The following is a 52660-nucleotide window of genomic DNA, read 5'->3' as shown; positions in this document are numbered from 1 at the left end:
TCAGGAATTGAATGTGTAGGATAGGCGGGAGGCTTTGAACCGGCGGCGCCAGTCGTCGGGGAGCCATCCTTGAAATACCGCCCTTTTGGCTCTTGGTGTCTAACCGCGGCCCGTGATCCGGGTCCGGGACCCTGCATGGTGGGTAGTTTGACTGGGGCGGTCGCCTCCCAAAGCGTAACGGAGGCGTGCGAAGGTGGGCTCAGGCCGGTCGGAAATCGGTCGTCGAGTGCAATGGCATAAGCCTGCCTGACTGCAAGACGGACATGTCGAGCAGAGACGAAAGTCGGCCATAGTGATCCGGTGGTCCCGTGTGGAAGGGCCATCGCTCAACGGATAAAAGGTACGCCGGGGATAACAGGCTGATACTGCCCAAGAGTCCATATCGACGGCAGTGTTTGGCACCTCGATGTCGGCTCATCACATCCTGGGGCTGGAGCAGGTCCCAAGGGTTCGGCTGTTCGCCGATTAAAGTGGTACGTGAGCTGGGTTTAGAACGTCGTGAGACAGTTCGGTCCCTATCTGCCGTGGGTGTAGGAAGCTTGAGAGGATCTGTTCCTAGTACGAGAGGACCGGAATGGACGCACCTCTGGTGGACCGGTTGTCGCGCCAGCGGCACAGCCGGGTAGCTAAGTGCGGAAAGGATAACCGCTGAAAGCATCTAAGCGGGAAACCAGCCTCAAAACCAGGCTTCCCTCGAGAACCGTGGAAGACCACCACGTCGATAGGCGGCATGTGGAAGCGCAGCAATGCGTGAAGCTTAGCCGTACTAATCGTTCGATCGATCTCGAATACATCCAACACAAATCATCTCCACCCATGCCCAGCGATTGACGGTGATAGCAAAGTCCTGCGAGCCGATGGCGAGCAGCGGCGGCGCTTCATCCCCGGACTTGATCCGGGGATCCAGAACCCCGGACCTGATCCGGGGATCCAGATCACCCGCCGCCCGGCACCATCGAAACCTCATGCCGAAACTCATGCCAAACCCTGGCACAGACAGCTTGCGACACAGGCCCTCGGCTTCCCGGATCATGTCCGGGACAAGCAAGTCCGAGGGCGGAAGCCAAGTCCAGGCCCGGCTCAAGCCGGACAAGACTTGCTAACCGGTTCCTGCGTTGGCCTGGTGGTCACAGCGTGGGGAAAACACCCGATCCCATCCCGAACTCGGCCGTAAAGACCCACCGCGCCGATGATACTCCGGCTCAAGCCGCGGAAAAGTAGGTCGCCGCCAGGCCAACCCAGAAACCGGACAAACAAAACTCAAAACCCTCTTCGCAATCTCAGCACTCCCCGAACAGACGCAGGAATGCGCTCGATCAGAAGAACGCCATCGTGCGGACTTCGATGCTCTGGCGCGGCTTTGCGTCGGGCGGCGTGTCCGGGTCGGCGAAGGCGGAATGGACGTTGAAGCGCGAGCGGCCATCGGTGGCGCTGTCATAGGTCTTCAGCAGCAGCGCCTGATCGGTCCGCATCTTCGGGAAGTAGTACCAGCGGTGCCCCGGCGCGTGGCTCATGGTGTAGATCTCGCCGTCCCGGTCCGCATATTTCAGATGCATGATCAGCATCTCCTCCGGCGCCACGGAGCGCGCGTCGCAGACGCCAAGGGGCAGTTCCTCGACTGTGTCGTAGAGCGGCTTCCAGACATTGAAGAAGGCGACGCGGCGGTCCAGCAGGGCCTCGGCCTCGTCGCCCATGATATCGCGCACCCGCTGCGGCCCCGAATTCGGCGTGAAGTCGCTGTGGACGGCAAAGGGTATCGAGCGCTCGGTCGTGGTCTGGGTCCTGATGTCCGAACTGCGCCGCCGGCGCAGGGTGTGGTCGAAGACCACGACCCGGTTCGCGCCGGTGTGCCGCTTCACGAAATCCACGGCGACCGGATAGAAATCGCGCTCCACCGAGGCCTCGTTCTCGAAGTCGCGGAAGCCGTCGTCGATCCCGTGCAGTTCGAAGCCCTCGGCGTCGACCGAGACACTGTCGACGATCGGCCAGGCATCCTCGACGCGGACGACATGGCGGTCCTGCCCGGCCGGGCGGAGCTCGATGCGGTCCGCGGGATCAGGCTCGTAGAACCAGTAGCCGATCGGCGTCTCGCCGGCGTCGGAATAGTTCATCAGGGTCTCGACGGTGTGCGGCTGGTTCATGCTGTCCTCCCGCCGGCCAGTGTCGCTGCCGCAGCCCCCGCATTCAACGCGCTTCGGGAAGGTTGCTAGTCGTCGGGCCGGTCGACCCAGATGGGCAGGACCGAGCCGCGCACTTCGTCGGCGATCAGCTCGGAAGAGAGATCGCGCTCGGAGCCGCCGATCTGGTAGGGCACGCCGAAGCCGTCGAGCAGCAGCTTCAGATAGCCGATCTTGATCGCGAAGTTGACGTCCTGGACCTGATTGCCGCGCAGCAGCGAGACCGCGACGGCGGCGACATTGCCGTGCCGGTCCACCAGCGGGCCGCCGGAACTGCCCGGCTGCAGCGCGGCGGTGTGCTGGATACGGGTCAGGTCGCCCTTGTCGCCGGTCTGCCCGCTGACCACGCCGGCGGTGACCTTGAGCTGCTCGCCCAGGCGCTGCGCCAGCGGGAAGCCGACCGCGGTGGCGTCGGCGCCGTCGGGATAGAGCGCCCCGGCGCGCAGTTTCAGCGCCGGCCCCAGCACCGCCGGGTCCTCGACCTTGAGAACGGCGATATCCATGCGCTCGTCGGAAAGCAGCACCGTCGCCGGCCGCCACGGCCCTTCGCGGAAGCCGACGCGGATCTCGGTCGCGTCCTCGACGACGTGATAGTTGGTGACCACATGCCCCCGGTCGCTGACGACCCAGCCGGTGCCGTTGTGCAGCGGTTCCTTGTCGAAATTGATGCTGGGTCCCACCCGGTCATAGCGCACGACATGGCCGCCGGGCTGGGCGTTCAGCGCCACGAGGTGCCCTTCCTCGAAGCGCCACACGGTCTCGGCGCGGGCGCGGTCGTCGCGGTAGAGCGGGCCGCTGCCGAGGTTCTCCTCCAGCATCTCCAGTTCGAACTTGATCTCGCCGGTCTCCCAGACGCTGTCGTCGGGCGCGTCCAGCACCATGGCGCTGTAGACCCGGCCCGGCGCCAGCAACTCGCGATAGACGCCGACGCGGACCTTGCCGTCGGTGCGCTCCCAGACGCCCTCGACCGGGTCGGGCTTTCGGCGGCGGATGAACTTCTCGAACGGCTCACGCTCGCGCGGCACCGTGGCCTCGGCGACGGCGATCTCCGAACGGTCGGGCAGGGTTTCGGGCCAGACGATGGCGTTCACGCGGACATTCTTCAGCCGCGCGGTTTCCTCGATCCGGCGGCGCAGGGCATGGGCGTGGGCCTTCTGCGCCTGCTCCACCACGCCGCTCGCGCCCAGGATGCGGATGTCGAAGATGACGCCGCGGGTCTTGTCGAGGCCCGACTGCACCAGTCGCGGCTCGACCTGCCCCAGGATGAAGGCGCCATTGGCCACCGACTGGGTGAAGCGAAGGGTCTGGCGCACCGGATCGACCTGCAGGTCGGCGACGTGGTCCTTCAGCGCCAGCTCGGCCAGGGCCGCGGCGTCGGCGATGCTCAGCTTCCAGGCGTTGATGATCGATTCCGGCGGGATAAAGGGCATCGCGACGGCGTCGGGCGGCGGCACGATGCGGGCCGAGGGGGCGGCTTCGGCGGCTGACTGGTCCGCCACCGGCGCGGCCTCCTGCGCAGCGGCAGGGACCGCTGCGGCGGCGATCAGGATCGAGACAAGGAACAGACGGCGCAACGCACGCGGCATCGGACGGTCACCCTCTTCACCCGGACAAACACTACCGGGCCGGAGTATGCGCGAGCCTTCGTGGCGGGACTGTGACCGCTTTCACCGATCCGCGCCCGAGAGGGAAGATGTGATCGGGGGGAGCGAGGCGGCGGCCTCGCAAACGCTCTCATGTCCGCAGCGGGACTTGATCCGGCTGTCCAGTCCGGCGGTGATGGAAGGACGTTGCGATGCCCCGCTGGGTCCCGGGATCAGGTCCTGGGAGGGGCATGAGTTGAGCGGCCCCGATCTGGCCTGCGCCTACTTCAACTCCACTGGCTGCCCGTGCGGCGTGGCGAGGTAGGCGTCGCGCCAGGCTGCCTTGCGGTCGGCCATGTCATCCCGGCTGCTCAGCCCCTTCTCGGCGCAGAGCCGTTCCAGGGCCCGGAGCCAGTGGCGGTAGTAGGTGTCGCCCAGATCGGGATCGCCGGCCTGCTGCGCGGTGGTGATCTCGGCCGACAGGGTCGACGCCCACTCGTCCCAGGTGAAATGCCCGGCCTCATGCAGCTTCACCGTCAGGGCGAAGGCCTCGGCCTCCCACGGTTCGGCGAAGACGGGTCCGTCCGCGTCCTTCGGGATTCCGGGCAGATCGTCGAGCCGGCCGTTCACGGGCGCTCCAGATAGGGTTCCCAGAGGTCGACCATGACCGCACCGCCGAAGGCGTCCGGCCCCCAGATCTCCCGGGCGTCGAAGCGGACCGTGTAGAGATGCTCGCCCCGCCGTTCGCCCTCGGCGCTGGCGTCGGCGAAGACATGGCCGCCGTGATGCAGCACCACCTCGCCGACATGGCCGCGGATGTAGCGCGGGTTGCGGGTGTGGCCTTTCGGGTTCATCTGTTTCGAGCGGACCCTGTCGCCGACCCTGAAGGCTGGCGCGGCGTCGATCTCCATGCTCGCCGGCCCGCCCTTCAGGAAGGTCTGGTCGACCGTGCCGCCCTTCAGGATGCGGACCTCATCGGGGCCGACGCGACGCTCGGCCTTCGCCGTGGCGAGTTCCTCCTCCGTGATCAGGCCCTTCTGCACAAGCAGTCGCTCCGAGGCGTCCAGCCATTTGTGGTAGTAGCCGGCGCCCAGATAGAGGTCCGGATCCATGGTCTCGCGGGCGAAGCGGGCCTCGTCGATGCTCCACTTGCCGAGGAAACCGGCGGCCAGCGTCACCGCGAAGGCGCGGCGCTCCCACTCGGCGTGGAACAGTTCTTCCTTCTCTTCCGGGTCGGGATCGATGGGGCCGAAGCCGTGCATCCCGCCCATGTCGTGCGGGCCGTTCATGCGCCGCCGCCTTCCGGTTCGCGGGCGGTCTCGACCCCGATCATGGAATTGCGGCTGACAAGTTCCTCAAGCTGTTCGGCGCTCCAGCCCTCGGTGCCGGCGGGCCGCTCGGGGATCACCATGTAGCGCATCTCCGACGTCGAATCCCAGACGTCGATCTCGACGTTCTCCGGCAGTTCCGTGCCGAATTCCGCGAGCACGCCGCGCGGGTCGATCACGGCCCGGCTGCGGTAGGGATTGGACTTGTACCAGCCGGGCGGCAGGCCCAGCGTCGTCCACGGGTAGCAGCTGCACAGCGTGCAGACGACGAGGTTGTGGCGCTCGGGCGTGTTGAAGACCGCGTGCATGTGCTCGCCCTGACGGCCGGTGAAGCCCATCGAGGCGATGGCCTCGGTCGCGTCCCGCTTCAGCCAGTCGGCGAAGTCCGGCTCGGTCCAGGCGCGGGCGACGATCTTGGCGCCGTTCCGCGGGCCGACCTTGTGCTCGTAGCGCTCGATGATCTCGTCCAGTGCCTGCGGATCGACCAGACCCTTCTCCACCAGCAGCGATTCCAGCGCCTTGGTGCGCAGCGCCAGATCGTGCGGCGGCTCGGTATGGTCGTGATCGTGATGATGGCCGTCGTGGGGCATCGCGTCCTCCCGTCTCGTGCGCCGATGTTGCCATGGAGACGGGGCGGTGTCAGCCCGGCCGGACGCGACGTGTCCCGGGAAAGGCTGGAGATCCGCCGGAACCCTTCGCCCGCAGCGGGACTTGATCCCGCTGTCCAGCATGCGGGCCTTCCGAATAGGTCTCTGTTGGTGGCGAGGCTCCAGGCTGGGTCCCGGGATCAAGTCCCGGGACGGACAGGTGTGTCTCTTTCAACTGTCGGGTCGAACGAATTATGGTCATGGAGACAGTCCTGTTTCAGGACGTGAGGGAGTTTGCAGTGCCATGACCCGAGACGCCGCCATTCAGGCCGCATCCGACTACGTGACCAGCGGGCCGTTCTTCGACGAGCTGGCCCAGCGGGTGGCGGTGCGGACCGAGAGCCAGAAACCGGACAGCGCGCCGGAGCTGCACCGCTATCTGGACGCGGTCATCGGCCCGGCCTTCGAGGCGATGGGTTTCACGACGCGGAAGTTCGAGAACCCGACCGGCCACGGCCCCGTGCTGCTGGCCGAGCGGCACGAGGCCGACGGCCTGCCCACCGTGCTCGGCTACGGCCATGGCGACGTCATCCGCGGGCTGGAGGACCAGTGGACGAAGGGGGAAGGCCCCTGGGTGCTGGCGCGCGACGGCGTGCGGCTCTACGGCCGCGGCACCGCCGACAACAAGGCGCAGCACACGCTGAACATGAACGCGCTGCGCACGGTGATCGAGACCCGCGGGCGGCTCGGTTTCAACGCGAAGTTCATCGTCGAGACCGGCGAGGAGGTCGGCTCCAAGGGCCTGCGGGAGGTGATCGAGCAGAACATGGACGCCTTCGCGGCGGACGTCTTCATCGCCTCGGACGGGCCGCGGGTGAAGCCGGACCGGCCGACGCTGACGCTCGGCGCGCGCGGGGCGGTGAATTTCGACCTGCTCTGCGACCTCCGCGCGGGCGGGCATCATTCGGGCAACTGGGGCGGTCTGATTGCCAATCCGGGCCTGATCCTGTCGCACGCCATCGCCAGCATATCCGACCGCAACGGCGCGATCCGCGTGCCGGAATGGCGGCCGAAAGGCATCGACCCGGCATCACGCGAGGCGCTGAAATCCATCGAGATCGACGCCGGCGAGGGCGGCCCGGCGATCGACGTGGACTGGGGCGAGCCGGGCCTGACGCCGCCGGAGCGGGTCTATGCCTGGAACAGCTTCGAGGTGCTGGCCTACCGGACCGGCAATCCGGACCGGCCGGTCAACGCCATCCCGCCGCGCGCCTGGGCGCATTGCCAGCTGCGCTTCGTGGTCGGCATCGACTATGACGACATCATCCCCGCGCTGAAGCGGCATCTGAAGCGCGAGGGCTTTCCGGAGGTTCAGGTGCTGCCGCCGGACGAGAAGAACTCGGGCGCCTTCGCCGCCAGCCAGACGCCGCTGCAGAACCAGTGGGTCGGGGCGGTCCGGGCCTCGATGGCGCACACCATCGGCGAGGATCCGGCGATCATCCCCAGCCTCGGCGGCTCGATCTGCAACGACCTCTTCACCGACCTGCTCGGCCTGCCGGCGATCTGGATCCCGCATTCCTACGCCGCCTGCTCCCAGCACGCGCCCGACGAGCATGTCCTGCTGCCGACCATGGAAAGCGCCAGCCGCATCATGACCGGCCTCTACTGGGATCTCGGCGCGCAAGGGTAGGGGGACTTGAACCATCTGCCGCGCCCGGGTCAGGCCCGGGCACGGCAGGGCAATGACTGGTCACCCCCGATGGCCCATCGGGCCGCTCGGGGGTCCGGAGGGGCTGCGCCGCAAGTCTGACGATCGGCCGGATGCCCGCGCAGGGCGGACATGACCCCAGGGGTTCAAGGGCCAGTCCGGATGCTCAGTCGTCGATCAGCACCGTGTGCGGGACGCGGCCGACGGGGACGGATTTCAGCGGCTTGCGGGAGGCCGCGTCGATGATCGTCATGTCGTCGGAGAGCCCGTTGGCGACGAAGAGCAGCGACTCGTCGCGGTTGAAGGTCATGTTCCAGGCCCGCTGGCCGACCAGCACGTAGTCGCCGACCTCAAGCGTCTTCGCGTCGACGAAGGCGATGTGGTTGGCGCGGCCGAGCGCGACCACGGCGGTCGCGCCGTCGCGGGTCATGACGATGCCGACGGGCGTGACCTGTTCGGACCGCGCGCCGGTCGGGGGCGGGAATTCGATGGTGCCGGTGACCTTGTCGGTCGCCGTGTCGATCACCGTGACCGTGGCGTTGAGCTCGTTGGTCACCCAGAGCTGCTTGCCGTCCGGCGTCAGCGCGAAGCGGCGGGGGCGGTTGCCGGCGACGACATTGGCGCGGATCTGCCGGCTGGCGAGATCGACGACATGGACGATGTTGGCGACCTCCGAGGTGACATAGACCGTCTTGCCGTCAGGGTTCGCCAGAACGCCTTCGGGCTCCTCGCCGGTCTCGACGGTGCTGAGGCCGGGCACGGCCTCCTCCTCGCCTTCTTCCTCGCCCTCTTCGCCTTCCTCTTCCTCATCGCCGCCATCCCCGGCTTCGGGTTCGGCGGTGGCGAGTTCGGGCATGCCCTCCCGCTCGGCGAAGTGGGTCTCGAGGTCGAGAATGCCGAGCGCGGCATCCTCCTCCAGCGAGATGTAGAGCGTGCGGCCGTCCTTCGAGAAGTCGAACAGCTCCGGGTCCTCGACATTGGCGATCCGGTCGACCAGCTCCAGCTTCGCGACATCGATGATGTCGATGGCGTTGCCGCGGCCGCAGGCGACGAAGATGCGGTTGCGCTCGGGGTCGAACTGCAGGTGTCTCGGCCGCGCGGCGGTCGGGATCGTCTTCACCGGCGCGTAGGTCTTGCCGTCCAGCACGTAGACGGCGTTGTCCTTCTCCGACGAGACGAAGATAAGGCCGGTGTCCTTCGCCATGGCGGCGGTGGAGAGCGTCACGGCGGCGACGCCCGCCAGCAGCAGGTTGCGGTAGCGGTTCACGGTATCCTCCCTGAGTCGTACGCTTGGTGCGCACTTCTTCTCTGGCAGAGAGTGTCACCCCCCCCCCCGGCACTGTCCACTTCCAGTGTGTTCTTGATCCTGTTCAGCCGTGCAGGACTGCGCTCAGGCGTCGCTTTCGGGGTCGAACTTCGGCTGCCGCTTTTCAAGGTGGCTCGCCAGGCCCTCGACCACCTCGGGGCTGGTGAAGCCCAGCATCTCCAGCGCCACCGAGGCGTCGAAGGACGGGCCGGCCATGCGGTACCAGTTGTTCAGCGCATACTTGGTGAAGCGCAGCGCCGAGGGCGCGCCATTGGCCAGCCGCGTCGCGATCTCCAGCGCCTTGGCCTGAAGCTCGTCATCCTCGACCGCCAGGCTGATGAGGCCCATGCGCTCGGCCTCCTCGCCGGTCATCGGCTCGCACAGCATCAGGTGGTACTTCGCCTTGGCCATGCCGCAGAGCAGCGGCCAGTTGATCACCGCATGATCGCCCGCGGCGACGCCGAGGCGGGTGTGCCCATCGACGATCTTCGCCGACTTGGCGGCGATGGAGATGTCGGACAACAGCCCGGCCACCAGACCCGCGCCCACGGCGACGCCATTGATGGCGCTGACGATGGGCTTGCCGCAGTTGATGATGTTGTAGACGAGGTCCTTGGCTTCCTTCCAGGAGCGGACGCGGGCGTGATAGTCCTCGACCATCTGGCCGATCATCTTGAAGTCGCCGCCGGCGGAGAAGGCCTTGCCCTTGCCGGTCAGGATCACGGCCGAGATGTCCGGATCCTTGTCGATGGCGTTCCAGACATAGGTCATGTGGTTGTGGCCGGTCTGGTCCAGCGAATTCAGCGTCTTCGGATTGTTCAGCGTCAGGCGGAGCACGCGCTCGGCCGGATAGTCGATCTCGAAGGTGGTGAATTCGGCGTAACGGTCTGACATCTCATCCTCCCCAGGCTGTCATGCGACGAGAGTGCAACGAAGCGGACCCGCGCTCAAGCGCACCCGATGGTTCCAGGTAATCTGAAGCCCCCGGGCTCGACCCGGGGACTGACCAATATGAAGAAGCGAGAGCCTCCCCCTGGCAGGGGGAGGCCGGCGCGCAGCGACGGGTGGGGGTAAGTGAAACCGCGCTGCGTGGGATGGTCCGGCTGGCACGCAGCGCGGCTCAGATTCTTCCGGCAAGGACTGAGCCGCCCGTCTGGCCGACCCAGCCATCCCCAGACGGGCGGTTTCCGAGCTTCTCCCACCCCCACCCAACCCTCCCCCTCGGAGGGGGAGGGCATTTGAACTGCCGGGGCGTTCTTCGGCTTGCGCCGGGGACGGCAGTTCGCGTCCGGCCGCACGATGCGACACCCATGCGCCGCATCTGGAACAGCAATGGACGCAGGCGGGCGATGGCACGCGGCGAAAAGCGGTGTCAGACTTGCGCGGTGGACGCGTCCATTCCGGACCGTTCATCAGGGAGGGGCGGATGCAGGAGGATCAGGCGGCTTCGGACGGCGGCGGACGCCGCAGGAGAGGCCGCAGGCGCGGCGGCGGCGACGCCGGATCCGAGGTGAGACCGGTCGTCGAACAGCGGCCTTTCCGCCAGCCGAAACTGCCGTTTCCGCCCACGGAACTGCTGTCCGCCGACGAACTGGAATCGATCCATGCCGCCTCGCTGGAGGTGCTGAAGGAAATCGGCATCGACTTCATCCACGACGAGGCGAAGGCGATGCTGAAGGCCGCCGGCGCCGATGTGGATCCCAATTCCGACCGCGTCCGCTTCGATCCGGCGATGGTCGAGGACGCCATCGGCAAGGCCCCGGAAGCCTTCACCCTGCACGCCCGCAATCCGGAACACTCTGTCCGCTTCGGCGAGGGCTATCTGGTCTATTGCGCCGCGGCCAGCGCGCCGAACGCCTCCGACCTGGAGGGCGGGCGGCGGCCAGGCAACCGCGAGGACTATCGCAACTTCCTGAAGCTCGGGCACATGTTCAACGCGGTCCACATGTGGGGCGGCTATCCCGTCGAGCCGGTCGATATCCACCCGTCGGTCCGGCATCTGGAGGCGCTGTCGGACATGCTGACCATGTCGGACAAGGCGATCCACGCCTACAGCCTGGGCCGGGAGCGGATCTGCGACGGCATGGAGCTAGCCCGGATCGCGCGCCAGGTCGACGACGAGACCTTCAGCCGCGAACCGTCGGTGATCTCGATCATCAACTCGTCCTCGCCGCTCAGGCTGGATACGCCGATGCTGGAGGGCATGATCCAGCTGGGCCGGCGCGGCCAGCCGGTCGTGCTGACGCCGTTCACGCTGGCGGGCGCGATGGCGCCGGTGACGCTGGCCGGCGCGCTGGTGCAACAGAACGCCGAGGCGCTGGCTGGGCTCGTCTTCGCGCAGGTGAACCAGCCCGGCGCGCCCTTCGTCTATGGCGGTTTCACCTCCAATGTGGACATGAAGTCCGGCGCCCCGGCCTTCGGCACGCCTGAGGCCATGCGCACCTCGATCATCGGCGGCCAGCTCGCCCGCCGCTACCGGCTGCCCTATCGCTCGTCGAACGTGAACGCGGCCAATACCCTGGACGCGCAGGCGGCCTATGAAAGCGTCTTCTCGCTCTGGGGCGCGGTGATGGGCGGGGTGAACATGCTGAAGCATGGGCTCGGCTGGATGGAAGGCGGGCTGCACACCTCCTTCGAGAAGTTCGTGCTCGACGCCGACCTGCTGCAGATGGTCAGCGAGTTCCTGACACCGATCGGCGTGACGCCCGACGATCTGGCCCTGGACGCCATGCGGGAGGTCGGGCCGGGCGGCCACTTCTTCGGCTGCGCCCACACGCAGAGCCGCTACAAGACCGCCTTCTACAATCCGATGATTTCCGACTGGCGCAATTTCGAGAGCTGGGAGGAGGCGGGCCGGCCGGAGGCCTACGGCACCGCCAACCGGATCTACAGGGACATGATCGCCGCCTACGAACCGCCCGCCATGGACCCGGCGGCGCGGGAGGAACTGGACGCCTTCGTCCGTCGCCGCACCGAAGAGGGCGGCGCCCCGACGGATTTCTGAGCGATGGCGACGAAGCGAGATCCGGAAATTCGGCCCGCAGCGGGACTTGATCCCGCTGCCCAGTTCCGAGCTGGCCGCCGCTCTGGGTCCCGGGATCAAGTCCCGGGACGGGTGGGTGTTCCTGATCGGCTTTCTTCGACGGTGGGAACGCCATGACCGTCTTTCACGATACGAAGGTCGACCGCCGCGCGTTGCGGGCCTGGCGGCTCGGCCGGGTGCGGGAGAAGCTGCAGGAGCGCGAGCTGGCGGGCATCCTGCTCTACGACCCGGTGAACATTCGCTACGCCACCGACACCTCGAACATGCAGGTGTGGACGATGCACAACGCCGTCCGCTACGCCTTCATCGCCACCGACGGCCCGGTGATCGTGTTCGATTTCCACGCCACGAAGCACCTGTCGGAAGGCATCGAGGTCGTGGACGAGATCCGCGGCGCCCGGTCGTATTTCTATTTCGGCGACGGGCCGCTGATGGAGGACCGCGCGAAGCAGTTCGCCCGCGAGATCGACGATCTGGTCCGCACATATGGCGGCAACAACCGCCGGCTGGCGATCGACAAGATCGAGCCCCACGGCCTGCTGGCCCTGCTGAAGCGGGGCGTGCTGGTCGAGAACGGGCAGGAGGTGATGGAACTCGCCCGCTTCATCAAGAACGACATCGAGATCGCCGCGATGCAGGAGGCGGTCGACGCCTGCGAGGCGGCGATGTGGCGGATGCGGGAGGTCTTCCGCCCCGGCATCACCGAGAACTATCTCTGGTCGATCCTGAACCAGGTGAACGCCGAGCTGGGCGGCGAATGGATCGAGACGCGGCTGCTGACCTCCGGCCCGCGGACCAACCCGTGGTTCCGCGAGTGCAATCACCGCGTGATCGAGGCCGGCGACATCATGAGCTTCGACACCGATCTGGTCGGGCCGGGCGGCTATTGCTCGGACCTCTCGCGGAGCTGGCTCTGCGGCGGCGGCAAGCCCTCCGACGAACAGCGCTGGCTCTACGAGACGGCGCGGCGGCAGATCGAGGACAACATCGCCATGCTGAAGCCGGGGCTCAGTTTCCGGGAGATCTCGGAGCGCGGCTCGCCTCTGCCGGAGGACTGCGTCGGCAACCGCTACTCGGTCGTCGTCCACGGCGTCGGTCTCTGCGACGAGTACCCGGCCGTCCCCTACATCCAGGACTTCGCCCATTCGGGCTATGACGGGCATCTGGAAGAAAACGCGGTGGTCTGCGTCGAGAGCCTGGTCGGCCGTGTCGGCGGCCGCGAATGCATCAAGCTGGAGGAGCAGGTGCTGATCACCGCCGACGGCGCGAGGCGGCTCTCCAGCTTCCCCTTCGAGGATCACTGGCTGTGACAGGGCCGGCGAACTTGTCCCTGCAGCCTGTCATGCCCGCCTTGTGCGGGCATCCGGTCGATCATCAGAATTGCGGCGAAGCCGCACCGGACCCCCGCATGAAGCGGGGGTGACAAGACCGAACCCGTCGTCAACGCCGAGAAACAGGAAGCTCTGACATGAAAGATTCAGCCCAGGTCGTCGTCATCGGCGGCGGCGTCGTCGGCGCCAGCGTGCTCTACCACCTGACGAAGCTCGGCTGGACGGATGTCATGTTGATCGAACGCTCCGAACTGACATCGGGCTCCACCTGGCACGCGGCGGGCGGCATGCACACGCTGAACGGCGATCCCAACGTCGCCAAGCTGCAGCGCTACACCATCGACCTCTACAAGGAGATCGAGGAGAAGTCCGGCCAGGATTGCGGCGTGCACCTCACCGGCGGCGTCCTGCTGGCCGACACGCCCGAGCGGATGCAGTGGCTGAAGATGGCGCAGGCGCGCGGGCGCTATCTGGGTATCGAATACGACCTGATCTCGGTGAAGGAGGCGAAGGAGCTCTTCCCGCTGCTGGAGGAGAAGTACTTCGTCGGCGCCATGTTCAGCCACGAGGACGGCCATCTCGACCCCTCCGGCGTCACCCATGCCTATGCGAAGTCGGCGCGGATGAACGGGGCCGAGATCGTGCTGCGCAACCGGGTCGTCGAACTGGCCCAGCACCCGGACGGATCCTGGGACGTGGTCACCGAGCAGGGCACGGTCCACGCCGAGCACATCGTCAATGCCGGCGGGCTCTGGGCGCGCGAGGTCGGCCGCATGGCGGGGCTCGAACTGCCGGTACTGGCCATGGAGCACATGTACCTGCTGACCGAGGACATGCCCGAGGTCATCGAGTTCAACGAAAGCACCGGCAAGGAGGTGCTGCACGCGGTCGATTTCGGCGGCGAGATCTACATGCGCCAGGAGCGCAAGGGCATGCTGATGGGCACCTATGAGCGCGCCTGCGTGCCCTGGTCGCCGAAGGAGACGCCCTGGGAGTTCGGCCACGAACTGCTGCAGCCCGACATCGACCGCATCACGCCGTCGCTGGAGCGGGGCTTCGCCCATTTCCCCGCCTTCGAACGCGCCGGGATCAAGCAGATCATCAACGGCCCCTTCACCTTCGCGCCCGACGGCAACCCCCTGGTCGGCCCGGTCCGGGGGCTCAGGAACTACTGGTGCGCCTGCGGCGTGATGGCGGGATTCAGCCAGGGCGGCGGCGTCGGGCTGGCGCTGTCGAACTGGATCGTGAACGGCGATCCAGCCTTCGATGTCTGGGCGATGGACGTCGCCCGCTACGGCGACTGGGCGACCATGGCCTACACCTCGGCCAAGGTGCAGGAGAACTACTCCCGCCGCTTCTCGATCACCTTCCCGAACGAGGAACTGAAGGCGGGCCGTCCGCTGCGGACCTCGCCGCTCCATGACCGGCTGAAGGCGGAGAACGCGGTGATGGGCGCGTCCTTCGGGCTGGAGCACGCGCTGTGGTTCCAGGAGAAGGGCAAGGACCCGGTCGAGGACGTCACCTTCATGCGTTCCAACAGCCACGCGCAGGTGGCGAAGGAATGCGCCGGCGTGCGTCAGGGCGTCGGCATGATCGAGATCTCGAACTTCGCCAAATACGAGGTCACCGGGCCGGGCGCCGAGGTCTGGCTGAGCCATCTGCTCGCCAACCGGATGCCGCGCACCGGCCGGATCGTGCTGTCGCCCATGCTGAACCCGGCGGGCGGACTGATCGGCGACTTCACCGTCGCCAAGGCCGCCGAGGACCGCTTCTACGTCTTCGGTTCTGGCGTCGCAGAGACCTATCACATGCGCTGGTTCCTCTCGCATCTGCCGGATGACGGGCGGGTCACCGTGCGGCCTCTGGGGCTGGAACTGACCGGGCTCTCCATCGCCGGGCCGAAGGCGCGCGAGGTGCTGGCGGCTGTGACCGGCGAGGATATTTCGGCGGCGGCCTTCCGCTTCATGGATTTCCGCGAGATGGATCTCGGCATGATCCCGGCAAAGGTCGGCAAGATCACCTTCACCGGCGATCTCGGCTACGAGATCTGGGTGAAGGCCGAGTACCTGACCCAGCTCTACGACCTGTTACGCAGGGCCGGTGCGGATCACGGCATGATCCTGTTCGGCGGCCGGGCGCTGAACGGGCTGCGGTTGGAGAAGAATTTCGGCACCTGGGCGCGCGAGTACCGGCCGATCTACGGGCCCTATGCCGCCAATCTCGGGCGCTTCGTCGGGGCAAGAAAGAACGACTTCATCGGCCGGGATGCGGCACTGAAGGAGCGCGACGACGGTCCGAAGCTGAAGCTGGTCTCGCTGAAGGTCGATGCCGGCGACGCCGACGTGATCGGCGACGAACCGGTCTGGATCGACGGCAGGGTGATGGGCTGGATCACGTCAGGCGGTTTCGCGCACGCCTCCGGCGCGTCCGTTGCGATGGGCTACGTCCCCGCCGAGTTCGCCGGGGCCGCAGATGCGCCCTTCGAGGTCGAGATCATCGGCGAGCGCCGGAAAGCGGAACTGCTGACCGACCCGCTGTTCGACCCTGCCGGGGAGCGGATGCGGGGCTAGCCCTTGTTGAACCGGTAGCGGAAATCGCAGTAGGGCGCGCCGGACATGATGGTCTGGGTGCGTTTGAACTCGACGTCGGGCGCGCCGACCTCGGCAATGTCGAAATCGATGTCGCAGAGCAGGAACTTGCCCAGCTCGGGCTCGCCCAGCGCCTTGAAGAATTCGGCGTAGGCGCAGCGGGTGACGTTGTAGTTCCGGACCGTCTCCGTATCCTCCAGCATCTCCCTGTCGATGCTGTCGCCGATGCGGGGGCGCAGATCGGCCCAGATGCCGTCCCACTGCTCGCGGGCGTCGCGGGATTTCTCGGCGCCGATGCGGCGGTGCAGCTCACGCGACCAGTCCCGCAGGGCGGCTTCGATCAGCCGGTCGGCTTCCTCCTTGCCCAGCCTCTCCCGGATGGCGCGGACGACCGGCAGCAGGACGCGCGCCTGAAGCTTCACCTCTTCCAGCAGCGGCAGATCGGTGTCGTGCGGGTTCTCGAAAGTCATGGCCGTCCTCCCCTTGCAGCGGCGATCTTCCCCGCCTTCGACGGGAATGACAAATCCGGATTGCATCGCCAGGCGGCCGTGGGCGCGATCCCCTTGCCAAGCGCCGCCCCATCGGCACACTCACCGCCATGACGATGCCGACCGACATGGACCTCTCCGGCTGGATTGCGGGCTGGGCCGATCAGACGCCCGCGAAGACCGCGATCCGCGACGAGCAGGGCGATCTGAGCTACCGCGATTTCGCCACCCGGATCGAGGCGTTGGCCGGGGCGCTGCAGGCGCGCGGCATCGGAACCGGCGACCGCGTCGCGCATCTGGGCGAGAACACGGTGAAGGAGCTGACGCTCTTCTTCGCCTGCGCCCGCATCGGCGCGATGCTGGTGACGCTCAACTGGCGGCTGGCCCCGCCCGAGCATCTGTATCAGCTGCAGGATGCCGAGCCGAAGCTGCTGTTCGCGGACGGCATGTTCTTCGATCACGTGGCGCAGATCCGCGGCGATCTGAGCGGCATGGGATTCATCGGCGTGGACGCCGAAGGCGAGGGCTGGGAGGCATGGCCCGAGGGCGGTCCGGCCTGCACCCTGCCGAGCCCCGGCTACGATGCGCCGGTGCTGCTGGTCTACACCTCCGGCACGACGGGCAAGCCGAAGGGCGCGGTGCTGACCCAGGGCAACGTCTTCTGGAATGCGGTCAATTCCCAGCACGCCCATGACATGACCTCCGACGACGTCATTCTGGGCAACCTCCCGCTCTTTCATGTCGGCGGCCTCAACAACCAGCTCACCCCGGCGCTGCATTGCGGCGCGACCGTGCTGCTGCACCGGCGCTTCGAGCCGGGCGTCACGCTGGCGGCGATCCAGCGCGACCGGCCCACGCTGGCGCTGGCGGTCCCGGCCATGATGCAGGCGCTGACCGAGCATCCGGACTGGCCGACCACCGACATCTCCTCGCTGCGCTTCGTCATGGCGGGCTCGACTACGGTGCCGGTGGCGCTGATCCAGCGATTCCACGACCGCGGCGTCCCGGTCGGACAGATCTACGGTTCCACCGAGACCGCGCCGCTGGCCGTTGTGCTGCGCCGTCCCGATGCGCTGGACCATGCCGGGTCCTGCGGCAAGCCGGCTATACACGTGTCCGCAAAGATCGTCGGCCGCGACGGCAACGAACTGGGCAACGGCGAGACCGGCGAGTTGCTGGTGCGCGGGCCCAATGTCTTCTCCGGTTACTGGCGCAACCCGGAAGCCACCGAGGCGGCCTTCGCCGAAGGCTGGTTCCGCATGGGCGATGTCGCGCGGCGCGACGCCGACGGTTTCCACTACATCGAGGACCGGGCCAAGGACGTGATCATCTCGGGCGGAGAGAATGTCTATCCGGCGGAGCTGGAGCAGATCCTCGCGGCCGAGGCCGATCTGGCCGAGTTCGCCGTGGTCGGCCGTCCCGATCCGCGCTGGGACGAGGTGCCGGTGATCGTTGCCGTGCCGCGCGAGGGGCAGGCGCTGGACGAGGCGGCGCTGCTCGGCCTGTTCGAGGGCCGTGTCGCACGCTTCAAGCAGCCCAGGGCGGTGATCGGGATTGACGCGTTGCCGCGCAACGCGCTGGGCAAGGTGCTGAAATTCGAACTCAGGGACTGGCTGAAGGAGCAGGCGTCATGAGCGAACGGCCGATGGCGGTGCCGACGAAGCAGATCGACAACGACCGCGTGGTGGTGACCGAGTGGCGCTTCGCACCCGGGGCCCATACGGGCTGGCACCGCCACGAGATGGACTACGTCGTCGTGCCCGGCACCACGGGCGACCTGACCATCGAGACGAAGGACGGTCTGTCGAAGGCGCCGCTGACCGCCGGTGTGTCCTACACCCGCCAGGAAGGCGTCGAGCACGACGTCATCAACGACAATGATTTCGAGTTCGTCTTCGTCGAGATCGAACTGAAGTAGGCAGGCTGCCATCGGTCCCTGATGTCATGCCCGCTTCATGCGGGCATCCGGTCAAGCCATGAGACTTGCGGCGCAGCCGCTCCGGACCCCCGCATGAAGCGGGGGTGACAGCTGAGGTTCCCAGCACTTCGATCGCGGGATAATCGGCGGGTCCTCGACCCGGGACGCGGGGACCGGCCAGAAACAGGAGTTTCCATGCAATTCGCCTCCGACAATACCGCCGGGGTTCATCCGGCGATCCTGCAGGCGCTGGCCGACGCCAATGGCGGCAACGTCCCGTCCTATGGCGCCGACGAGATCACGAAGGCGCTCGAAGCGAAGCTGAGGGACATCTTCGAGACCGATCTGGCGGTTTTTCCCGTCGCCACCGGCTCGGCGGCCAACTGCCTCGCGCTGTCGGCCATGGCGCCGCCCTGGGGCGCGATCTTCTGCTACGAGCATTCTCACTGTTTCGACGACGAATGCTGCGGCCCCGAATTCTTCACCGGCGGGGCGAAGCTCTATACGGTGGCGCATGAATCCGGCCGGATCACGCCGGAAGGGTTGAAGGAAGGGCTGGGCCGCTTCACCGTCGGCTTCGACCACAATCCGCAGCCCGCAGCGGTGACGCTGACGCAATGCACCGAATGGGGCACGGTCTACACGCCGGACCGGATCGCCGAGCTGTCGGGTCTGGCCCATGACATGAACTGCAAGGTGCACATGGACGGCGCGCGCTTCGCCAACGCGCTGGTCAGCGCCGGCTGCAGCCCCGCAGAACTGACCTGGAAGGCGGGCGTCGACGCGCTTTCCTTCGGCGCGACCAAGAACGGGGCGATGGCCGCCGAGGCGGTGATCTTCTTCGACACCGATCTGGCGAAGGACTTCATCTATCGCCGCAAGCGGGCGGGACACCTGTTTTCCAAGATGCGGTTCCTGTCGGCGCAGCTGCTGGCCTTTGTGACCGACGATCTCTGGCTGGAGAACGCGCGCCACGCCAACCGCGCAGCCACTCGGCTGCATGACGGGCTCGCCCGGATCAACTCCGTCAGCTTCGCGCATCCGGTCGAGGCCAACGAACTGTTCGTCAACCTGCCGGACGGCGCGGGCGACAAGCTGCGGGCCGAAGGCGCCGCCTTCTACGACATGGCCGCCGTCGGACCGACCGGCGTCCGGCTGGTGACATCGTTCGCGACCACCGACGAGGAAGTGGATCGGTTCGTGGATATCTGCGTGGGGTAGCGCCTTTTTCGCCTTCGGACTTGATCCGAAGGCCTCCGGCACCGGCTGGAATCGAATTTGCGCTTTGCCGCAAACGATCACTTCTATCTGAACAATCCGGCGCGCCGCCTGCAGTGAGCCAAGGTCCTCGGGTCAAGCCCGAGGACGGAAAAGTGGGCTTCGCATACACCTTTGTCGCCTTCGGACTTGATCCGAAGGCCTCCGGCACCGAGGCTGCCGCACATGCGGCGTCACCGATACTTCGTCTACATCCTGTCCAACAAGTACGACACGACGCTCTACATCGGCTTCACCAACGACCTGCGCCGCCGGCTCACCGAGCATCGCGAAAAGCTGTCGGAATTCTCGTCGAAGTACCGGCTGACAAAGCTCGTCTATTTCGAAGAGCACCAGTATGTCCTGAACGCGCGACAGCGGGAACGGACGCTGAAGCACTGGAACCGCGAGTGGAAGGACAAGCTGGTCTCGGATGTGAACCCGGACTGGCGCGATCTTTCGGATCAGATTCCGCTGGATTGATCGGTCCAGCCAAGGTCCTCGGGTCAAGCCCGAGGACGGAAAACATGCGCCGGAACCACTTTGCTGCCTTCGGACTTGATCCGAAGGCCTCCTACTCCGCCGCCTGCTTCGGCGGCGGCGAGTTCCGGCCCGCATAACCATCCCGCGTCTGCGGCAGTTTCATGCCGAGCAGGTGCGAGGCGACGGTGGTGCGGAGGACCTGCGCCGTGCCGCCGCCGATGGTGAACATGCGCGCGTCGCGGACCATGCGTTCCATCGGCGTGTCGCGGGAGTAGCCCTTGGCCCCGAAGATCTGCAGCGCGTCGTTGGTCACCTTGATCGCCATCTCGGAGGCGAAGACCTTGGCCTGCGCCGCCGAATAGGGATCGGGGAAGGGGCTGTCATTGGCGCCCCTGGAGCGCGCCGCGCCCTGCAGCATAAGCCGCGCCGCATCCACCTGGATTGCCATGTCGGCCAGCATCCATTGCAGGCCCTGGAATTCGGCGATGGGGCGGCCGAACTGCACCCGTTCCAGCGCGTAGGCCTTCGCGTGCTCCAGCGCGCCCGCGGCGATGCCGAGCGCCATGGTGCCGGCCCCGACGCGCTGGGAGTTGTAGGCGTTCATCAGGCTGGCAAAGCCGCGCCGGAAGCCGCCCGGCGCCATCAGGACGCGGCTCTCCGGGAGTTCCAGATCCTCGAAGATCACCTCGGCCTCGGGGATCCCGCGCAGACCCATGGTCGGCTCGCGCTTGCCGATCTTCAGCCCCGCATCCTCGTCGCGCACGGCGATGAACCCGCCGATGCCCAGTTCCTCGCCGCTCTCGTCGAAGGCGCGGGCGAAGATCAGATGCAGCCGCGAGACACCGCCACCGGTGATCCAGTGCTTCTTGCCGTTCAGCACCCAGGTGTCACCGTGCTTCTCGGCGCGGGTGGTCATCTCGGTCGCGGCGGAGCCGGCGTCCGGTTCGGTGATGCAGATCGCCGGCTTGTCGCCGCCGAGGACGAAGCTCGCGGCCATCTTCCGTTGCTCGTCGGTGCCGTATTGCAGGATGGCGGAAATCGCGCCCATGTTGCTCTCGACCGCGATGCGGCCGGTGACGCCGCAGACCTTCGCCATCTCCTCGATCACCAGCACGGCGTCCAGGAAAGAGCGGCCCGGACCGCCGAGTTCCTTCGGCACGGTCAGGCCCATCAGCCCGGCGTCGTTCAGCGCCTTCACATTGTCCCAGGGGTATTCCTCGGTGCGGTCGATCTCGACGGCGCGGGAGGCGATGACGTTCTCCGCCAGATAGCGCGCCTTCTCCTGCAGCGCCCGTTCCTCGTTCGAGAGCTGAATCTGCATCGCGTCCTCCCCGTCAGTCGGCCAGCATGGATACCGGCGGCGGTCCCTTGATCTCCCGGATCAGCTTGCGCCGCATCGCCTCGCCGAACACCTCGTAGCTGTCGGCAATTTCGATGAAGGCGCCGGGTCCTGCAATCACCGTGTCCTGATAATAGTAGTGGATGTTGGGGTCGGCCGAGATGATCGGCAGGCCGTTGATGGTGATTCCCGCCCAGACCGCGCGCTCCTTCACCCGCAGCAGCAGCGGCGGATGCACGTTCTTGCCGTCGCCGGAGACGTCCACCACCAGCCGGTCGGCGCTGTAGGGCAGGCGGCCCAGCATGCCCATGGCGAAGGAGACGGCGTCGCCCAGCGCCGTGCCGGACGGGATCACCATGCGGGGGGCGTTGCGGATGACGGATGCCGCCGCCGCCGCGTCCGACGCATCGCGGATCACGGTCCAGCCCAGCGTCACCGCCTGCTGATCCAGGGTGGACCACTGCATCGTGCTGACGGCGATCGCGCCCCGGTTGCCGCGCGCGATGGCCGCGAGGACATCCGGGTTCTCCAGGGCGTCGGCCGTCCCTTCCATCTGCAGCCGGAACTCGCCCGCATCGACGCTGGCGGAGGCGTCGACGGCCAGCACGATGGCGACGTCGACCGCCTGCGCGGCTGCCGGGGCTTGCGCCGCGGACAGGATCGGAAGGAGCATGGCGGCGAGCGCCAGCAGCAGGGAGCGGATCGCATGACCGGCAACGCCTATGATAGCGGACGGCTGAATCTGCCCTTCGTCGGCCACTGCACCTTCGGCAAGCAGCCGGTCTGTCTGGACTGGGACAATATCGACGCCGACGCCGCGATCCTGGGCGCGCCCTTCGACATGGGGACCCAGTACCGCGCCGGGGCCCGCTTCGGCCCGCGCGCCATCCGCGAGGCGTCGACGCTGTTCAGCTTCGGACATGGCGGGGCATACGATCATGAAGACGATGTGACCTATCTCCCGGTGGAAAAGGTGCGTCTCGTGGATGTGGGCGATGCGGACATCATCCACACCGATACCGTCAAAAGCCACGACAACATAGAATGGGGTGTCCGGAAGATACTGGATGCAGGCGCCCTTCCCGTGGTTCTGGGCGGCGATCACAGCGTCCACATCCCCTGTATCCGGGCGTTCTCGGACCGGGAACCGGTCCACATCGTCCATGTCGATGCGCATCTCGATTTCGTCGACGAGCGGCACGGCGTCCGCTACGGCCACGGCAATCCGCTGCGCCGCGCCTCGGAGATGGATCACGTCACCGGCTTCACCCAACTCGGTATCCGCAACGTCTCCTCATCGAACCGGGACGACTACGCCGCCGCGCGCGCCGCGGGATCGGACATTCTCTCGGTCCGGCAGTTCAGGAAGCTGGGTCCCGAGGGCGTGCTGGCCCGCGTGCCTGCGGGCAAGCGCTATTACCTCACCATCGACATCGACGGTTTCGACCCCTCCATCGCGCCGGGGACGGGGACGCCCAGTCATGGCGGGTTTCTCTACTACGAGATACTGGAGTTCCTGCAGGGTCTGGTCACGCGCGGCGAGGTCGCCGGCATCGATCTGGTCGAGGTTGCGCCGGATTACGACCGCGACGGGACAACGGCGTTCCTGGCGGCCCAGCTGCTGATGAACCTGCTCGGCTTCATATTCCACGCGCAGGGCAAGTCGGCCTGAGGGGCCTCAGATCGCGGCGGCCGACTGCTGGAAACGCAGCACGTCCGGCAGCCGCAGTATGGCCGTGGTGCCCTTGCCGGGTTGGCTTTCGAGGTCCAGCGTCCCGCCATGCATCTCGGCCAGCGCCCGGCTGAGCGGCAGTCCGATGCCGGTGCCGCTGTGGGACCGGCTCATGGCAGACTGAACCTGCACGAAGCGTTCGAAGACGCGCTCCATGTCCGCCGGGTCGATGCCCTGGCCGCGGTCCGTGACCCGGATTTCGAGATCGGCGCCCTCGCAGCCCGCCGACAGCAGGATCTCCCCGCCGGCCGGCGAGAACTTCGCGGCGTTCGACAGCAGGTTCAGCAGCACCTGTTTCACCGCGCGTTCGTCGGCATGAAGCATCGTGCCTTCGGGCAGACCGATCCGGGTCTCCAGCCGCTGCCGCCGTCGCTCGAATTCGACCTGCATCAGCGTCAGCACCGTCTGGCAGCAGGCGGCGGCGTCGAAGGTTTCGTGCCGGATCTCATACTGGCCGGATTCCAGCTTCGCGCTGTCCAGAAGGTCGTTGATCAGGGCCAGCAGATGCCGTCCGCTGTCGGTGATGTCGCCGGCATAGCGGCGGTAGCGGTCGGAGAGCGGGCCGAGAATTTCCTCATGCATCGCTTCCGAGAAGCCGATGATGGCGTTCAATGGCGTGCGGAGCTCATGGCTCATGTTGGTCAGGAATTCGGTCTTGGCGCGGTTCGCCCGCTCGGCCCGGTCGCGCTCGCATTTCAGCTCCTGCTGGCGCTCCATCAGCGAGGTGATGTCGGTCCGGACCACGACGGTGCCGCCGTTGCGGGTGCGGTGATCGGCGACCCGGCACCAACGGTTGCCATAGGTCGGCGTCTCGAACACCGGTTCGTCGGAATCCCTGAGCGCGAGCCGCGTCCGGCCCCAGTCCTGCCGCCGTTCCGGCGTCCAGTCCTCTGGCAGGGTGTTCTCGACGAACAGTCCGATCATCTCGGCGTAATCCAGTCCCGGCTTCAGCCGGTCGGCGATCGGCTGGTTGCTGGCGATATAGGTCCGGTTGCAGAACAGCAGCCGGTCCCTGTTGTCGAAGACGGCGATTCCCTCGGACAGGGCGTCGAAGGCGTCCCGCAGCATGTCGTGTGTATGGATTTCCGATGTGATGTTGGAGCCGGCGCCGTAATAGCCCTGGAACTGGCCGTTCTCGTCGAACTTCGGGACGCCGCTGGACCGGAGGAATCGGGTGCCATCTGGCGCCTTGCGGACCAGTGTGAAGCCGCTGAAAGGGCGGTGGTTGGCCAGATCGTCCAGATGCGCATCCCACTCTGCCGAGGGCTCGTCCTGGCCGAGTTCCAGCCGGGAACGGCCGTAGTGCCACTCGCGCGGGAAATCGATGAACTTCTGGACGCTCTTCGAGAACCAGACATAGCGGTTGTCGGCGTCGGTCTCCCAGAACCACTGGCCGGAGGCCTCGGCATAGGCGTCGAAGCGCTGGTTATGATGGCGGATGCAGGCGTGCGCCGCGTGCAGACGGAAGAACGCCCAGACCGCGGCCGCCAGGGGCAGCGCGGCGGCAAGGCAGCCCGTGCCGGCGAGCGGCATGCCGCTGCGGAACAGAAGCAGGCCCGCAACGGCTGAAGCTGCCAACGATCCCACCGCCGCGGAAGCGGCCGGGATCTGCGCCCGGAAGTTCATTTTCAGGCTATCGAACACTTGATCTGTCCGCTCCACGACCTGCCGGTATCCGGCCAACGTTGATAGATCAAGTTAATGAGCCACGGTTGCGAAACGATTAACGCATTCCGCAGCAGCAGGCGGTTCGACCGGTCAGTCGCCGGCCGCGGCCTGCTTCTCCTTCGCCGCCATCTGGGCCTTCAGCTCTTCGGGCGTCAGCCGGACGATATCCTCGTTCTGATGGCTGTAGAGGTCGAAGCCCTCGGTTGTCAGCTCCTCCAGCTCGATCGCGCCCGACAGCACCTCCGCCTTCCAGGCTTCATGCGCCGGCTGCTCGGCATGGAACTCGGGCATGACCTCCTCGGCGAACAGGCGGTAGCTCTTGCAGATGTCCTCGTGGCTGGTCCGGCCCGCCTGGGCGACCAGGATGCACTGGTCGACATGCGCGTCCTGGAAGGTGCGGATCTTCCGCCTGAGCGTCTCGGGGCTGCCGATCAGCGCGTTCTCGACCGCCTTCTCGGCCTTTTCGGAATAGCGCCATTCCTGATAGGCGGACCAGAGGTCGCTCTTGCCCGGCGCGTCGACACCCATGCGACCGTAATAGGACAGGGCGAAGATGAAGAAGGTCCAGCCATGGGCCTTCTCGATCGCCTCCTCGTCGGTCTCGGCGCAGAAGAAGCCGTTGGCGATGGCGATGTTCGGGTTCGACGGGTAGTCGGTCAGCTTGCCCGGATGCTTCAGCATGGTGTTGTAGTAGCGGTGGACCCAGGCCTTCGCCGCCTCCGCGGAGATGAAGCTGAAGCCCAGCGCGCCCATGCCCCACTCGCCCGCCTTGGCGATGGTCTTGATGTTGGAGCACGCGACCCAGAGCGGCGGATGCGGCTTCTGCAGCGGCTTCGGCACCACGTTGCGCGCGGGGAAGTCGAAATACTCGCCGTGGAACTCCCAGTCGGTCTTCGTGAACATCGGGACGATGGCCTTCACCGCTTCCTCCCAGCGGTCACGCTTGGAGCGGACCTGAACGCCGAAGGGGTGCAGTTCCGCCGGCCCCGCGCCCTCGCCCAGGCCCAGCTCGACCCGGCCGTTGGACAGCAGGTCCAGCGTCGAGACCTTCTCGGCGACGCGGTGCGGCTGGTTCGTGGTGATCTGGACGATGCCGTGGCCCAGGCGGATATTCTTCGTCCGCTGGCTGGCGGCGCCGAGGAAGACTTCCGGCGCCGAGGCGTGGGAATACTCCTCCAGGAAATGATGCTCCACCACCCAGGCGTTGTCGAAGCCGAGGCTGTCGGCCAGTTCGATCTGCTCCAGCGACTCGTCCAGGGTCCGCTGCTCGGAGCGGTCGTCCCAGGGCCGCGGGATCTGGTGTTCGTAGAAGATGCCGAATTTCATGCCTGATCCTCCCCGGACCCGTCCTTGCCATAATCGCCCAGAAAGGCGGATGGCCCATTATAGCGGTGGAAACCCTGGTAGGGTTTCGCGTTGGTATGGTCGGGTATGTCCCAGTCCTGGCGGATCGAGCTGCTGGCGCCGTGGACGTAGTAGCAGGCGCCGGTGACATAGGACGCGCCCTCCGACAGCAGGAAGCAGATCACCGACGAGACCTCGGCCTCGGTGCCCATGCGCTTCAGCGGCATCTTCTTCACCCCGGCCGCGAACTTCGCCTGCATCTCGGGCGTGTAGGCGTTCATGCCCGACGAGGCGATATAGCCCGGGACGACCGTGTTCACGCGGACGCCGTTGGCGGCCCATTCATAGGCCAGCGTGTCCGAGACCGCGATCAGCCCGGCGCGGGCGCCGGCGCTGTGGACCATGGCCGGCATGCCGCCGATCGGGTCGGCGGAGATGTTCACGATGGCGCCGCCATGATCCTTCATCCACTGGTTGAAGGCCTCCCGTGCCACGGTGAACTGCGCCACCTGGTTGTTGCGCAGCACGGTCTCGTAGCCCTTGGTCGACATGTCCGCGGCGGGCGAGGTGAATTGCCCGCCGGCATTGTTCACGACCCCGTCCAGCCGGCCCGCGCGGGCGACGATGTCTGCGATCATCTCCTTCACCGCGTCTTCGACCCGCAGGTCGCAGGCATGGCAGATCGCCTTGCCGCCATCCTCGGCGATTTCCGCGGCCGTGGCCTCCAGACGCTCCATTCGGCGCCCCGCCAGCGCGACCGTCGCCCCCAGGGACGCAAGCTCATGCGCGACGCACCGCCCGATGCCGGATCCCCCGCCGGTCACCAGGACAACCATGCCCGCAAACAGATCCTGCCGGTAAATCGACCGGTAGCTCATGCAACAACCTCCCCTTGTGCGAATCGCCCGAATGCCGACAAATTGTACATTGTGGCGGGCGTGCCATACGGTCATCACACTTTGGAAACTTGTACGTTGCAAGGATGACGGGGCTGATCCAGATGATATTCTGGAGGTCCGGTTATGGAGGTGTTGGGGTCATGAAGTTCTTGCGTGGGGCATTGCTGGGCGGCGCTGCACTTCTCGTTTCGTCTACGGTCGTGATGGCGGATGCGCCGAACGATCCGTACGAGGAAACCAACCGTGAAATCTTCCAGTTCAACATGGGGCTGGACCAGGCGGTGATGGAGCCGGTGTCGCGCGGCTATCGCTTCGTGGTGCCCGAGCCGGCCCGCATGGGCGTCTCGAATGCGCTGGAAAACCTTTCCGAGCCGCGGACGCTGTTCAACAACATCCTGCAGGGCGACGCCGAGGCGGCGTGGCACACCTTCCTGCGCTTCACCATCAATTCCACGATCGGCCTGGGCGGCCTGTTCGATGTCACCACCGCGGGCAATTTCGAGCGCCGCAAGGAAGACTTCGGCCAGACGCTGGCGGTCTGGGGCTATGAGAGCGGCCCGTATCTGATGCTGCCGCTGCTGGGTCCGTCCACGGGCCGCGACACTGCCGGCTTCGTGGTCGACACCGTCACCGATCCGTTCAGCCTGGTCTTCGGGTTCGTGCCTTCGATGGCCCGCACCGGCACCCGGCTGGTGGACAACCGCTCCGAGCGGATCGAGGAGTTCGAGGCGCTGGAGGCGACGGCGATCGATCTCTACGCGTCCGTCCGCACGCTCTACTACCAGAACCGCGAACACGAGATCCGCAACGGCGCCCCGCCGCCGCTGGACGACCTCTATCGCGATCTGGAGCTTGAGAAGGACGTCCGGGTCAGCTTCCCCGCCACCCGCACCAACTGACGTCGGGGCAATTTCGGCTCTGAAATTGTGGATTCATTTACCGGTTCGGTTTAGTCAGGATACTGGCGGCGTCACATTTGCGCCGGCGAACCGGGAAGAAGCATGAACGCCGCACAGCCGTCCGGAACTCTCAAGCGACTCAACCTCTCTGCCCGTCCCGAGGGATTTCCCGAGAGCGCGGCGATCACCGGCATCCACGATCTCTGGCAGAGCCGCCTCCGCGACGGCCTGCTGCCGGCCCGGCGCGATTTCCTGCCCGAGGATTTCCGTCCCTGGCTCGGCCATGTCAGCTTGGTGGACGTCGAAGGCCGTCCGCCCCGCTTCCGCTGGCGCCTGATCGGGACCAGCATTGCACGCCAGATGGGCCGCGACGTCAGCGGTTTCTGGTTCCACGACATCTACGACGATGGAATCCGCGAGGACTACGACGCCAAGTTCGCCACCGCCGTCGACACGCGGGCGCCAGCCTACTTCGCCGGCGATCTGGAATTCGTCGGCCGGGAGTTCCGCAGCTTCAGATCGGTGCACCTGCCGCTGGCCGCCAACGGCCGCGACGTCGACACGCTGCTGCTTCTGCTCGACTTCGACTGACGGCCTGCGCCGCCGCCGGTCAGCGCGGCAGCAGCGTCTCGCCCATCAGATATTCGTCGACCGCCCTGGCGCACTGCCGGCCCTCGCGGATCGCCCAGACGATCAGCGACTGGCCGCGGCGCATGTCGCCGCAGGCGAAGACCTTGCCCATCGAGGTCTGGTAGTCGTCGGTGTTCGCGCGCACGTTCTTGCGCTCGTCCAGCTCGACGCCCAGCGTCTCGACCATGCCGTCCAGGACCGGATTGGTGAAGCCCATCGCCAGCAGCACCAGGTCCGCCTTGATCTCGAACTTGCTGCCCTCGATCACCGCAAAGCCCTTCTCAGGGCCTTCGCAGCGGGCGCACTCGATCGCGGTGACACGGCCGTTCTCACCCTTGATGGCGGTGGTGACGACGGAGAAATCGCGCGCCGCACCCTCGGCCTGGCTGGATGAGGTCCGCATCTTCAGCGGCCAGTTCGGCCAGGTCAGACCCTTGTTTTCCTTCTCGGGCGGCGCCGGCATGATCTCCAGCTGCGTCACCGACTTGGCGCCCTGGCGGAAGCTGGTGCCGATGCAGTCGGAGCCGGTATCGCCGCCACCGATGACGACGACATCGCAGTCGGTGGCGAGGATCTCCTTCTCCACCTTCTGCGCCTCGCCGCTGACGCGGCGGTTCTGCTGCGGCAGGAAATCCATCGCGAAGTGGACGCCGTCCAGTTCACGCCCGGGAACCGGCAGGTCGCGCGGCTCTTCGGAACCGGCGGCGAGGACAACGGCGTCGTAGTCCTCGAGCAACTCGTCGACCGCCTTGTTGACGCCGACATGCATGCCGCCGAAGAAGCTGACGCCCTCGGTCTGCATCTGGGAGATGCGCCGGTCGATCAGATCCTTCTCCATCTTGAAGTCGGGGATGCCGTAGCGGAGCAGGCCGCCCATGCGGGAATGCTTCTCGTAGACATCGACGTCGTGGCCGGCGCGGGCCAGCTGCTGCGCTGCCGCAAGACCGGCCGGGCCGGAACCGACGACCGCGACCGCCATGCCGGTCTTGTGGTCGGGGATCTGGGGCTCGATCCAGCCCTCGGACCAGGCGCGGTCGGCGATGGCGCACTCGATCGACTTGATGGTGACCGGCACGTCATCGATGTTCAGCGTGCAGGCCGCCTCGCAGGGGGCGGGGCAGACGCGACCGGTGAACTCCGGGAAGTTGTTGGTCGAATGCAGCACTTCCGCCGCGGTGCGGTAGTCGTCGCGATAGACCAGATCGTTCCAGTCCGGGATGATGTTGTTCACCGGGCAGCCGGTGTGACAGTACGGAATGCCGCAATCCATGCAGCGCGCGCCCTGGACCTTCAGTTCCTCTTCCGACAGCGGCACAACGAACTCGCGAAAATGCGTGACCCGTTCCTCGACCGGACGGTAGATCCGCTCCTGGCGCTGGTACTCCTTGAAACCCGTTACCTTGCCCATCAGTCGTCTCCCGCCATGGCGGCCTTCTCGGCCACGGCTGCTTCTTCGGCCCTGAGTTCGGTCAGCGCCCGCGCATAGTCGCGCGGGGTGATCTTCACGAACTTCTTCAGGGCGTTGTCGAAATCGTCCAGCAGGGCCTTCGCGCGGACACTGCCGGTGTAGTGCATGTGCCGCTCCAGCAGCTTGCGGATGCGGCTGGCGTCGTATTGCAGGTGATCGCTGACATCGCCGTCGGGCGCGACATCCTTCGGATCGACCGGCCGGATGTCGACCATCTCCATGTTGCAGCGCTTGTCGAAGTCGCCGAGCTCGTCCAGCACATAGGCGATGCCGCCCGACATGCCGGCGGCGAAGTTCCGCCCGGTCGGGCCGATGACCATGGCGATGCCGCCGGTCATGTATTCGCAGCCGTGATCGCCCACGCCCTCGACCACCGCCGTCGCGCCGGAGTTGCGGACGCAGAAGCGTTCGCCGGCGACGCCGCGGAAGTAGCATTCGCCCGCGATCGCGCCATACAGCACCGTGTTGCCGACGATGATGCTGTCCTCGGGCGTGATTTGGCTCACCGGGTTTGGATAGATCGCGATCCGCCCGCCCGACAGGCCCTTGCCGACATAGTCGTTGGCGTCGCCCTTCAGCTCGAAGCTGACGCCCCTCGCCAGGAAGGCGCCGAAGCTCTGTCCGGCGGTGCCCGTGAAGCGGAAGTTGATCGTGTCCTCGGGCAGCCCGGCATGGCCGTACTTGCGGGCCACGCGGCCCGACAGCATGGCGCCGGTGGTGCGGTCGGTGTTCTTGATCGGCCGGTCGAACTGCACCGCCTCGCCGCGCTCCAGCGCCGGTTCGGCCAGCTCGATCAGCTTGCGGTCGGTAATCTCGTAGACGTCGTGTTCCTGACGCTCGCTGTTGTGGACCGGCGTATTCGCGGCGACGGCGGGCTTGAAGAACAGGCGGCTGAAGTCGAGCCCCTGCGCCTTCCAGTGGTCGATCGCCCGCTTCTTGTCCAGCAGGTCGGTGCGCCCGATCATCTGGTCGAACTTCGCGATGCCCATGGCGGCCATCAGCTGACGCACTTCCTCGGCGACGAAGAAGAAGTAGTTGATGACATGCTCGGGCGTGCCGGTGAACTTCTTGCGCAGGTCCGGATCCTGGGTGGCGATCCCGACCGGGCAGGTGTTCAGGTGGCACTTGCGCATCATGATGCAGCCGGCGGCGATCAGCGGCGCGGTCGCGAAGCCGAACTCGTCGGCGCCAAGCAGCGCGCCGACGACCACGTCGCGGCCGGTGCGCAGGCCGCCATCGACCTGCACCGCGATGCGGCTGCGCAGACGGTTCATCACCAGCGCCTGCTGGGTCTCGGCCAGGCCGATCTCCCAGGGGCTGCCGGCATGCTTGATCGAGGTCAGCGGCGAGGCGCCGGTGCCGCCCTCGAAGCCGGCGATGGTGACGTGGTCGGCCTTTGCCTTGGAGACGCCGGCGGCGACGACGCCGACGCCGACTTCCGAAACCAGCTTGACCGACACGTCGCCTTCCGGATTGACGTTCTTCAGGTCGTAGATCAGCTGCGCCAGATCCTCGATCGAGTAGATGTCGTGGTGCGGCGGCGGCGAGATCAGACCCACGCCCGGCGTCGAATGCCGCACCCTGGCGATTGTCTTGTCGACCTTGTGGCCGGGCAGCTGCCCGCCCTCGCCGGGCTTCGCGCCCTGCGCCATCTTGATCTGCATCATGTCCGAATTGACGAGGTATTCCGTCGTCACCCCGAAGCGGCCGGACGCGACCTGCTTGATGGCGGAGCGTTCGGAATCGCCGTTCGGCTTGGCGACGAAGCGCTCCGGCTCCTCGCCGCCCTCGCCGGTGTTCGACTTGCCGCCGATCCGGTTCATGGCGACCGCCAGCGTCGAATGCGCCTCGCGGCTGATCGAGCCGAAGGACATGGCGCCGGTGGAGAAGCGCTTCACGATCTCCTCGGCCGGTTCGACCTGATCGAGCGGAATGCCGGTGCCTTCGGTCTTGATGCGGAACAGCCCGCGCGGCGTCAGCAGGTTCTCGCTCTGGTCGTTCAGCGCCTTGGCGAAGGCGTCGTACTGGTCCTGCGCCTTGCCGCGCACGGCGTGCTGCAGGCTGGCCACCGTGTCCGGCGTCCAGGCATGGGCCTCGCCGCGCAGGCGGAAGGCGTAGTCGCCGCCGGTGTCGAGCGCATGGCGGTAGATCGGCGCGTCAGACCAGGCCAGCCGGTGCCGTTCGCAGGTCTCGGTGGCGATGACGTCCAGCCCGACGCCCTCGATCTGGGTGTGGGTGCCGGGGAAGTACTCGGCGACGAAGGCCGATGACAGGCCCACGGCGTCGAAGATCTGCGCGCCGCAATAGGACTGGTAGGTCGAGATGCCCATCTTGGACATGACCTTCAGGATGCCCTTGCCGATGGCCTTGATGTAGTTCTTGTGGATGCGCTTCTCGTCGTCGGGCGAGATGCCCGGATGCATGTCCGACAGCGTCTGGAAGGCGAGCCAGGGATTGATCGCCTCGGCGCCGTAGCCGGCAAGCACGCAGAAATGATGCACCTCGCGGGCCTCGCCGGTCTCCACCACCAGGCCGACCGAGGTCCTGAGGCCCGTCCGCACCAGGTGATGATGCACGGCCGCCGTCGCCAGCAGCGCCGGCACCGGCACATGATCGGCGTCGATGCGGCGGTCGGAGAGAATGATGATGTTCTCGCCGCGGCGGACGCATTCCTCGGCCTCGGCCTGAAGCTCGGCAATGCGCGTGCGCATGCCTTCAGGACCTTCTTCGGCGGGGAAGATCGCGTCCAGGGTCTGGGCGTGGAAATCGTTCGAGGCGACATCCTCGATGTGGCGGATCTTCTCCAGATCCTCGTTGGTCAGGATCGGCTGCGGGATTTCCAGGCGGACATGCGCGCCGCCGCCCAGGTTCAGCAGGTTCGGGCGCGGTCCGATGAAGGACAGCAGCGACATGACCAGCTCCTCGCGGATCGGGTCGATCGGCGGGTTGGTCACCTGCGCGAACAGCTGCTTGAAGTAGTTGTAGAGCGGCTTGCCGCGGGAGGAGAGTGCCGGGATCGGCACGTCGTTGCCCATCGATCCGATCGCCTCGGCGCCGGTCTCCGCCATCGGCTGCATCAGGAACTTCAGGTCTTCCTGCGTGTAGCCGAACACCTGCTGCATATCCAGCAGGGTGGCGTGGTTCGGACGCATCGGGGCGCTGGCCGGCGGCAGGTCCTCGACCTTCAGCTGGCTCTCCGCCACCCAGTCGCCATAGGGCTTGGACTGGCAGATGGTGGCCTTGATCTCGTCGTCGGAGATGATGCGGCCTTCCTCGGTGTCGATCAGCAGCATCTTGCCGGGCTGCAGCCGCCACTTGTGGACGATGTCCTTCTCCTCGACCGGCAGGGTACCGGCCTCGGAGGCCAGGATGACGCGATCGTCGGCGGTCACGATATAGCGCGCCGGGCGGAGGCCGTTGCGGTCCAGCGTGGCGCCGATCTGGCGGCCGTCGGTGAAGGCCACGGCGGCGGGGCCGTCCCACGGTTCCATCAGCGCGGCGTGGTGCTCGTAGAAGGCGCGCCGCTTGTCATCCATCAGCGGGTTGTTGTCCCAGGCTTCCGGGATCAGCATCATCATCGCGTGGCTGAGCGAGTAGCCGCCCGCGACCAGCAGTTCCAGCGCATTGTCGAAACAGGCCGAGTCGGACTGGCCCGAGGGGATCAGCGGGAAGACCTTGCGCAGGTCCTCGCCCAGCAGCTCGGACTCCAGCGCCTGGGTGCGCGCCGCCATCCAGTTGACGTTGCCGCGGACGGTGTTGATCTCGCCATTGTGGCAGATCATCCGGAACGGATGCGCCAGCGGCCAGGCCGGGAAGGTGTTGGTGGAGAAGCGCTGGTGCACCAGGGCGAGCGCCGAGACCACGCGCTCGTCGCGCAGGTCGTCGTAATAGGTGCCGACCTGATTGGCCAGCAGCATGCCCTTGTAGCAGACCGTCCTGGACGAGGAGGAGGTGACGTAGAACTGCACCGCCGACGGGTGATCGACCTTGCGCACCTCGTTGGAGATCTGCTTGCGGATGACGAACAGCTTGCGCTCGAAGGCGTCCTGATCGGCCACGTTCTCGCCGCGGCCCACGAACAGCTGGCGGATCGTCGGCTCGACGGCCAGTACGCTGTCGCCGATGCCCTCGCGGTTCACCGGCACGTCGCGCCAGCCGATGATGTTCTGGCCCTCGGTGACCACGTAGCGGTCGATGATGTTCTCGCACAGCACGCGGACCGACTGCTCCTTGGGCAGGAACACGTTCATGATGCCGTACTGGCCCGGTTCGGGCAGGTCGAAGTTGCAGACCTCGGTGTAGAAGTCGTGCGGGATCTGGATGATGATTCCGGCGCCGTCGCCTTCCAGCGGGTCCGCACCCACCGCGCCGCGATGGGTCAGGTTGACCAGGATCTGCAGACCCTGGCTGACGATGTCGTGCGATTTTCGGCCCTTGATGTCGACGACGAAGCCGATGCCGCAGGCATCGTGCTCGTTCGCGGGATCGTACAGGCCCTGCTTGGGCGGCAGGCCATAGGCGCCCTGGCGCTCAGTCTGTCGCGTCATCAAGAACTCCATCGTCACAGTCTCAACCGCCGTTCCGATGGGGCCCCGTCGTACACGCGGTCGCCCGCGTGTCGATCACGGCCGTCGTCACTGAGACGGCGGTCGCGGCAATATTGCCTGTCGCGTCCGGGTGGTATCTCCCGGCAGTTTTCCAGAGATGCTTCAAGGCCCGTCCGTACGGCATCTTTCTGCCGATACGGCGCGGTTTTACCCGACCACCCCCATGTCTCCGGTACCGCCCGGAAGAGCGGGATCGGAGCGCGGAATATGGCCAGCTTGCTCCGTTAAGGCAAGCACCCTGTCTCCGAGGCGGTGATACGCTGCGCCCGCAGGTATGTCAACAATATTGACATGGTTTGGAAAGCATCTTGCGGCGTTGCGGCCGATGACTTTCGGATTGTTGCTAGCTCTGGCCCTGGTCGGCGGTCCGCTGGCTGCCCGGCTTGCGGTAGCGGGCGAGGTAGGACGGCGCAATCGCCTGCATCGGCGTGGGCGCGGAGATGCCCAGCTCGGCCAGCCCCGGCGCGCCGTCGGAGACCACATTGTCGTGGCCCAGCTGCTTGACCTGATCCAGCGTCAGCGGCGGGTTCGGCAGGAACTGCATGACCGCGCCCAGCGGCAGGGCCGCGGCGAAAGGCAGCGGCACCAGCAGCGCCCGGCGCCGGGTCTCGGCCAGGATGAACTCGAGGACCTCCCTGAAGCTCAGCACACGCGGGCCGCCCAGCTCGTAGGTCTTGCCGCGTGCGTCCTCACGGGACAGCGCCGCCATGATGGCGTCGGCCACATCGCCGACATAGACCGGCTGGAAGCGGGTCTCGCCGCCGCCGACCAGCGGCAGCACCGGCACCAGCCGCGCCATGGCGCCGAAGCGGTTCAGGAAATCGTCTTCCGGCCCGAACACGACCGACGGGCGCAGGATCGTGGCCGTCGGGATCGCATCCATGACCACTTTCTCGCCGGCCGCCTTGGTGCGGGCATAGAGCGAGTCGCTGGCCGCGTCCGCGCCGATCGCCGACACCTGCACGAAGGTCTCGATGCCGAGCTCGGCGGCCTTCTCGGCGATGTTCTTCGCGCCCAGCGCGTGGGCGCCGGCAAAGGCCTGATTGCCCTGATGCAGGACGCCGACCAGATTGACCACCGCTTCGGCATGCTGCAGCGCGCGCTCCAGCGTCTTCGGCTTGCGGATATTGGCGTAGAGCGGCGTGATCTGCCCGACATCGCCCATCGGCTTCAGGAACTGCGCCCCTTCCGGGTCGCGCACCGCCACGGTGACCAGCGCACCCTCATGCGCCAGCCGGCGCACCAGATAGCGCCCGATGAACCCGGATCCGCCGAAAACCACGACGCGCTTGCCACGCATGGACGTCTTCCCTCTGCTGGAGCCACTCCGTCTCTGCGCCCCGGTTTACGCCCTGCGCCGCCGGTTGGCAATTGCGCCAGATCGCCCCGCGGCTTGCGCGTCCGTGCGGCGCGGGGCAGGCTCGCCGGCGGGAGAGAGACGGGGAGGTATCCGATGTCGGATGAGGGTCTGTCGGGCGTGAAGCCCGAGAGCGAGTACAAGGCGTTTCTGGCCGAGGGCCGGTTCATGCTGCTGCGCAGCCGTTCCAGCGGGCGGTTCATGTTCTATCCGCGCGTGGCCGAGCCGCGCACCGGCGCGACCGATCTGGAATGGGTCAAGGCCTCGGGCCGCGGCACGGTCTATTCGGCCACCGCGATCAACCAGCGCCCGCCCGCCGAAGCCTACAGCGTCGCCCTGATCGATCTGGAGGAAGGCCCGCGCATGATGAGCCGCGTCGAGGGCGTGCCCGCCGAAGACGTTCGCATCGGCATGGCCGTCACCGCCCGCATCGCTGACGAGGACGGGGCCCCCGTCGTCGTTTTCGACCCGGCCTGAGGGAGGACGCCATGAACGGATTTCCCCGCGGCAGGAGCGCCATCGTCGGCGCCGCCACCTTCGGCATCGGCGAGGCCCCCGGCTTCACCAGCATGGACATCGCCGTCAACGCCTCGATCAAGGCGCTCCGGCAGGCGAACCTGACGCCGGCGGATGTCGACGCGCTGTTCATCTGCCTGCCCGGCGATTTCATCTCCGGCCTCAGCTTCGCCGAGTATCTCGGCATCCAGCCGAAGATCACCGAGAACAACCGCACCGGCGGATCGGCCTTCCTGACCCATCTCGCCTGGGCGGCGCTGGCGCTGGATGCCGGGCTCTGCGACACGGCCCTGATCGCCTATGGCTCCAACCAGCGGACGGCCGCCGGGCGGCTGGTCTCGGCGGCGGCGCCGGATCCTTACGAGGGGGTCTACAAGCCGCGCCTTCCGGTCGGCGGCTATGCGCTGGCGGCCGCGCGTCACATGCATGAATACGGCACGACGCCTGAGCAACTGGCCGAGGTCGCGGTCTCGGCCCGGCAATGGGCCAACCTGAACCCCGACGCCTTCATGCAGGGCGATCTGACGGTGGACGACGTGCTTTCGGCGCGGCGGGTGGCGACGCCGCTCGGCGTCCGCGACTGCTGCCTGGTCACAGATGGCGGCGCGGCGGTGGTCGTGACCCGCGCCGACCGGGCGAAGGACCTCACTGCCAAGCCGGCCTTCGTGCTGGGCTCGGCGGCGGCGACCTTCCACATGAACATCGCCATGATGCCGGACCTGACCGTGACCGCCGCCAGCGAGTCCGGCCCCGCCGCCTTCGCGCAGGCCGGGGTGACCCATGCCGATATCGACGTCTGCGAGCTCTACGACGCATTCTCCATCAACCCGATCCTGTTCATGGAGGATCTGGGCTTCTGCCCCAAGGGCGAGGGCGGTCGCTACTTCGAGGGCGGCCGCACGGCGCCCGGCGGGGAGATGCCGGTGAACACCAATGGCGGCGGGCTCTCCTGCGTCCATCCGGGCATGTACAGCCTGTTCGCTTTGGTCGAGGCGGTCGAGCAGGTCGCCGGCACCGCCGGCGCACGGCAGGTTGAGGGCGTCGACGTCGCGCTGGCCCACGGCAATGGCGGGTTCCTCTCCAGCCAGGTCACCGCGATCCTCGGGTCCGGGGCGACGGTGTAGGTCGCAAGCAGGTCCGGCGCACCCCTTGCGCCTTGTTGTCCTCGGGCTTGACCCGAGGACCTCGTCGTCCCGCCTGCGCCGAGGCCTTCGGATCAGGTCCGAAGGGGAAAATGGCGTCTGCGTTCCCGCCCCTAGACCTCCGGCACGGGCGATACCAGCCGCTTCAGGCAGCGCAGCGCGAAGCAGGAGCGGGTGTGGCGGATGCCGGGGATGCGGTAGAGCTTCTCGCGCAGGAAGCGCTCGTAGCCCTCGGTGCTGTCGACGGCGACCTTGATGAAATAGTCGTATTCGCCGGTCGTCAGATAGGCCTCGATCACCTCCGGGCACTCGGCCAGCGCGGTGCCGAAGCGTTCGACGATCTCGTCGTCATGCCGCTCCAGCGTCACCTCGATGATGATGGTCTGCATCAGACCGAGCTGCCGCGCGTTCAGGATGGCGGCATAGCCCTCGATGTAGCCGTCGGCCTCCAGCCGCTTGACCCGCTGCCAGACCGGGCTGCTCGACAGGCCGACACGCTCGCCCAGCTCGGCGGCGGTCAGCCGGCCCTCCTTCGCCAGTTCGCGCATGATGCGCCGGTCGATGGCGTCGGGCGGCTTGCGGTCGCGTTCAGGCATGTTTTGGGTTCCCGGGATGATCTTTCAAGAATCTATCATTTCACGGGAGATTTTGCTGAGAAATTCCGAAATCTCCTGAAATTCGGGAAACATGCCTGCGCGTCCGGCGTTAGTCTGCGCGGCGTCCTGAACCCGGGGAGGGAAGCCGTGTACGACCTGAGTTTCCGAAGCGACGATCCGCTCGATCACCTGCCGCGCGCGCTGGACCAACTCCGCCGCGCCTCGTTCACGCTCCACCGCGCCGCGGTCGAGACCGGCGACGGCGATACCGCCTGGATCCGCGTCCGCATCACCGAGCCGGCGGACGGCGCGGCGGAGACCTTCCGCTGCCGCGTGGGCAACATGGTCGGGATCAGCGATCTGGACCTGACGCTCGCCAACTGCTGAGCGGCAGGCGGATGGTCAGCTCCGCCCGGCCCAGGCCAGCGCCTGGTCCAGCCGGTCCGCGCCCCAGAAGATCTCGCCGCCCGTCCGGAATGTCGGCGCGCCGAAGATGCCGGCGGCGATCGCCTCTTCCGTCGCGCGCTTGAGCGCATCCTTGACCGCCGGGTCGCCTGCACGGGCGATCCAGGCCGCCGGGTCGGTCACGCCGGCGGCGGTCAGGCAGGCACTCACGACCTCGGGTTCCGATATCTCCCGGTCCCCGGCGAAATTGGCCAGATAGACCTGACGGACGAATTCCGGCTGCCAGGTCTCGTCCGCGGCAGCCGTGACGATGCGGGCTGCCGTCAGGCCGTTGCGCGGAAAGGCCGAGGGATGGCGGAAGGGCACGCCGAGGCGTTCGCATTCGCGCGCCATGTCCCGCCACATGTAGGCGCCCTTGGCCGGGTAGATGTTGAACGGCGAGTCCCGCCAGCCCTGCGCGGCGAAGATGGGCCCGAGCAGGAACGGCCGCCACCGGACGCTCACCCCCGCCTCGGTGGCCCGCACCCCGATGGTCTGGGCGGCGATGTGGGAATAGGTGCTGGCGAACTCGAACCAGAACTCCATCTCGGCCATGTCGGTGTCCCCCGTCCTGCGCCTCTCGACCTGCGCGGCAATGTCCCTTTGCGCGGGCTTGCGAAGCGTTTACCACTCCCGGGCCAGTCTCCACCGCCGGCCAGCGCCGCCAACGGATGTAGAAGAGAGAACCGCCGTGACCATACATTTTCACCGAGACGACCTGCCGCCGGGCCTCAGCTTCGGCGACCGTGTCGCCGTCGATACCGAGACCATGGGTCTGATCCCGGGCCGCGACAGGCTCTGCCTGGTGCAGCTGTCGGCCGGTGACGGCGAGGCGCATCTGGTCCAGATCCGTCCCGGCGGCGCGCCGGCGACCCGTCTCAAGGCGCTGATGGAAGACCGGTCGGTGCTGAAGCTTTTCCATTTCGGCCGCTTCGACATCGCCGCGCTGAAGCGGGGCATCGGCGCCGAGACCGGTCCGGTCTTCTGCACCAAGATCGCCAGCCGTCTCTGCCGCACCTACACCGACCGCCACAGCCTGCGGAATCTCTGCCAGGAACTGCTCGGCGTGGACATTTCCAAGCAGCAGCAGTCGTCGGACTGGGGCGCGGACGAGCTGACCGACGCGCAGAAGGAATACGCCGCCTCCGACGTTCTCTACCTGCACAGGCTGGTGGATACGCTGGCGCCGCTGCTGGAACGGGAAGGCCGGATGGCGATGGCGCAGGCCTGTTTCGATTTCCTGCCGGCGCGCGCCGATCTGGACCTTGCAGGCTGGCCGGAGACCGACATATTCGCCCATTCATAGGGCGTTCAGGCGCGGCGGCGACAAGGAAGCAAAAAAGCCGTCTCAACGGTTTAGCAACCTTCATGCCGTTGCATTGATACGGTTCTGCCACCATTATTGGCACGAATCTTGATGCGCCGTCCGCGGCGCGCCCAGGCCAATGGAGTCCTGCCGCACATGGCCGATCAGGTCCGCACAGTCGCCGAAACCGACGACGCCGCCACGCTGGCGACGGGACGGCGCGTGATCGAGACCGAGGCGGCGGCGCTGAACGCGCTGGCGGCGACGCTGGACCAGAGCTTCGTCGAGGCTGTCGAGATCGCGCTGGCGACGCCGGGCCGGGTCATCCTGACCGGCATGGGCAAGAGCGGGCACGTCGCCCGCAAGATCGCCGCGACCATGGCCTCGACCGGCACGCCCGCCTACTACGTGCACCCCGGCGAGGCGAGCCACGGCGACCTTGGCATGGTCACCCGCCATGACACGGTCATCTGCCTCTCCAATTCCGGCGAGACCAGCGAACTCGCCGACATCATGAGCTTCGCGGCCCTGAACGGGATCAAGGTCATCGCCATGGTCGGCCGGGCGCCGAGCACGCTGGGCGATGCCGCCGATGTCACGCTTGTGGTTCCGGACGAGGAGGAGGCCTGTCCCAACGGGCTGGCGCCGACGACCTCGACCACCATGATGCTGGCGCTGGGCGATGCACTCGCCGTGGCGCTGCTCGACCGCCGGCAGTTCACCGCCGACGATTTCCGCCGCTTCCATCCGGGCGGCAAGCTGGGCGCCAAGCTGCTGAAGGTCGACGACCTGATGCATGAGGGCGACGAGATGCCCCTGGTGAAGAGCGGCACGCTGATGTCGGACGCGCTGATCGTGATGACCGCCAAGAGCCTTGGCTGCGCCGGCGTCACCGACGCGGACGGCACGCTGATCGGCCTGATCACCGACGGCGACCTGCGCCGCGGCATGAAGGACAGCCGCGACCTGCTGGCCCTGACGGTGGACGAGGTGATGACCGCCCGGCCGCTGACGGTCGACAGCGGCAGCATGGCCGCCGAGGCCGCCGGGCAGATGGCCCAGCGCAAGATCACCAGCCTCTTCGTCATGCGCGACGGCCATGGCCGGGCTGCTGCACCTGCATGACTGCATCCGGACGGGCGTGCTTTGAGCGCCGGCGAGGACATGGGCCGGGAAGGCCGCCGCTTCTCCATCGCGCCGCGGCACGAGCGGACGCAGGGCGCGACCGCCCGCCGCCGCCATCATGTGACGCTGATGAAATACGGCCTGTTCGGGGCGTCTCTGGCGCTGGTCGCCGCCATCGTGATCTGGCCGCAGGTCACCGAACGGCGCAACGGCCAGGCCATCGACTTCGCCGAGGTCGCCCGCTCGACGCCGAAATCGACCATGACCAACGCCCGCTTCGTCGGCGGCGCCAACCAGAACCTGAACGTGACCGCGACCCAGGTCGTGCAGGACTCCGATCAACCGTCGCTGGTGCACCTGACCAATCCCGAGGGCGACACCACCACCGACGACGGCATCTGGCTGCATCTGCAGGCGGACCGGGGGCAGTTCGACCGCGAGACCTCCATGATGACCCTGAACGGCGGCGTCTCGCTGCATTCGGACCGCGGCGAGGAGATGCACAGTTCGACCGCCACCTTCAATCTGGTGAAGGGCGAGGTCGAGGGCGGCGATCCGGTGCACGGCCACGGCCCGCTGGGCCGCTTCAGCGCCGATCGCTTCGCATTGCGTGACAATGGCCGCGTGCTCTTTCTGAGGGGAAATGTCAGACTCGTCATCGAACCCGGAGGCGTGAGCAGATGAGGAAGCTGTTGGCGGCGGTGCTGGCGGCGATGCTGGCCTTGCCCGCCCTTGCCCAGGATCTCGGGCGCGACCCCGATGCGCCGATCGAGATCGAGGCCGACAATCTGGAAGTGCGCCAGGACGACAATCTGGCCATCTTCACCGGCAATGTGGATGCGGTTCAGGGCCGGATGACCCTGACCACCGACGAGTTGCGCGTGACCTACCGCACCGACGGCAAGGGCGGTGGCGGCGCCGATGTCGGCGGCGCGATCTCGAAGCTGGAAGCGGTCGGCAATGTGGTGATCAATACAGCGGCCGAGCGCGCGACCGGCCGGCGCGGCGTCTACGACGTGGATGCCGGGATCATGCGGCTGGAAGGCGGCGTGCAGCTGTTTCGCGACGACAACGTGCTGACCGGCCAGACGCTGGTGATGAACCTCAATTCCGGCGTGTCGACCCTGGATGCCGGCAATACCGGCCGCGTGAAGGGCGTCTTCCGGCCCGAGCAGAAGACGAACTGAGCGATGGCGGAAGGCGGATTCAAAGCGCTGCACGTCGAATCCGAGGGGCCCCGGCTGGTCCACCGCAACAGCGGTCTGGTCGCCGCCAACCTGGGCAAGCGCTACAAGAAGCGCCCGGTGCTGCGCGACGTCTCGCTGCATGTCGACCGCGGTGAGGCGGTCGGGCTGCTGGGACCCAACGGCGCCGGCAAGACCACCTGCTTCTACATCATCACCGGCCTGATCAGCGCCGATTACGGCCAGATCAGCCTGGACGGGCACGACATCACGGCGCTGCCGATGTACCGCCGCGCGCGGCTCGGCATCGGCTACCTGCCGCAGGAGGCCTCGATCTTCCGCGGCCTGACCGTCGAGCAGAACATCCGCTCGGTGCTGGAGGTCTCGGAGAAGAGCCGCGACGTCCGCGAGCAGTTGCTGGAAGACCTGCTGGGCGAATTCAGCCTGTCGCATCTGCGCCGCACCCCCGCGGTGGCGCTGTCCGGCGGCGAGCGGCGGCGCGTCGAGATCGCCCGCGCGCTGGCGACGCGGCCGTCCTTCATGCTGCTCGACGAACCGCTGGCCGGTATCGATCCCATCGCGGTCGGCGAGATCCGCGATCTGGTCTTCCACCTGAAGGACCGCGGCCTGGGCGTGCTGATCACCGATCACAACGCCCGCGAGACGCTGGACCTGATCGACCGCGCCTACATCCTGCATGACGGCAGGGTGCTGACCGAGGGCACCTCGGACGAGATCGTCAATCATGACGATGTGCGCCGGGTCTATCTCGGCGACCGGTTCAGGATGTAGCCCCGATGTCGCTTGCACCCAGACTGGAGCTCCGACAAGGCCAGAGCCTGGTCATGACCCCACAGCTGCAGCAGGCGATCAAGCTGCTGCAGCTCAACAACATCGAACTCAGCGCCTTCGTCGAGCAGGAACTGGAGCGCAATCCGCTGCTGGAGCAGCCGGAAACCGACTCCGACGGCGCGGCCGAGGCGAAATCGGACAATTCGGACGGGTTCGGCGACGAACCGGTGAGCGAGATGTCGATGGACGGCGCCTCCTCGTCGGACGCCGAATCCTCACTGGACGCCTCCTATGACGACATCCACAGCGAGGACGGCGTTTCCGACCGGGCGGCGGGCGACAGCGGCGGCGCATCGGCCGCGGATGTCGGCGGCGGCGCGGGCTCGATCGGCTCGGGCGGATCGTCCAGCTTCGACGACATGGACCGCAGCCTCGAAGAGACGCTCTCCAACGAGCTTTCGCTGCGCGATCACCTGATGGCGCAGCTCAACATTGCGGTGCTGACGCCCACGGTCCGGGCGGTTGCGGCAGCCATCGTCGATTCGATCGATCCCGACGGCTATTTCCGCGAACCGCTGGAAGAACTGGCCGAGCGTCTGGGCTGTGCCCCCGACGATGCGGAGGCGGCGCTGGAGGCGGTGCAGGGGCTGGAGCCGACCGGCATCGGCGCCCGCGACCTCGCGGAATGCCTGGCGCTTCAACTGAAGGAGAACGACCGCTTCGACCCGGCCATGGCCGCCCTGGTGGCGCGGCTGGAGCTGCTGGGCAAGCAGGACTATCCGGCGCTGATGCGCGAATGCGGCGTCGATCAGGAGGACCTGATCGACATGGTGCGCGAGCTGAAGCGGCTTGATCCGCGCCCGGGCCTGCAGTTCGAGAGCGATTCGACACAGACCGCGGTGCCCGACGTGCTGCTGCGCCAGCAGGCCGACGGCGGCTGGGCCATCGAGCTCAACCCCGAGACCCTGCCCAAGGTGCTGGTCAACAACCGCTACTACACCGAGATCAGCGCGGTGACGAAGAAGGCGCAGGACAAGACCTATCTGACCGAGTGCTACAACAACGCCAACTGGCTGGTGAAGTCGCTGGAGCAACGGGCCAACACCATCATGAAGGTGGCGACCGAGCTGGTGCGCCAGCAGGACGGCTTCTTCGCCCACGGCGTGCAGTATCTCCGGCCGCTGAACCTGAAGACCATCGCCGACGCCATCGGCATGCACGAGAGCACGGTCAGCCGTGTGACCTCCAACAAGTATATCGGCACGCCCCGCGGCATCTTCGAGATGAAGTACTTCTTCACCGCCTCGATCCCCTCGACCGGCAGCGGCGAGGCGCACTCGGCCGAGGCGGTGCGGCACCGGATCAAGAATCTGATCGACGACGAGACGCCCAAGGCGGTGCTGTCGGACGACCGGATCGTGGAAATCCTGAAGGCGGACGGCATCGACATTGCCAGACGGACGGTGGCCAAATACCGCGAGGCCATGCGGATTCCGTCGTCGGTGCAGCGCCGGCGCATGAAGCGGATGCAGGTCGATATGGCGTCCTGAACCCGGCTTGACTTGCCGGGGGCGCCTACCTATGGTCCGCGCCGCTTCGAGGGCCGGCGTCGCCGGATGGCGCGATTTACGTTCAACAACCCGGCCAAGAAGGGGAACCATGCACATCACCGTACAGGGCAAGCACATCGACCTCGGCGACGCGCTGCCGCAGCGAGTCAACGAGCGTCTGGAAGCTGCCGTCGAGAAATATTTCGGCGACGCCATCGAAGGCGGCGCGACCTTCACCAAGGACGCCGGCGGCGTGCAGGTGGACTGCCAGATCCATGTCGGCCACGACATCTATCTGAAGAGCCGGGGCAGCGCGGGCGACGCGCACGCGGCCTTCGACGACGCGGCCGAGAAGATCGAGAAGCAGCTGCGCCGCTACAAGCGCCGCCTGCGCGACCATCACGCCGACCAGAAGCGCCGTGGCGCCTCGGCGGCCGCCCAGGCCTATGTTCTGGCGTCCGAAGCCCGCGATGACGACGAGGGCGAGGCGGCGACCTCGGGCGACAATCCGACGGTGATCGCGGAGACCCGGGATTACGTGCCGCTCTGCACGGTTTCCGACGCTGTGATGCGCATGGATCTGGCCGACCAGCCGGTGCTGATGTTCCGCAACATTGGCAATGACCGCCTGAATGTGGTTTATCGGCGGCCAGACGGACACATCGGCTGGATCGACCCCAGCGAAGGCTGAGACGCAGCGCCTGCTCCGCACCGCGTAGAGCGGCAACAACCCACAAGGTGAATGACGTGGATATCACGGATCTCCTGGAGCCCGAATCGGTCGTCTTCAATCTGAAGGCGGGCAGCAAGAAGCAGGTCCTGCAGGCCCTGGCCCGCCATGCGGCGGAAACGACGGGCCTGCACGAGCGGCTGATCTTCGACACGCTGCTGGAACGCGAGCGGCTGGGCACGACCGGCGTCGGCGACGGCGTCGCGATCCCGCACGGCCGGATCGGGGAAATCGACAGGATCAGCGGCCTGTTCGCGCGGCTGAAGGATCCGGTCGACTTCGATTCCGTGGACGGCAAGCCGGTCGATCTGCTGTTCCTGCTGCTGGCGCCGGCGCAGGCCGGTGCGGACCATCTGAAGGCGCTGTCCAAGATCTCGCGCCTGCTGCGCGACCGTGACAATTGCGAGAAACTCCGGGGCGCGAAATCCGCCGACGCCCTCTACGCGCTGCTGTCCAGCGGGGGCACCTCGCAGGCGGCCTGATCCTGACAAGGGAGAACGCCATGCGTTGGATTGCCGGCCTCCTCCTCTTCCTGACCTTCTTCCCGGGCGCGCCGGCCATGGCCGCCGATGCGCCGCGTCTCGGCCTGCCGGTGCAGTGCGAGATGGGGCGGGACTGCTTCATCCAGCAGTATTTCGACACCGATCCCGGACCGGGCGCCGCCGACTACACCTGCGGGCCGATGTCCTATGACGGCCACCGCGGCACCGACTTCCGCGTCCGCGACCGTCAGATGATGCGCGACGGCGTGCCCGTCATTGCCGCCGCCGACGGGGTCGTGGTCCAGACCCGGGACGGGATGGACGATGTCGACGTCTCGACCATCGGTCGGGAGTCGCTGCAGGGCAATGACTGCGGCAACCGGGTCGGACTCCGCCACGAGGGCGGCTGGCTGACCGACTACTGCCACCTGCGCAAGGGCTCCGTCGCCGTGGGCAAGGGCGACCGCGTCCGCAAGGGGGACGTCATCGGCAAGGTCGGCATGTCCGGCGCGGCCGAGTTTCCCCACGTCCACTTCTCGCTCTATGCCGGCCGGGAGATCATCGATCCGTTCCGCAGCCATCCGCCCGAGGTGCAGTGCGGCGAGACCCGCAGCACCTTCTGGGATCCCGCGCTGGCCCCGGTACTGGCCTACAGGCCCGGCGGCATTCTCGACGCCGGCCTCTTCAACCGGGCCGATCTGACCTGGGACGACGCAAAGGAAGGACGGGCGCGGCCCGAAACGCTGGAGCGCGACAGCGCAGCGCTGCTGATCTGGACGGTGATCTACGGCATCCGCAAGGACGACGTGCTGCAGCTGCGCATCACCGGACCCGACGGCGCCGAACTCTTCGCCAACCGTGTCGATCCCCATCCCAGGAACCAGGCCCAGGCCTTCCGCTTCTCCGGAAAGCGTCTCAGGGCGCCGCTGGCGCCGGGCCGGTATCAGGGCCTCGTGCAGCTGATCCGGGACGGACGGGTCTACGACGCGAAGGCCGTTTCCGCGGAGGTCCGCTGATCCGCGTCAGCCCGCTGTCCAGACCAGCGGAAACTGCTCGCTCTCGATCGGATCGCCGCCCTTCAGGGCCGGGTTCTTCAGCCCCGCATTCGGCCCGGCTCCGTCGAAATAGACCGCATCGTCGCCGCAGTAGCGCACCGTGTAGCCGCGCCGCCGCCGGTCGCCGCGCGTGTTGCCGCCGGCGTAGTGGACGGTCATGGCGTGGAAGGCGATGACATCGCCGGGCTTCATGTCCCAGGCCAGGATCTCGTAATCGCCGCGGTTCGCCTCGATGTCGGGCATGGTCTCGAAATCCTCGCCCCGGTCATAGGGCGCGCCGCCGGGCGCGAAGGGTTCGGGCTGGAACAAGCGGTCCCAGTCGTGCGACCCGGCGACGAATTCCAGCCGGCCGCTGTCGGCGGTGACCTCGTCCAGCGCCAGCCAGAAGCTCATCACCTGCCGGCCGCGCACCGGCCAGTAGGGCTGGTCGTTGTGCCAGCGGGTCGGCTGGTCGGCGCCGGGTTCCTTCACGAACAACTGGTCGTAGAACAGCTTCACGCGTTCGGCGCCCATGATTTCCGCCGCCATCGCCGGCAACGGGCTGTCGAAGCAGTAGGCGCGGAAGTCGGCATCGTTCTCCCAGATCCGGAGATTGCCGTGGAAGCGCTTGCCGTTGGGCAGGACGTAGCCGTGATGAAAGGGGCCCGGCGTCTCGATATCGCGCTCAATGGCGTCCGCGACGCGGTCCAGCCAGTCCGGGGACACCGCGCCCTCGATCAGGACGGCGCCATCGCGCCAGAAGGCGTCTACCCGGTCCTGGCCGACCGGGGGCATGCTCAGTAGGGGAGCGGGGCCAGGGTGCGGATCGCCGGCGGCTCCCGCAGCATCGGACCCATCTTGTCCATCAGGCCGGTTTCCGTGCGCCAGCCCATGTACTTCTGCTGGCTGGCGATCTCGTCCCAGACCTCATAGAGCACGATGCTCTTGTTCTTTTCGTCTGTGGCCGCCTGCAACGCCATGCAGCCCGCGTATTTCTCGGTATCCGGCAAGATCTCGGAAAAGCCGGTCTTCAGGGCTTCGAAGGCCTCGTCTGTGGCCTTGAATTCCAGGATAACGACGACAGCCATGAATCATTCCCCTCGTGAATCAATCTGCGCAGAGTAGCCCCATAAATTGCAAAGCGGTAGCACAGGGTTGCCGGGTCATCGAAATGGGCCTAGTTCTCCGGCAACGCCCTTGAGCCGACCCACAGGAAACGCCCGGCAGCACAGATGTATCCGACCCCCATCAAGGTCGGCCTGGTCAACTGGATCGGGCTCTGGACCCTTTACGCCAAGGAAGTGCAGCGCTTCATCAAGGTGGCCGGCCAGACCGTGTTCGCGCCCATCATCACGACGCTGCTGTTCCTTGCGATCTTCCAGCTGGCGCTTGGCGAGCAGCGCGGCGAGGTCGGCGGCGTGCCGTTCGAGGTCTTCCTCGCCCCCGGCCTCGTGATGATGGCGGTGACGCAGAACGCCTTCCAGAACGCGTCGTCGGCACTGCTGATCTCGAAGATCCAGGGCAATATCGTCGACCTGCTGATGCCGCCGCTCAGCCCGGCGGAGATGGTGGTCGCCTATGCGGGCGCGGCGGTGACCCGCGGTTTCGCGGTGGCGATCTGCGTCGTGGTGGCGATGGTCTTCTTCGTCGAGATCCCGTTCTGGTCGATCGCCTGGGCGGTGGTCTTCGTCTTCCTGGCGTCGTTGATGATGGGACTGATCGGCATCCTGACCGGTCTCTGGGCCGACAAGTTCGACCATATGGCGTTCATCACCAACTTCGTCATCACGCCGCTTGCTTTTCTCTCGGGCACCTTCTATTCGATCCACCGTCTGCCGGAATTTGCACAGGCGATCGCTTTCGTGAACCCGTTCTTCTACGCCATCGACGGTTTCCGCCATGCCCTGATCGGGCAGGGCGACACCTCGCTGTCGCTCGGCGCGGGTGTCCTGGCTGCGATCAATGTCGTGCTCGCATTCTGGACCTACCGTCTTGTCCGACGAGGATACAACCTCAAGGACTGACGCCGGAGACGGCCCGGTTTCCGGGCTTGACCGGACGGCAAGTCACCCTTAAACCCCCGCTTTTTCCCGCGCCGGTCGTATGCCGCTGGGGAAATGGGGAGTCCGTCAGACAGCTTTTTCACCTGACCTGAAACTTGCGCCTTTGGAGGCGAAGATGATCGAACCCGTAATGCCGACCTATGCCCGGATTGAACTCGACTTCGAGCGGGGAGAGGGTGCGTCCCTCTACACGGCCGACGGGCGACGCTATCTCGATTTCGGTTCCGGAATCGCCGTGACCCTGCTGGGCCACAGCCATCCGGCGCTGGTGAAGGCGGTTCAGGACCAGGCCGGCAAGCTCTGGCACGTCTCCAACCTCTACCAGATCGAGGGTCAGAAGAAGCTGGCGCGGAAGCTGACCGACAACACCTTTGCGGACACGGTCTTCTTCTGCAATTCGGGCGCCGAGGCGATGGAGGGCTGCATCAAGACGGCCCGGAAGTATCACAGCGCCAACGGTCATCCCGAGCGCTACCGGATCATCACCTTCGAGGGCGCCTTCCACGGCCGGACGCTGGCCACCATGGCCGCAGGCGGGCAGGAGAAGATCCTGGCCGGATTCGGGCCGAAGACCGACGGCTTCGATCAGGCGCCGTTCGGCGACCTGAAGGCCGCCGAGGCGCTGATCGGGCCGGAGACCGCGGCGATCCTGATCGAGCCTGTACAGGGAGAGGGCGGCATCCGCGAGGCCGACCGCGCCTTCCTGACGGGGCTCCGGCAGCTCTGCGACAAGCACGGCCTGCTGCTGCTGATGGATGAGGTCCAGACCGGCATGGGCCGTACGGGCAAGCTGTTCGCGCATCAGTGGACCGACATCGCGCCTGACGTCATGGGCGTGGCCAAGGGTATCGGCGGCGGTTTTCCGCTGGGCGCGTTCCTGGCCACCGAAGAGGCCGCGAAGGGCATGACCGCCGGTACGCACGGCACCACCTATGGCGGCAACCTGCTGGCCATGGCCGCCGGCAATGCGGTCGCCGACGTGGTGCTGGCCGACGGCTTCATGGACCGGGTGAACGAGGTCGCCAGCCGCTTCAAGCAGGGCCTGGCCGCCATCGTCGACCGCTATCCCGGCGTTGTGGAAGGCATCCGCGGCAAGGGCCTGCTGCTGGGTCTGAAATGCGTGGTGCCCAATGGCGAGGTCGTCACGGCCATGCGCGAGCAGCATCTGCTGACCGTGCCGGCCGGCGACAATGTGGTGCGTCTGCTGCCCCCGTTGACCGTGACCGACGAGGAGCTGGAGAAGGGCCTCGAGGCCATCGAATCCGCCTGCGCCCATCTCGCGGAGAAGGCCGGGGCGTCATGACCTCGGGCATCCATTTCCTCAGCATCGTGGATCAGCCGGTGGCCGCGCTCAGGGCCATGCTGAAGGACTCGCACGCCCGCAAGGCGGCGCGGGCGGGCTGGCCCAAGGCGCGCCCCGACGAGGACGGGCCGATGGCCGGCCGGCTGCTGGCGATGATCTTCGAGAAGCCGTCGACCCGGACCCGCGTCTCCTTCGACGCGGCGATGCGCCAGCTCGGCGGTCAAACAACGATCCTGAATGCGGGCGAACTGCAACTCGGCCGCGGCGAGACCATCGGCGACACGGCCCGGGTCCTGTCGGGCTATTGCGACGCCATCATGTTGCGCACCTTCGACCAGGCCAATCTGGACGAACTGGCCTCATACGCCACCGTGCCGGTGATCAACGGGCTGTCGGATTCCGGCCACCCGTGCCAGCTGATGGCCGACCTGCTGACCATCGAGGAGCACCGCGGCGACCTGACCGGCCAGGTGATCGCCTGGTGCGGCGACGGCAACAACATGGCCAACAGCTGGATCGAGGGCGCGGCCAAGTTCGGCTATCGCCTGCGCCTCGCCTGCCCGGAAGGGCTGGAGCCCGATCCCCGCACGCTGAAGGCGGCGGTGGCGGCGGGCGCCGATATCATCGTCACCCAGGACCCCAGGGCGGCCGTCGAAGGCGCCGATGTCGTCGTCACGGACACCTGGGTGTCGATGGGCGACGACGCGGCGGACCGCCACAACCGGCTGGCGCCCTATCAGGTTGACAGCGAACTGATGGGCTGCGCGGGTAAGGATGCGATCTTCATGCATTGCCTGCCGGCGCACCGGGGCGAGGAGGTCACGCCGGACGTCATCGACGGGCCACAGTCGGTGGTGTTCCAGCAGGCGGAGAACAGGGTCCACGCCCAGAAAGGCATCCTGAACCATTGTCTGAAACCGACAATCTGATCCAGCCGTTCCACCTCAACGGACGCGAAGTGCGCGGACGCATTGTCCGCATGGGCGGCCTGGCCCACGACATCATCAGCCGCCATGCGCTGGAACCGGCGCCCGCCGCCCTGCTGGGCGAGGCGCTGGCGCTGGCGTCGATGGTCGGCTCGGCGCTGAATTTCGACGGCGTCTTCACCATGCAGACCGACGGCGACGGGCCGGCCGGGCTGATCGTCTGCGACTACCGCAGCCGGGGCGATCTGCGCGGCTATGTCCGGGTGAAGGAAGTCGACGATCCCAAGGGCGCGGGCGGCACGCTGCTCGGCCGCGGCAGCATGGCGCTGACCATCGACCGCGAAGGCGACGGCCAGCGCTATCAGGGCGTGGTCGAACTGCAGGGCGACGACCTGTCGGGCTGTGTCGAGCACTATTTCCGGCAGTCCGAGCAGATCCCGACCCTGTTCCGCGCGGTCTGCGGCCATGGCCCGGACGGGCGCTGGCGGGTCGGCGGGCTGATGCTTCAGTCCCTGCCGAAGGACCGCGACGAGGACAAGGCGGCCGAGGACTGGAATACCGCCGAAACCCTGGCGCGCACGGTCAAGGCGCAGGAACTGCTGGACCTGTCGCTGCCGGCGAAGGATTTGCTGTACCGGCTGTTCCACGAAGATGGCGTCTGGGTCCACGATCCCGAACCGCTGCACGACCGCTGCACCTGTTCGGCCGAACGGGTGGTCGAGGTCGTCCAGCGCTTCCCCGTCGAGGAGATCGAGGACCTGGTGGACGAATCGGGTAAGGTGTCCGTGACCTGCAAGTTCTGCTCGCGCACCTACGGGTTCGAGCCGTACGAACTGACGCGAGGCGGCGAAGGGATGGCATGATCATCGGGCGGCGCGGTTTTCTGATTTCGGGCGCGAGCCTGGTTCTCGCGGCCTGCGCCGGCAAGCCGCCGCCGGATCCGCCCTCGGCGCCGAAGATCACCTTCGCGCACCGTCCGAAGCTGGTGTTCGGCGTGGGGCTGGTGGACATCCAGCAGCCTTTCGTCTCGCCGGGCCGCCCGCCCAATGTCGAGCATCTGTTGCCGAACACGCCGGCACAGGTGGCCGAGCGCTGGGCCCGCGACCGTGTCGCGGCGGATGGCAGCAGCGGTTTCGTGCGCTACAGCATTCTGGACGCGTCGATCGTCGCCAACACGCTGGAGACCGACAAGTCGCTGAGCGGGTTCTTCAAGAACCAGAACGACGTCCGCTATGACGGTCGCATCCAGGTCCGGATCGACGTGCAGAGCGACGCCGGCACCGGCTTCGCCGAGGGCATCGTCACCCGCAGCCAGACCGCGACCGAGGAACTGTCGCTGAACGAGCGCGATCTGCTGCTGATCGAGTTCGTCGAGGGCATGGGCCGCGACCTCGACCTGCGGCTGGAGAACGAGATCCGCGCCAGCCTGACGCGCTTCCTGCTGCCCGGCTGAGCGGCGGCGCTTTTCCGCCATCGCCGCGTCGGCTACGACTATGCGCATGAGCGTTCCCGAACGAGCCACCGGCGTGAAGGGGCAGGTGCCCAACCTGCTGACGGGCTTCCGCATTGCCGTTATCCCGCTGCTGATCCTGGCCTTCTACCTGGATCCGCCATGGTCGGACTGGCTGCCGCTGATCCTGTTCGTGCTGGCCTCGGTGACCGACTTCCTCGACGGGGCGCTGGCCCGGGCCTGGAACGCCGGATCGAAGCTGGGCCAGTTCATGGAC

The 52660-nt window shown here is 66.9% G+C and carries 49 protein-coding genes and 2 rRNA genes (2 of these 51 running past the window's edge); 31 read left to right on the top strand and 20 right to left on the bottom strand.

From position 1 onward, the window contains the following. Together ACMVY4_RS03440 and rrf are read left to right on the top strand one after the other, a co-directional pair. Positions 1-791: ribosomal RNA gene (locus tag ACMVY4_RS03440) — 23S ribosomal RNA — on the top strand; it begins 1953 nt to the left of the window's first position. Between the two features lie 328 nt (positions 792-1119). Next, positions 1120-1234: ribosomal RNA gene (gene rrf, locus ACMVY4_RS03435) — 5S ribosomal RNA — on the top strand. Between the two features lie 82 nt (positions 1235-1316). On the opposite strand, the gene ACMVY4_RS03430 is transcribed toward rrf, so the two are convergent. The 5 genes from ACMVY4_RS03430 to nthA all read right to left on the bottom strand — a co-directional run bounded on the left by ACMVY4_RS03430 (position 1317) and on the right by nthA (position 5678). After that, on the bottom strand, positions 1317-2141 hold the full coding sequence (locus tag ACMVY4_RS03430) for a CmcJ/NvfI family oxidoreductase (RefSeq protein ID WP_416898800.1): 825 nt from the start codon (positions 2139-2141) through the stop codon (positions 1317-1319). A 65-nt stretch (positions 2142-2206) separates the two neighbouring features. Then, complete coding sequence (locus tag ACMVY4_RS03425; RefSeq protein ID WP_416898799.1) at positions 2207-3763, bottom strand: S1C family serine protease; 1557 nt, start codon at positions 3761-3763, stop codon at positions 2207-2209. Between the two features lie 279 nt (positions 3764-4042). Further along, entirely contained in the window at positions 4043-4390 is a 348-nt protein-coding gene (locus ACMVY4_RS03420; RefSeq protein ID WP_416898798.1) for a nitrile hydratase accessory protein, read from the bottom strand. After that, positions 4387-5049 carry a nitrile hydratase subunit beta gene (nthB, locus tag ACMVY4_RS03415; protein WP_416898797.1) on the bottom strand — a complete coding sequence of 221 codons (663 nt, stop codon included), beginning with the start codon at positions 5047-5049 and terminating at the stop codon, positions 4387-4389. The genes ACMVY4_RS03420 and nthB overlap by 4 nt, the downstream gene beginning before the upstream one ends. Beyond that, on the bottom strand, positions 5046-5678 hold the full coding sequence (gene nthA, locus ACMVY4_RS03410; protein ID WP_416898796.1) for a nitrile hydratase subunit alpha: 633 nt from the start codon (positions 5676-5678) through the stop codon (positions 5046-5048). The genes nthB and nthA overlap by 4 nt, the downstream gene beginning before the upstream one ends. Before the next feature lie 301 nt (positions 5679-5979). On the opposite strand from nthA, the gene ACMVY4_RS03405 reads away from it, so the two are divergent. Next, entirely contained in the window at positions 5980-7365 is a 1386-nt protein-coding gene (locus ACMVY4_RS03405) for a M20 family metallopeptidase (protein ID WP_416898795.1), read from the top strand. Positions 7366-7549: 184 nt separating this feature from the next. On the opposite strand, the gene ACMVY4_RS03400 is transcribed toward ACMVY4_RS03405, so the two are convergent. Both ACMVY4_RS03400 and ACMVY4_RS03395 read right to left on the bottom strand, forming a co-directional pair. Next, positions 7550-8650: a beta-propeller fold lactonase family protein gene (locus tag ACMVY4_RS03400; RefSeq protein WP_416898794.1), complete on the bottom strand. Its 1101-nt coding sequence runs from the start codon at positions 8648-8650 to the stop codon at positions 7550-7552. Positions 8651-8773: 123 nt separating this feature from the next. Beyond that, positions 8774-9583, bottom strand: coding sequence for an enoyl-CoA hydratase/isomerase family protein (locus tag ACMVY4_RS03395; protein ID WP_416898793.1), 810 nt, complete (start codon positions 9581-9583; stop codon positions 8774-8776). Between the two features lie 532 nt (positions 9584-10115). On the opposite strand from ACMVY4_RS03395, the gene ACMVY4_RS03390 reads away from it, so the two are divergent. From ACMVY4_RS03390 to ACMVY4_RS03380, 3 genes are all read left to right on the top strand, one after another. Continuing rightward, positions 10116-11693, top strand: a complete 1578-nt coding sequence (locus ACMVY4_RS03390) for a trimethylamine methyltransferase family protein (RefSeq protein WP_416898792.1) — start codon at positions 10116-10118, stop codon at positions 11691-11693. A gap of 152 nt (positions 11694-11845) precedes the next feature. Further along, positions 11846-13042 carry a M24 family metallopeptidase gene (locus ACMVY4_RS03385; protein WP_416898791.1) on the top strand — a complete coding sequence of 399 codons (1197 nt, stop codon included), beginning with the start codon at positions 11846-11848 and terminating at the stop codon, positions 13040-13042. Between the two features lie 158 nt (positions 13043-13200). Further along, positions 13201-15633, top strand: coding sequence for a GcvT family protein (locus ACMVY4_RS03380; RefSeq protein ID WP_416898790.1), 2433 nt, complete (start codon positions 13201-13203; stop codon positions 15631-15633). Here ACMVY4_RS03380 and ACMVY4_RS03375 read toward each other — a convergent pair. Further along, positions 15630-16121: an L-2-amino-thiazoline-4-carboxylic acid hydrolase gene (locus ACMVY4_RS03375; protein ID WP_416898789.1), complete on the bottom strand. Its 492-nt coding sequence runs from the start codon at positions 16119-16121 to the stop codon at positions 15630-15632. The two genes, ACMVY4_RS03380 and ACMVY4_RS03375, sit on opposite strands and share 4 nt — an antisense overlap. Before the next feature lie 128 nt (positions 16122-16249). Here ACMVY4_RS03375 and ACMVY4_RS03370 point away from each other — a divergent pair, with 128 nt between their 5' ends. From ACMVY4_RS03370 to ACMVY4_RS03355, 4 genes are all read left to right on the top strand, one after another. Further along, entirely contained in the window at positions 16250-17773 is a 1524-nt protein-coding gene (locus ACMVY4_RS03370; RefSeq protein WP_416898788.1) for an acyl-CoA synthetase, read from the top strand. Beyond that, positions 17770-18057: a cupin domain-containing protein gene (locus ACMVY4_RS03365; protein WP_416898787.1), complete on the top strand. Its 288-nt coding sequence runs from the start codon at positions 17770-17772 to the stop codon at positions 18055-18057. Before ACMVY4_RS03370 ends, ACMVY4_RS03365 begins: the two co-directional genes overlap by 4 nt. A 195-nt stretch (positions 18058-18252) precedes the next feature. Further along, positions 18253-19278, top strand: a complete 1026-nt coding sequence (locus tag ACMVY4_RS03360; RefSeq protein ID WP_416898786.1) for a threonine aldolase family protein — start codon at positions 18253-18255, stop codon at positions 19276-19278. Positions 19279-19500: 222 nt separating this feature from the next. Further along, the gene (locus ACMVY4_RS03355) at positions 19501-19797 is read left to right on the top strand and encodes a GIY-YIG nuclease family protein (protein WP_416898785.1); all 297 of its coding nucleotides are present in this window, start codon (positions 19501-19503) and stop codon (positions 19795-19797) included. A gap of 91 nt (positions 19798-19888) precedes the next feature. Here the strand turns inward: ACMVY4_RS03355 and acdA are convergent, their stop codons facing one another. After that, positions 19889-21118 (bottom strand): 3-sulfinopropanoyl-CoA desulfinase, encoded by a 1230-nt coding sequence (acdA, locus tag ACMVY4_RS03350; protein WP_416898784.1) that lies wholly within the window; start codon positions 21116-21118, stop codon positions 19889-19891. A gap of 13 nt (positions 21119-21131) precedes the next feature. Beyond that, the gene (locus ACMVY4_RS03345; RefSeq protein ID WP_416898783.1) at positions 21132-21809 is read right to left on the bottom strand and encodes a DUF1194 domain-containing protein; all 678 of its coding nucleotides are present in this window, start codon (positions 21807-21809) and stop codon (positions 21132-21134) included. Positions 21810-21842: 33 nt separating this feature from the next. Between ACMVY4_RS03345 and speB the strand changes: the two genes are divergently transcribed. Continuing rightward, the gene (speB, locus tag ACMVY4_RS03340) at positions 21843-22808 is read left to right on the top strand and encodes an agmatinase (protein ID WP_416898782.1); all 966 of its coding nucleotides are present in this window, start codon (positions 21843-21845) and stop codon (positions 22806-22808) included. 6 nt (positions 22809-22814) lie between these two features. Here the strand turns inward: speB and ACMVY4_RS03335 are convergent, their stop codons facing one another. The 3 genes from ACMVY4_RS03335 to ACMVY4_RS03325 form a co-directional block, all read right to left on the bottom strand. After that, positions 22815-24446 (bottom strand): ATP-binding protein, encoded by a 1632-nt coding sequence (locus tag ACMVY4_RS03335; protein WP_416898781.1) that lies wholly within the window; start codon positions 24444-24446, stop codon positions 22815-22817. Positions 24447-24626: 180 nt separating this feature from the next. Beyond that, complete coding sequence (locus tag ACMVY4_RS03330) at positions 24627-25862, bottom strand: LLM class flavin-dependent oxidoreductase (RefSeq protein WP_416898780.1); 1236 nt, start codon at positions 25860-25862, stop codon at positions 24627-24629. Further along, positions 25859-26758, bottom strand: coding sequence for an SDR family oxidoreductase (locus tag ACMVY4_RS03325; protein WP_416898779.1), 900 nt, complete (start codon positions 26756-26758; stop codon positions 25859-25861). Before ACMVY4_RS03325 ends, ACMVY4_RS03330 begins: the two co-directional genes overlap by 4 nt. Positions 26759-26919: 161 nt before the next feature. Between ACMVY4_RS03325 and ACMVY4_RS03320 the strand changes: the two genes are divergently transcribed. Further along, positions 26920-27678: a VacJ family lipoprotein gene (locus ACMVY4_RS03320; RefSeq protein WP_416898778.1), complete on the top strand. Its 759-nt coding sequence runs from the start codon at positions 26920-26922 to the stop codon at positions 27676-27678. Positions 27679-27780: 102 nt separating this feature from the next. After that, the gene (locus ACMVY4_RS03315) at positions 27781-28269 is read left to right on the top strand and encodes a PAS domain-containing protein (RefSeq protein ID WP_416898777.1); all 489 of its coding nucleotides are present in this window, start codon (positions 27781-27783) and stop codon (positions 28267-28269) included. A 19-nt stretch (positions 28270-28288) separates the two neighbouring features. On the opposite strand, the gene ACMVY4_RS03310 is transcribed toward ACMVY4_RS03315, so the two are convergent. The 3 genes from ACMVY4_RS03310 to ACMVY4_RS03300 all read right to left on the bottom strand — a co-directional run bounded on the left by ACMVY4_RS03310 (position 28289) and on the right by ACMVY4_RS03300 (position 35683). Beyond that, positions 28289-29716, bottom strand: a complete 1428-nt coding sequence (locus ACMVY4_RS03310; RefSeq protein WP_416898776.1) for a glutamate synthase subunit beta — start codon at positions 29714-29716, stop codon at positions 28289-28291. Continuing rightward, positions 29716-34323: a glutamate synthase large subunit gene (gene gltB / locus ACMVY4_RS03305; protein ID WP_416898775.1), complete on the bottom strand. Its 4608-nt coding sequence runs from the start codon at positions 34321-34323 to the stop codon at positions 29716-29718. The genes ACMVY4_RS03310 and gltB overlap by 1 nt, the downstream gene beginning before the upstream one ends. 403 nt (positions 34324-34726) lie before the next feature. Further along, on the bottom strand, positions 34727-35683 hold the full coding sequence (locus ACMVY4_RS03300) for a complex I NDUFA9 subunit family protein (protein ID WP_416898774.1): 957 nt from the start codon (positions 35681-35683) through the stop codon (positions 34727-34729). Between the two features lie 153 nt (positions 35684-35836). Between ACMVY4_RS03300 and ACMVY4_RS03295 the strand changes: the two genes are divergently transcribed. Both ACMVY4_RS03295 and ACMVY4_RS03290 read left to right on the top strand, forming a co-directional pair. Further along, positions 35837-36217: a Zn-ribbon domain-containing OB-fold protein gene (locus tag ACMVY4_RS03295; RefSeq protein WP_416898773.1), complete on the top strand. Its 381-nt coding sequence runs from the start codon at positions 35837-35839 to the stop codon at positions 36215-36217. Between the two features lie 11 nt (positions 36218-36228). Then, positions 36229-37380 carry an acetyl-CoA acetyltransferase gene (locus tag ACMVY4_RS03290; protein WP_416898772.1) on the top strand — a complete coding sequence of 384 codons (1152 nt, stop codon included), beginning with the start codon at positions 36229-36231 and terminating at the stop codon, positions 37378-37380. Positions 37381-37511: 131 nt separating this feature from the next. On the opposite strand, the gene ACMVY4_RS03285 is transcribed toward ACMVY4_RS03290, so the two are convergent. After that, the gene (locus ACMVY4_RS03285; protein WP_416898771.1) at positions 37512-37994 is read right to left on the bottom strand and encodes an Lrp/AsnC family transcriptional regulator; all 483 of its coding nucleotides are present in this window, start codon (positions 37992-37994) and stop codon (positions 37512-37514) included. 147 nt (positions 37995-38141) lie between these two features. Between ACMVY4_RS03285 and ACMVY4_RS03280 the strand changes: the two genes are divergently transcribed. Then, a complete protein-coding gene (locus tag ACMVY4_RS03280) occupies positions 38142-38381 on the top strand; it encodes a hypothetical protein (RefSeq protein ID WP_416898770.1) in 240 nt (79 codons plus the stop codon). A 15-nt stretch (positions 38382-38396) separates the two neighbouring features. Here ACMVY4_RS03280 and ACMVY4_RS03275 read toward each other — a convergent pair whose 3' ends face one another. Beyond that, complete coding sequence (locus tag ACMVY4_RS03275) at positions 38397-38993, bottom strand: 2-hydroxychromene-2-carboxylate isomerase (RefSeq protein WP_416898769.1); 597 nt, start codon at positions 38991-38993, stop codon at positions 38397-38399. A gap of 136 nt (positions 38994-39129) precedes the next feature. On the opposite strand from ACMVY4_RS03275, the gene ACMVY4_RS03270 reads away from it, so the two are divergent. From ACMVY4_RS03270 to ACMVY4_RS03230, 9 genes are all read left to right on the top strand, one after another. After that, positions 39130-39744, top strand: a complete 615-nt coding sequence (locus tag ACMVY4_RS03270; protein WP_416898768.1) for a ribonuclease D — start codon at positions 39130-39132, stop codon at positions 39742-39744. A 156-nt stretch (positions 39745-39900) separates the two neighbouring features. Beyond that, positions 39901-40869, top strand: a complete 969-nt coding sequence (locus ACMVY4_RS03265) for a KpsF/GutQ family sugar-phosphate isomerase (protein ID WP_416898767.1) — start codon at positions 39901-39903, stop codon at positions 40867-40869. A 21-nt stretch (positions 40870-40890) separates the two neighbouring features. Continuing rightward, on the top strand, positions 40891-41553 hold the full coding sequence (gene lptC / locus ACMVY4_RS03260) for an LPS export ABC transporter periplasmic protein LptC (RefSeq protein WP_416898766.1): 663 nt from the start codon (positions 40891-40893) through the stop codon (positions 41551-41553). Beyond that, on the top strand, positions 41550-42056 hold the full coding sequence (locus ACMVY4_RS03255; RefSeq protein ID WP_416898765.1) for an LptA/OstA family protein: 507 nt from the start codon (positions 41550-41552) through the stop codon (positions 42054-42056). The genes lptC and ACMVY4_RS03255 overlap by 4 nt, the downstream gene beginning before the upstream one ends. Before the next feature lie 3 nt (positions 42057-42059). Next, positions 42060-42845: an LPS export ABC transporter ATP-binding protein gene (gene lptB / locus ACMVY4_RS03250; protein ID WP_416898764.1), complete on the top strand. Its 786-nt coding sequence runs from the start codon at positions 42060-42062 to the stop codon at positions 42843-42845. Between the two features lie 5 nt (positions 42846-42850). Then, positions 42851-44395 (top strand): RNA polymerase factor sigma-54, encoded by a 1545-nt coding sequence (gene rpoN / locus ACMVY4_RS03245; RefSeq protein ID WP_416898763.1) that lies wholly within the window; start codon positions 42851-42853, stop codon positions 44393-44395. A gap of 109 nt (positions 44396-44504) precedes the next feature. Further along, entirely contained in the window at positions 44505-45086 is a 582-nt protein-coding gene (gene hpf / locus ACMVY4_RS03240) for a ribosome hibernation-promoting factor, HPF/YfiA family (RefSeq protein WP_416898762.1), read from the top strand. Between the two features lie 56 nt (positions 45087-45142). Next, the gene (ptsN, locus tag ACMVY4_RS03235) at positions 45143-45607 is read left to right on the top strand and encodes a PTS IIA-like nitrogen regulatory protein PtsN (RefSeq protein ID WP_416898761.1); all 465 of its coding nucleotides are present in this window, start codon (positions 45143-45145) and stop codon (positions 45605-45607) included. Positions 45608-45627: 20 nt separating this feature from the next. Next, positions 45628-46623, top strand: a complete 996-nt coding sequence (locus tag ACMVY4_RS03230; protein WP_416898760.1) for a M23 family metallopeptidase — start codon at positions 45628-45630, stop codon at positions 46621-46623. 6 nt (positions 46624-46629) lie between these two features. Here the strand turns inward: ACMVY4_RS03230 and ACMVY4_RS03225 are convergent, their stop codons facing one another. Beyond that, the gene (locus tag ACMVY4_RS03225; protein WP_416898759.1) at positions 46630-47436 is read right to left on the bottom strand and encodes a phytanoyl-CoA dioxygenase family protein; all 807 of its coding nucleotides are present in this window, start codon (positions 47434-47436) and stop codon (positions 46630-46632) included. A gap of 2 nt (positions 47437-47438) precedes the next feature. Then, complete coding sequence (locus tag ACMVY4_RS03220; protein WP_416898758.1) at positions 47439-47729, bottom strand: putative quinol monooxygenase; 291 nt, start codon at positions 47727-47729, stop codon at positions 47439-47441. 144 nt (positions 47730-47873) lie between these two features. Here ACMVY4_RS03220 and ACMVY4_RS03215 point away from each other — a divergent pair, with 144 nt between their 5' ends. The 6 genes from ACMVY4_RS03215 to pgsA form a co-directional block, all read left to right on the top strand. Next, positions 47874-48665 carry an ABC transporter permease gene (locus tag ACMVY4_RS03215; RefSeq protein ID WP_416898757.1) on the top strand — a complete coding sequence of 264 codons (792 nt, stop codon included), beginning with the start codon at positions 47874-47876 and terminating at the stop codon, positions 48663-48665. Between the two features lie 154 nt (positions 48666-48819). Then, positions 48820-50007 carry an aspartate aminotransferase family protein gene (locus ACMVY4_RS03210; RefSeq protein ID WP_416898756.1) on the top strand — a complete coding sequence of 396 codons (1188 nt, stop codon included), beginning with the start codon at positions 48820-48822 and terminating at the stop codon, positions 50005-50007. Beyond that, positions 50004-50936, top strand: a complete 933-nt coding sequence (gene argF / locus ACMVY4_RS03205; protein ID WP_416898755.1) for an ornithine carbamoyltransferase — start codon at positions 50004-50006, stop codon at positions 50934-50936. Before ACMVY4_RS03210 ends, argF begins: the two co-directional genes overlap by 4 nt. Further along, the gene (locus ACMVY4_RS03200) at positions 50915-51796 is read left to right on the top strand and encodes an Hsp33 family molecular chaperone HslO (RefSeq protein WP_416898754.1); all 882 of its coding nucleotides are present in this window, start codon (positions 50915-50917) and stop codon (positions 51794-51796) included. The genes argF and ACMVY4_RS03200 overlap by 22 nt, the downstream gene beginning before the upstream one ends. Continuing rightward, positions 51793-52386 carry a hypothetical protein gene (locus tag ACMVY4_RS03195; protein ID WP_416898753.1) on the top strand — a complete coding sequence of 198 codons (594 nt, stop codon included), beginning with the start codon at positions 51793-51795 and terminating at the stop codon, positions 52384-52386. Before ACMVY4_RS03200 ends, ACMVY4_RS03195 begins: the two co-directional genes overlap by 4 nt. A 46-nt stretch (positions 52387-52432) precedes the next feature. Beyond that, a protein-coding gene (gene pgsA / locus ACMVY4_RS03190; protein WP_416898752.1) for a CDP-diacylglycerol--glycerol-3-phosphate 3-phosphatidyltransferase crosses the window boundary here: on the top strand, positions 52433-52660 show its beginning. The gene runs 348 nt beyond the window's last position; 228 of the gene's 576 nt are visible here — the first part of the coding sequence; the start codon lies at positions 52433-52435; its stop codon lies off the right edge, out of view.

The organism is Minwuia sp. (assembly GCF_048007105.1).
Classification (GTDB): domain Bacteria; phylum Pseudomonadota; class Alphaproteobacteria; order Minwuiales; family Minwuiaceae; genus Minwuia.
The sequence above is the reverse complement of the archived record's forward strand: the minus strand, read 5'-3'. Positions and strand labels throughout refer to the sequence as shown.

Coding starts and splice junctions, on each gene's coding strand:
- speB (WP_416898782.1), top strand. CDS start 21,843: ATGACCGGCAACGCCTATGATAGCGGACGGCTGAATCTGCCCTTCGTC.
- ACMVY4_RS03295 (WP_416898773.1), top strand. CDS start 35,837: ATGTCGGATGAGGGTCTGTCGGGCGTGAAGCCCGAGAGCGAGTACAAG.
- ACMVY4_RS03355 (WP_416898785.1), top strand. CDS start 19,501: ATGCGGCGTCACCGATACTTCGTCTACATCCTGTCCAACAAGTACGAC.
- ACMVY4_RS03300 (WP_416898774.1), bottom strand. CDS start 35,683: ATGCGTGGCAAGCGCGTCGTGGTTTTCGGCGGATCCGGGTTCATCGGG.
- argF (WP_416898755.1), top strand. CDS start 50,004: ATGACCTCGGGCATCCATTTCCTCAGCATCGTGGATCAGCCGGTGGCC.
- ACMVY4_RS03325 (WP_416898779.1), bottom strand. CDS start 26,758: ATGAGCTACCGGTCGATTTACCGGCAGGATCTGTTTGCGGGCATGGTT.
- ACMVY4_RS03195 (WP_416898753.1), top strand. CDS start 51,793: ATGATCATCGGGCGGCGCGGTTTTCTGATTTCGGGCGCGAGCCTGGTT.
- ACMVY4_RS03220 (WP_416898758.1), bottom strand. CDS start 47,729: ATGGCTGTCGTCGTTATCCTGGAATTCAAGGCCACAGACGAGGCCTTC.
- rpoN (WP_416898763.1), top strand. CDS start 42,851: ATGTCGCTTGCACCCAGACTGGAGCTCCGACAAGGCCAGAGCCTGGTC.
- ACMVY4_RS03395 (WP_416898793.1), bottom strand. CDS start 9,583: ATGTCAGACCGTTACGCCGAATTCACCACCTTCGAGATCGACTATCCG.
- ACMVY4_RS03370 (WP_416898788.1), top strand. CDS start 16,250: ATGACGATGCCGACCGACATGGACCTCTCCGGCTGGATTGCGGGCTGG.
- ACMVY4_RS03425 (WP_416898799.1), bottom strand. CDS start 3,763: ATGCCGCGTGCGTTGCGCCGTCTGTTCCTTGTCTCGATCCTGATCGCC.
- ACMVY4_RS03215 (WP_416898757.1), top strand. CDS start 47,874: ATGTATCCGACCCCCATCAAGGTCGGCCTGGTCAACTGGATCGGGCTC.
- ACMVY4_RS03380 (WP_416898790.1), top strand. CDS start 13,201: ATGAAAGATTCAGCCCAGGTCGTCGTCATCGGCGGCGGCGTCGTCGGC.
- ACMVY4_RS03345 (WP_416898783.1), bottom strand. CDS start 21,809: ATGCTCCTTCCGATCCTGTCCGCGGCGCAAGCCCCGGCAGCCGCGCAG.
- ACMVY4_RS03315 (WP_416898777.1), top strand. CDS start 27,781: ATGAACGCCGCACAGCCGTCCGGAACTCTCAAGCGACTCAACCTCTCT.
- ACMVY4_RS03405 (WP_416898795.1), top strand. CDS start 5,980: ATGACCCGAGACGCCGCCATTCAGGCCGCATCCGACTACGTGACCAGC.
- acdA (WP_416898784.1), bottom strand. CDS start 21,118: ATGCAGATTCAGCTCTCGAACGAGGAACGGGCGCTGCAGGAGAAGGCG.
- nthB (WP_416898797.1), bottom strand. CDS start 5,049: ATGAACGGCCCGCACGACATGGGCGGGATGCACGGCTTCGGCCCCATC.
- ACMVY4_RS03210 (WP_416898756.1), top strand. CDS start 48,820: ATGATCGAACCCGTAATGCCGACCTATGCCCGGATTGAACTCGACTTC.
- ACMVY4_RS03230 (WP_416898760.1), top strand. CDS start 45,628: ATGCGTTGGATTGCCGGCCTCCTCCTCTTCCTGACCTTCTTCCCGGGC.
- ACMVY4_RS03225 (WP_416898759.1), bottom strand. CDS start 47,436: ATGCCCCCGGTCGGCCAGGACCGGGTAGACGCCTTCTGGCGCGATGGC.
- ACMVY4_RS03275 (WP_416898769.1), bottom strand. CDS start 38,993: ATGGCCGAGATGGAGTTCTGGTTCGAGTTCGCCAGCACCTATTCCCAC.
- ACMVY4_RS03285 (WP_416898771.1), bottom strand. CDS start 37,994: ATGCCTGAACGCGACCGCAAGCCGCCCGACGCCATCGACCGGCGCATC.
- ACMVY4_RS03255 (WP_416898765.1), top strand. CDS start 41,550: ATGAGGAAGCTGTTGGCGGCGGTGCTGGCGGCGATGCTGGCCTTGCCC.
- ACMVY4_RS03320 (WP_416898778.1), top strand. CDS start 26,920: ATGAAGTTCTTGCGTGGGGCATTGCTGGGCGGCGCTGCACTTCTCGTT.
- ACMVY4_RS03330 (WP_416898780.1), bottom strand. CDS start 25,862: ATGAAATTCGGCATCTTCTACGAACACCAGATCCCGCGGCCCTGGGAC.
- ACMVY4_RS03375 (WP_416898789.1), bottom strand. CDS start 16,121: ATGACTTTCGAGAACCCGCACGACACCGATCTGCCGCTGCTGGAAGAG.
- lptB (WP_416898764.1), top strand. CDS start 42,060: ATGGCGGAAGGCGGATTCAAAGCGCTGCACGTCGAATCCGAGGGGCCC.
- gltB (WP_416898775.1), bottom strand. CDS start 34,323: ATGACGCGACAGACTGAGCGCCAGGGCGCCTATGGCCTGCCGCCCAAG.
- ACMVY4_RS03290 (WP_416898772.1), top strand. CDS start 36,229: ATGAACGGATTTCCCCGCGGCAGGAGCGCCATCGTCGGCGCCGCCACC.
- ACMVY4_RS03265 (WP_416898767.1), top strand. CDS start 39,901: ATGGCCGATCAGGTCCGCACAGTCGCCGAAACCGACGACGCCGCCACG.
- ACMVY4_RS03430 (WP_416898800.1), bottom strand. CDS start 2,141: ATGAACCAGCCGCACACCGTCGAGACCCTGATGAACTATTCCGACGCC.
- nthA (WP_416898796.1), bottom strand. CDS start 5,678: ATGCCCCACGACGGCCATCATCACGATCACGACCATACCGAGCCGCCG.
- ACMVY4_RS03360 (WP_416898786.1), top strand. CDS start 18,253: ATGCAATTCGCCTCCGACAATACCGCCGGGGTTCATCCGGCGATCCTG.
- ACMVY4_RS03365 (WP_416898787.1), top strand. CDS start 17,770: ATGAGCGAACGGCCGATGGCGGTGCCGACGAAGCAGATCGACAACGAC.
- ACMVY4_RS03390 (WP_416898792.1), top strand. CDS start 10,116: ATGCAGGAGGATCAGGCGGCTTCGGACGGCGGCGGACGCCGCAGGAGA.
- ACMVY4_RS03310 (WP_416898776.1), bottom strand. CDS start 29,716: ATGGGCAAGGTAACGGGTTTCAAGGAGTACCAGCGCCAGGAGCGGATC.
- ACMVY4_RS03385 (WP_416898791.1), top strand. CDS start 11,846: ATGACCGTCTTTCACGATACGAAGGTCGACCGCCGCGCGTTGCGGGCC.
- hpf (WP_416898762.1), top strand. CDS start 44,505: ATGCACATCACCGTACAGGGCAAGCACATCGACCTCGGCGACGCGCTG.